Annotated in this window: 51 protein-coding genes and 1 tRNA gene (1 of these 52 running past the window's edge); 17 read left to right on the forward strand and 35 right to left on the reverse strand. The window is 72.0% G+C overall.

Going from position 1 to position 56,986, the window contains the following annotated elements; all coding sequences use genetic code 11:
* Positions 1-150: 150 nt before the first annotated feature.
* From ACH4F6_RS19010 to ACH4F6_RS19065, 12 genes are all read right to left on the reverse strand, one after another.
* Positions 151-3,003 carry a DEAD/DEAH box helicase gene (locus tag ACH4F6_RS19010; protein WP_397961355.1) on the reverse strand — a complete coding sequence of 951 codons (2,853 nt, stop codon included), beginning with the start codon at positions 3,001-3,003 and terminating at the stop codon, positions 151-153.
* Positions 3,004-3,052: 49 nt separating this feature from the next.
* Entirely contained in the window at positions 3,053-3,943 is an 891-nt protein-coding gene (locus ACH4F6_RS19015; RefSeq protein ID WP_397961356.1) for a diacylglycerol kinase, read from the reverse strand.
* A 31-nt stretch (positions 3,944-3,974) separates the two neighbouring features.
* Entirely contained in the window at positions 3,975-4,934 is a 960-nt protein-coding gene (tatC, locus tag ACH4F6_RS19020; RefSeq protein ID WP_397961357.1) for a twin-arginine translocase subunit TatC, read from the reverse strand.
* Positions 4,935-4,981: 47 nt separating this feature from the next.
* A complete protein-coding gene (tatA, locus tag ACH4F6_RS19025; protein WP_397961358.1) occupies positions 4,982-5,269 on the reverse strand; it encodes a Sec-independent protein translocase subunit TatA in 288 nt (95 codons plus the stop codon).
* Positions 5,270-5,530: 261 nt separating this feature from the next.
* Positions 5,531-5,725: a hypothetical protein gene (locus ACH4F6_RS19030; protein ID WP_397961359.1), complete on the reverse strand. Its 195-nt coding sequence runs from the start codon at positions 5,723-5,725 to the stop codon at positions 5,531-5,533.
* A gap of 10 nt (positions 5,726-5,735) precedes the next feature.
* Entirely contained in the window at positions 5,736-6,080 is a 345-nt protein-coding gene (locus tag ACH4F6_RS19035; protein ID WP_397961360.1) for a hypothetical protein, read from the reverse strand.
* Positions 6,077-7,237 carry a helix-turn-helix transcriptional regulator gene (locus tag ACH4F6_RS19040; RefSeq protein ID WP_397961361.1) on the reverse strand — a complete coding sequence of 387 codons (1,161 nt, stop codon included), beginning with the start codon at positions 7,235-7,237 and terminating at the stop codon, positions 6,077-6,079. The genes ACH4F6_RS19035 and ACH4F6_RS19040 overlap by 4 nt, the downstream gene beginning before the upstream one ends.
* 18 nt (positions 7,238-7,255) lie before the next feature.
* Complete coding sequence (locus ACH4F6_RS19045) at positions 7,256-8,233, reverse strand: helix-turn-helix transcriptional regulator (protein WP_397961362.1); 978 nt, start codon at positions 8,231-8,233, stop codon at positions 7,256-7,258.
* Positions 8,234-8,412: 179 nt separating this feature from the next.
* On the reverse strand, positions 8,413-8,784 hold the full coding sequence (locus ACH4F6_RS19050) for an FKBP-type peptidyl-prolyl cis-trans isomerase (RefSeq protein ID WP_397961363.1): 372 nt from the start codon (positions 8,782-8,784) through the stop codon (positions 8,413-8,415).
* Positions 8,785-8,845: 61 nt separating this feature from the next.
* Positions 8,846-9,853, reverse strand: a complete 1,008-nt coding sequence (locus tag ACH4F6_RS19055) for an FKBP-type peptidyl-prolyl cis-trans isomerase (protein ID WP_397961364.1) — start codon at positions 9,851-9,853, stop codon at positions 8,846-8,848.
* A gap of 126 nt (positions 9,854-9,979) precedes the next feature.
* Positions 9,980-11,341: a Pup--protein ligase gene (pafA, locus tag ACH4F6_RS19060; RefSeq protein ID WP_225076134.1), complete on the reverse strand. Its 1,362-nt coding sequence runs from the start codon at positions 11,339-11,341 to the stop codon at positions 9,980-9,982.
* Positions 11,342-11,350: 9 nt separating this feature from the next.
* Positions 11,351-12,610: an MFS transporter gene (locus ACH4F6_RS19065; protein WP_397961365.1), complete on the reverse strand. Its 1,260-nt coding sequence runs from the start codon at positions 12,608-12,610 to the stop codon at positions 11,351-11,353.
* Between the two features lie 132 nt (positions 12,611-12,742).
* Between ACH4F6_RS19065 and ACH4F6_RS19070 the strand changes: the two genes are divergently transcribed.
* Positions 12,743-13,759 (forward strand): LacI family DNA-binding transcriptional regulator, encoded by a 1,017-nt coding sequence (locus ACH4F6_RS19070; RefSeq protein ID WP_397961366.1) that lies wholly within the window; start codon positions 12,743-12,745, stop codon positions 13,757-13,759.
* A 60-nt stretch (positions 13,760-13,819) separates the two neighbouring features.
* Here the strand turns inward: ACH4F6_RS19070 and prcA are convergent, their stop codons facing one another.
* The 6 genes from prcA to arc form a co-directional block, all read right to left on the reverse strand.
* Complete coding sequence (gene prcA, locus ACH4F6_RS19075) at positions 13,820-14,557, reverse strand: proteasome subunit alpha (RefSeq protein ID WP_397961367.1); 738 nt, start codon at positions 14,555-14,557, stop codon at positions 13,820-13,822.
* A gap of 59 nt (positions 14,558-14,616) precedes the next feature.
* Entirely contained in the window at positions 14,617-15,462 is an 846-nt protein-coding gene (prcB, locus tag ACH4F6_RS19080; protein ID WP_397961368.1) for a proteasome subunit beta, read from the reverse strand.
* Positions 15,414-15,989 (reverse strand): endonuclease VII domain-containing protein, encoded by a 576-nt coding sequence (locus ACH4F6_RS19085; protein ID WP_397961369.1) that lies wholly within the window; start codon positions 15,987-15,989, stop codon positions 15,414-15,416. Before ACH4F6_RS19085 ends, prcB begins: the two co-directional genes overlap by 49 nt.
* 50 nt (positions 15,990-16,039) lie before the next feature.
* Positions 16,040-16,258 carry a ubiquitin-like protein Pup gene (locus tag ACH4F6_RS19090; RefSeq protein ID WP_031486664.1) on the reverse strand — a complete coding sequence of 73 codons (219 nt, stop codon included), beginning with the start codon at positions 16,256-16,258 and terminating at the stop codon, positions 16,040-16,042.
* Positions 16,259-16,448: 190 nt separating this feature from the next.
* A complete protein-coding gene (gene dop / locus ACH4F6_RS19095; protein WP_397961370.1) occupies positions 16,449-17,960 on the reverse strand; it encodes a depupylase/deamidase Dop in 1,512 nt (503 codons plus the stop codon).
* A 233-nt stretch (positions 17,961-18,193) separates the two neighbouring features.
* Entirely contained in the window at positions 18,194-19,960 is a 1,767-nt protein-coding gene (gene arc / locus ACH4F6_RS19100) for a proteasome ATPase (protein ID WP_397961371.1), read from the reverse strand.
* Between the two features lie 243 nt (positions 19,961-20,203).
* Here arc and ACH4F6_RS19105 point away from each other — a divergent pair, with 243 nt between their 5' ends.
* The gene (locus ACH4F6_RS19105; protein WP_397961372.1) at positions 20,204-20,509 is read left to right on the forward strand and encodes a ferredoxin; all 306 of its coding nucleotides are present in this window, start codon (positions 20,204-20,206) and stop codon (positions 20,507-20,509) included.
* A 59-nt stretch (positions 20,510-20,568) separates the two neighbouring features.
* Here the strand turns inward: ACH4F6_RS19105 and ACH4F6_RS19110 are convergent, their stop codons facing one another.
* From ACH4F6_RS19110 to ACH4F6_RS19120, 3 genes are all read right to left on the reverse strand, one after another.
* Entirely contained in the window at positions 20,569-21,141 is a 573-nt protein-coding gene (locus ACH4F6_RS19110) for a hypothetical protein (RefSeq protein WP_397961373.1), read from the reverse strand.
* Between the two features lie 237 nt (positions 21,142-21,378).
* The gene (locus ACH4F6_RS19115; protein WP_397961375.1) at positions 21,379-22,281 is read right to left on the reverse strand and encodes a tRNA (adenine-N1)-methyltransferase; all 903 of its coding nucleotides are present in this window, start codon (positions 22,279-22,281) and stop codon (positions 21,379-21,381) included.
* Between the two features lie 50 nt (positions 22,282-22,331).
* On the reverse strand, positions 22,332-23,960 hold the full coding sequence (locus tag ACH4F6_RS19120; RefSeq protein ID WP_397961376.1) for a site-2 protease family protein: 1,629 nt from the start codon (positions 23,958-23,960) through the stop codon (positions 22,332-22,334).
* 173 nt (positions 23,961-24,133) lie between these two features.
* Here ACH4F6_RS19120 and ACH4F6_RS19125 point away from each other — a divergent pair, with 173 nt between their 5' ends.
* Both ACH4F6_RS19125 and ACH4F6_RS19130 read left to right on the forward strand, forming a co-directional pair.
* On the forward strand, positions 24,134-25,075 hold the full coding sequence (locus ACH4F6_RS19125; RefSeq protein ID WP_397961377.1) for a RecB family exonuclease: 942 nt from the start codon (positions 24,134-24,136) through the stop codon (positions 25,073-25,075).
* 78 nt (positions 25,076-25,153) lie between these two features.
* Positions 25,154-25,825 carry a response regulator gene (locus tag ACH4F6_RS19130; RefSeq protein ID WP_397961378.1) on the forward strand — a complete coding sequence of 224 codons (672 nt, stop codon included), beginning with the start codon at positions 25,154-25,156 and terminating at the stop codon, positions 25,823-25,825.
* 488 nt (positions 25,826-26,313) lie between these two features.
* Here the strand turns inward: ACH4F6_RS19130 and ACH4F6_RS19135 are convergent, their stop codons facing one another.
* From ACH4F6_RS19135 to metH, 3 genes are all read right to left on the reverse strand, one after another.
* Complete coding sequence (locus ACH4F6_RS19135) at positions 26,314-27,921, reverse strand: ABC transporter substrate-binding protein (RefSeq protein WP_397961379.1); 1,608 nt, start codon at positions 27,919-27,921, stop codon at positions 26,314-26,316.
* 467 nt (positions 27,922-28,388) lie between these two features.
* The gene (locus ACH4F6_RS19140) at positions 28,389-29,087 is read right to left on the reverse strand and encodes an HAD family hydrolase (protein ID WP_397961380.1); all 699 of its coding nucleotides are present in this window, start codon (positions 29,085-29,087) and stop codon (positions 28,389-28,391) included.
* Positions 29,088-29,299: 212 nt separating this feature from the next.
* The gene (gene metH, locus ACH4F6_RS19145) at positions 29,300-32,815 is read right to left on the reverse strand and encodes a methionine synthase (RefSeq protein WP_397961381.1); all 3,516 of its coding nucleotides are present in this window, start codon (positions 32,813-32,815) and stop codon (positions 29,300-29,302) included.
* 296 nt (positions 32,816-33,111) lie between these two features.
* Between metH and ACH4F6_RS19150 the strand changes: the two genes are divergently transcribed.
* From ACH4F6_RS19150 to ACH4F6_RS19175, 6 genes are all read left to right on the forward strand, one after another.
* Positions 33,112-33,876, forward strand: a complete 765-nt coding sequence (locus ACH4F6_RS19150; protein ID WP_397961382.1) for an IclR family transcriptional regulator — start codon at positions 33,112-33,114, stop codon at positions 33,874-33,876.
* A gap of 967 nt (positions 33,877-34,843) precedes the next feature.
* Positions 34,844-35,638 (forward strand): MIP/aquaporin family protein, encoded by a 795-nt coding sequence (locus ACH4F6_RS19155; protein WP_397961383.1) that lies wholly within the window; start codon positions 34,844-34,846, stop codon positions 35,636-35,638.
* 78 nt (positions 35,639-35,716) lie between these two features.
* A complete protein-coding gene (gene glpK, locus ACH4F6_RS19160; protein WP_397961384.1) occupies positions 35,717-37,255 on the forward strand; it encodes a glycerol kinase GlpK in 1,539 nt (512 codons plus the stop codon).
* A 64-nt stretch (positions 37,256-37,319) separates the two neighbouring features.
* Complete coding sequence (locus ACH4F6_RS19165) at positions 37,320-38,939, forward strand: FAD-dependent oxidoreductase (protein ID WP_397961385.1); 1,620 nt, start codon at positions 37,320-37,322, stop codon at positions 38,937-38,939.
* 263 nt (positions 38,940-39,202) lie between these two features.
* On the forward strand, positions 39,203-39,874 hold the full coding sequence (locus ACH4F6_RS19170; RefSeq protein WP_397961386.1) for a FadR/GntR family transcriptional regulator: 672 nt from the start codon (positions 39,203-39,205) through the stop codon (positions 39,872-39,874).
* A 142-nt stretch (positions 39,875-40,016) separates the two neighbouring features.
* Positions 40,017-40,952 (forward strand): PAC2 family protein, encoded by a 936-nt coding sequence (locus tag ACH4F6_RS19175; RefSeq protein WP_397961387.1) that lies wholly within the window; start codon positions 40,017-40,019, stop codon positions 40,950-40,952.
* Between the two features lie 404 nt (positions 40,953-41,356).
* Here ACH4F6_RS19175 and mshC read toward each other — a convergent pair whose 3' ends face one another.
* The 4 genes from mshC to ACH4F6_RS19195 all read right to left on the reverse strand — a co-directional run bounded on the left by mshC (position 41,357) and on the right by ACH4F6_RS19195 (position 44,849).
* Positions 41,357-42,586, reverse strand: a complete 1,230-nt coding sequence (gene mshC / locus ACH4F6_RS19180; protein ID WP_397961388.1) for a cysteine--1-D-myo-inosityl 2-amino-2-deoxy-alpha-D-glucopyranoside ligase — start codon at positions 42,584-42,586, stop codon at positions 41,357-41,359.
* A gap of 101 nt (positions 42,587-42,687) precedes the next feature.
* Positions 42,688-43,521 carry an SCO1664 family protein gene (locus ACH4F6_RS19185; protein WP_397961390.1) on the reverse strand — a complete coding sequence of 278 codons (834 nt, stop codon included), beginning with the start codon at positions 43,519-43,521 and terminating at the stop codon, positions 42,688-42,690.
* On the reverse strand, positions 43,485-44,075 hold the full coding sequence (locus ACH4F6_RS19190; RefSeq protein WP_397961391.1) for a DUF3090 domain-containing protein: 591 nt from the start codon (positions 44,073-44,075) through the stop codon (positions 43,485-43,487). The genes ACH4F6_RS19185 and ACH4F6_RS19190 overlap by 37 nt, the downstream gene beginning before the upstream one ends.
* Positions 44,076-44,162: 87 nt before the next feature.
* Positions 44,163-44,849: a histidine phosphatase family protein gene (locus ACH4F6_RS19195; RefSeq protein ID WP_397961393.1), complete on the reverse strand. Its 687-nt coding sequence runs from the start codon at positions 44,847-44,849 to the stop codon at positions 44,163-44,165.
* 62 nt (positions 44,850-44,911) lie between these two features.
* On the opposite strand from ACH4F6_RS19195, the gene corA reads away from it, so the two are divergent.
* The gene (gene corA, locus ACH4F6_RS19200) at positions 44,912-45,904 is read left to right on the forward strand and encodes a magnesium/cobalt transporter CorA (protein WP_397961394.1); all 993 of its coding nucleotides are present in this window, start codon (positions 44,912-44,914) and stop codon (positions 45,902-45,904) included.
* 85 nt (positions 45,905-45,989) lie between these two features.
* Here the strand turns inward: corA and ACH4F6_RS19205 are convergent, their stop codons facing one another.
* Together ACH4F6_RS19205 and ACH4F6_RS19210 are read right to left on the reverse strand one after the other, a co-directional pair.
* Complete coding sequence (locus tag ACH4F6_RS19205; protein ID WP_397961395.1) at positions 45,990-46,793, reverse strand: ferritin-like domain-containing protein; 804 nt, start codon at positions 46,791-46,793, stop codon at positions 45,990-45,992.
* 233 nt (positions 46,794-47,026) lie between these two features.
* Entirely contained in the window at positions 47,027-48,082 is a 1,056-nt protein-coding gene (locus ACH4F6_RS19210) for an LLM class F420-dependent oxidoreductase (RefSeq protein ID WP_397961396.1), read from the reverse strand.
* Positions 48,083-48,280: 198 nt separating this feature from the next.
* Here ACH4F6_RS19210 and ACH4F6_RS19215 point away from each other — a divergent pair, with 198 nt between their 5' ends.
* Both ACH4F6_RS19215 and ACH4F6_RS19220 read left to right on the forward strand, forming a co-directional pair.
* Complete coding sequence (locus ACH4F6_RS19215; RefSeq protein ID WP_397961397.1) at positions 48,281-49,267, forward strand: aldo/keto reductase; 987 nt, start codon at positions 48,281-48,283, stop codon at positions 49,265-49,267.
* Positions 49,264-51,432 (forward strand): helix-hairpin-helix domain-containing protein, encoded by a 2,169-nt coding sequence (locus ACH4F6_RS19220; protein WP_397961398.1) that lies wholly within the window; start codon positions 49,264-49,266, stop codon positions 51,430-51,432. The genes ACH4F6_RS19215 and ACH4F6_RS19220 overlap by 4 nt, the downstream gene beginning before the upstream one ends.
* Before the next feature lie 78 nt (positions 51,433-51,510).
* Here the strand turns inward: ACH4F6_RS19220 and ACH4F6_RS19225 are convergent, their stop codons facing one another.
* Complete coding sequence (locus tag ACH4F6_RS19225) at positions 51,511-52,251, reverse strand: hypothetical protein (protein ID WP_397961400.1); 741 nt, start codon at positions 52,249-52,251, stop codon at positions 51,511-51,513.
* 47 nt (positions 52,252-52,298) lie between these two features.
* Between ACH4F6_RS19225 and ACH4F6_RS19230 the strand changes: the two genes are divergently transcribed.
* Entirely contained in the window at positions 52,299-52,487 is a 189-nt protein-coding gene (locus ACH4F6_RS19230) for a DUF5703 family protein (RefSeq protein ID WP_040896034.1), read from the forward strand.
* Positions 52,488-52,568: 81 nt separating this feature from the next.
* Here the strand turns inward: ACH4F6_RS19230 and ACH4F6_RS19235 are convergent, their stop codons facing one another.
* The 3 genes from ACH4F6_RS19235 to ACH4F6_RS19245 all read right to left on the reverse strand — a co-directional run bounded on the left by ACH4F6_RS19235 (position 52,569) and on the right by ACH4F6_RS19245 (position 55,389).
* Positions 52,569-53,402 carry a chaplin family protein gene (locus tag ACH4F6_RS19235; protein WP_397961401.1) on the reverse strand — a complete coding sequence of 278 codons (834 nt, stop codon included), beginning with the start codon at positions 53,400-53,402 and terminating at the stop codon, positions 52,569-52,571.
* Positions 53,403-53,599: 197 nt separating this feature from the next.
* The gene (gene chpH, locus ACH4F6_RS19240) at positions 53,600-53,833 is read right to left on the reverse strand and encodes a chaplin ChpH (RefSeq protein ID WP_397961402.1); all 234 of its coding nucleotides are present in this window, start codon (positions 53,831-53,833) and stop codon (positions 53,600-53,602) included.
* A 188-nt stretch (positions 53,834-54,021) separates the two neighbouring features.
* A complete protein-coding gene (locus ACH4F6_RS19245) occupies positions 54,022-55,389 on the reverse strand; it encodes a M20/M25/M40 family metallo-hydrolase (RefSeq protein WP_397961403.1) in 1,368 nt (455 codons plus the stop codon).
* A 162-nt stretch (positions 55,390-55,551) separates the two neighbouring features.
* On the opposite strand from ACH4F6_RS19245, the gene ACH4F6_RS19250 reads away from it, so the two are divergent.
* The 3 genes from ACH4F6_RS19250 (at position 55,552) to ACH4F6_RS19260 (ending at position 56,556) form a co-directional block, all read left to right on the forward strand.
* A tRNA-Leu gene (locus ACH4F6_RS19250) sits at positions 55,552-55,636 on the forward strand.
* A gap of 465 nt (positions 55,637-56,101) precedes the next feature.
* A complete protein-coding gene (locus ACH4F6_RS19255; RefSeq protein ID WP_397961404.1) occupies positions 56,102-56,368 on the forward strand; it encodes a hypothetical protein in 267 nt (88 codons plus the stop codon).
* Positions 56,365-56,556, forward strand: a complete 192-nt coding sequence (locus ACH4F6_RS19260) for a hypothetical protein (protein WP_397961405.1) — start codon at positions 56,365-56,367, stop codon at positions 56,554-56,556. Before ACH4F6_RS19255 ends, ACH4F6_RS19260 begins: the two co-directional genes overlap by 4 nt.
* Positions 56,557-56,595: 39 nt before the next feature.
* Here ACH4F6_RS19260 and ACH4F6_RS19265 read toward each other — a convergent pair whose 3' ends face one another.
* Positions 56,596-56,986: the 3' end of an AAA family ATPase gene (locus ACH4F6_RS19265; RefSeq protein WP_397961406.1), read on the reverse strand. It continues 3,296 nt past the right edge of the window; only the last 391 of its 3,687 coding nucleotides appear in the window; its start codon lies off the right edge, out of view; it ends in the stop codon at positions 56,596-56,598.

Below are 56,986 nucleotides of genomic sequence, written 5' to 3' on the forward strand. Positions count from 1 at the left end.
CCCGGGGGGGGGGGGGGGGGGCGGGGGGGGGGGGGGGCCGGGGGGGGGGCCCGGGGGCCCCGGGGGGGGGGGCCCCCCCGGGGGCCCCCCCCCGGGGGGGGGGGCCCGCCCCGGGGGCGGAGCCTCACCCCGTCGGCGGGTGGCTGCCCCTCACCCCACCGACGAGTAGGCGACCACGCCCCGCAGCAGCTGGTCGACGGCCTTGCGCGCGGTCTTCGCCACGGTCGAGCCGTCCGCCGCGGGAGCCGCCGCCGAGATCTGCCCCAGCACGTCGATGACCTGCTTGCACCACCGCACGAAGTCCCCGGCCGGCATCTCCGCCTCCCGCAGCACCTCGTCGAGTCCCTTCCCGGAAGCCCACATGTACGCGGCCCAGGCGAAGCCCAGATCGGGCTCGCGCTGCCCGACCCCCTCCGTCTGGTTGATCCGGAACTCCTCCTCCACGGCGTCCAGCCGGCCCCAGATCCGCACCATCTCCCCGAGGGCGGCCTTCGCCTTGCCGGAGGGCAGCTTGGGCGCCACCGCGTCGTCGCCGACCCGCGCCTCGTACACCAACGCCGAGACGCAGGCGGCGAGTTCCGCGGGAGCCAGCCCCTCCCAGACGCCGGCCCGCAGGCACTCGCTCGCCAGGAGGTCCAGCTCGCCGTACAACCGGGCCAGCCGCCTGCCGTGTTCGGTCACGTCGTCGCCGCGCAGGTAGTCCAGTTCGGTCAGCAGGGCCACGATCCGGTCGAAGGTGCGCGCGATGGTGTTCGTACGGCCCTCGATGCGGCGCTCCAGCTGCGAGGTGTCGCGCAGCAGCCGGTGGTAGCGCTCGGCCCAGCGGGCGTGGTCCTCCCGCTCGGCGCAGCCGTGACAGGGGTGCGCGCGCAGCGCGGTGCGCAGCCGGGCGATCTCCCGGTCGTCGGCGGCCTGCGACCGCTTCTTGCGGGCCCGCTCCGGCGGGATGTGCCCGGCCTTGCTGCGCAGCGCGGAGGCCAGGTCCCGGCGGGACTGCGGCGAGCGCGGGTTGAACGTCTTCGGGATCCGCATCCGCTCCAGCGGCTCGACCGGCACCGGGAAGTCCATCGACGCGAGCCGCTTGACCTGCCGCTCGGCGGTGAGCACGAGCGGGCGCGGCCCGTCGTGGTGGTCGAAGCCGCGGTGGCCGTTGGACCGCCCGGCGGGCAGACCGGGGTCGAGCACCAGTGCCAGGCCCGCGTACTTGCCGGTCGGGACGTGGATGACGTCCCCGGGCTTGAGCCTCTCCAGCGCCACGGCCGCCTCGGCCCGCCGCTGGGTGGCGCCCTGCCGGGCCAGCTCGGTCTCGCGGTCCTTGAGCTCGCGACGCAGCCGCGCGTACTCCTCGAAGTCGCCGAGGTGGCAGGTCATGGAGGCCTTGTAGCCCTCCAGGCCCTCCTCGTTGCGCTGCACCTGCCGGGAGATGCCGACCACCGACCGGTCGGCCTGGAACTGGGCGAACGACGTCTCCAGCAGCTCCCGCGACCGGTGCCGCCCGAACTGCTCGACGAGGTTGACCGCCATGTTGTACGACGGCTTGAAGCTGGAGCGCAGCGGGTACGTGCGCGTGCCGGCGAGGCCGGCCACCTGGTCGGGGTTCATGCCGCGCTGCCACAGCACGACGGCGTGCCCCTCGACGTCGATGCCGCGCCGCCCGGCGCGCCCGGTCAGCTGGGTGTACTCGCCGGGGGTGATGTCGGCGTGCTGCTCGCCGTTCCACTTGACGAGCTTCTCCAGCACCACCGAACGGGCCGGCATGTTGATGCCCAGGGCGAGGGTCTCGGTCGCGAAGACGGCCTTGACCAGTCCGCGCACGAACAGCTCCTCGACGACCTCCTTGAAGGTCGGCAGCATGCCGGCGTGGTGGGCCGCGATGCCCCGCTCCAGGCCCTCCAGCCACTCGTAGTAGCCGAGGACGTGCAGGTCCTCGCGGGGGATGGAGGCGGTGCGCTCCTCGACCAGGGCACGGACCTCCTGCCGGGCCTCGTCGTCGTTCAGCCGCAGTCCGGCGTACAGGCACTGCTGGACGGCGGCCTCGCAGGCGGCGCGGCTGAAGATGAAGGTGATGGCGGGCAGCAGGCCCTCGGCGTCGAGGCGCTCGATCACCTCGGGCCGTCCCGGCGTCCACACCCGGGACCGCTGGCGGCGCTCGCGCTCGCGGTCGGCCTCCCGCATCCGTCCGCGCCGGCGGTCCTGGTACGACGGCCTGCTCGCCTCCATGCGCGCCAGACGCGCGAGGTCGGGGTTGACGGCCCGGCGCTGGTTCTCGCCCTCCTCGAACAGGTCGTACATCCGCCGTCCGGCGAGCACGTGCTGGAACAGCGGTACGGGCCGGTGCTCGGAGACGATCACCTCGGTGTCGCCGCGGACGGTGTCGAGCCAGTCGCCGAACTCCTCGGCGTTGGAGACGGTCGCGGAGAGCGAGACGAGGGTGACCGACGCGGGGAGGTGGATGATCACCTCTTCCCAGACGGCGCCGCGGAAGCGGTCGGAGAGGTAGTGCACCTCGTCCATCACCACGTACCCGAGGCCGAGGAGGGTCTGCGAACCGGCGTACAGCATGTTCCGCAGCACCTCGGTGGTCATCACGACCACCGGCGCCTCGGAGTTGACGCTGTTGTCGCCGGTGAGCAGGCCGACCTTGTCGGCGCCGTAGCGGCGGCACAGGTCGGAGTACTTCTGGTTGGACAGCGCCTTGATGGGCGTGGTGTAGAAGCACTTCTTGCCCTGCTGGAGGGCGAGGTGGACGGCGAACTCGCCCACGATCGTCTTGCCCGAGCCGGTGGGCGCGGCCACCAGGACGCCCTTGCCCGCCTCGAGTGCCCGACAGGCCTCGATCTGGAAGGGGTCGAGGCCGAAGTCGTACATCTCGCGGAAGGCGGCGAGCGCGGTGGCCTGCTCGGCAGCGCGCCTGCGCGCAGCCGCGTACCGCTCGGCCGGTGAGAGGTCCTCTGTCATCGTGCTTTCGAGCGTACCGGGAGCCACGGACAACAGGACGATCATTATCCCGATCCGGGTCCGCGAAACCTGCGGTCCGCCCAGTTCAGGGGCGTCAGGGGCCTACGATGCGTACCGCCGCGGGCACGCAGCGCACGGTCAGCGGCAGCGGGCCCAGCGGTTCCCCGTCGGCGTACCCGGTGACGTCCGCGGCCGCGAGCCGGACGCTCACCGCCCGGTGCACGGTGATCTCGGGGCGGTCGACGTGCGTCCCCCGGTACACCCGGGGGAACACCCGCAGCAGCGTCCCCCGCCCGCAGGCCCCGACCACGGTCACGTCGAGCAGTCCGTCGGTGAGGTCGGCACCGGGGCACATCCGCATGCCGCCGCCGTAGGACGGCCCGTTGCCGACGGCGACGAGGGTCGCCTCGACCTCCCGTACGGCGCCGTCGTCGAGGGTGATCCGGTACGGGAGCGGACGCAGGGCCGTCAGTTCGGCGAGCATCGCCAGGTCGTAGCGGGCGCGTCCGGCGGGCCATCGCATCCGGTCGCCCCGGTCGTTGACGCGGGAGTCGAAGCCGGAGGCGAGGACGGTGCCGAACCAGCGGTCGCCCGCCTGCCCGAGGTCCACGTCGCGGATCCGGCCCGCCCGGAGGGCGTCGGCGACCAGGCGGCCCGCGGCGGCGGGGTCGCCGAGGGGCAGGCCCAGGGCGCGCGCGAAGTCGTTGCCGGTGCCGACGGGGACGACGCCGAGGGGGGTGCGGGTGCCGGCGACCGCCTGGAGGGCGAGGTGGACCAGTCCGTCGCCGCCGACGGCGACCAGGGCGTCGGTGCCCTCCGCGACGGCGGCACGCGCGCGTGCGAGGGCCTCCTCGGCGCTCCGCCCGTGGACCGTGCGCACCGAGCAGCCGGCCGCCCGCAACGCGGAAGCGGCCGGCAGCGCCGCGCGGGCGCCCCGGCCGCGGCCCGCGGTGGGGTTGACGAAGAGGGTGATCTCGCTGGTCACGCAGGTGACCTTACGAGTCCCGCCGCCGATCTCAGGTCACGTCGTCATAACCGTTGACCCGTTCCGTGGTGGCCTGCTCGGGCAGCGCACGGCTCGCGCTCACCGCCTCGACCTCGCCGATGTCCTCGGGGGTGAGGTCCAGCTCGGAGGCCTCATCGTCGGCCGGGGCCAGGGCGTCGCGACGGCGCCTGCCGCGGTCGTTCAGCAGCGAGAAGGCGACCGCGCCGAAGTACAGGATCCAGATCGGTCCGGCGAGGGCCAGCATCGAGATGGGGTCGGTACTGGGCGTGGCGATCGCGGCGAACACCGTGATGCCGATGATCATGGCGCGCCACCAGCCGAGCATGCGCTTGCCGGTGATGACGCCGGTCAGGTTGAGCATGATCAGCAGGAGCGGCAGCTCGAAGGAGAGCCCGAAGACCACGACCATGCGCGTGACCAGCTGGAGCAGGTCGTCCAGCGGCAGGAGGTTGCTCACGCCGCCGGGAGTGAAGTCGATCAGCACCTTGGCGGTGGTCGGCAGCACCATGTAGGCGAAGTAGCCGCCGCCCAGGAAGAGCGGGACGCCCGTGCCGACGAACGCGTAGGCGTACTTGCGCTCGTGCTTGTGCAGGCCCGGCGCGACGAAGGCCCACAGCTGGTAGAGCCAGACCGGCGAGGCGAACACGACACCGGCCATCAGGGAGACCTGGAGGGCGAGCGTGAACGGTGTGAGCAGACCGTTGATCGTGATGCTCGCGCACTTGTTGGCGTCGTCGCCGTCCTTCAGCGCGTTCGCGATCTGCTCGAAGGTCTTCCCGCAGCCGACCGAGTCGAGGATCGGCTTGGTCAGGAAGTTGATGATGTCGTTGTAGAAGAAGGCGGCGACGACCGTCACGACGACGATGGCGAGCAACGCCTTCGCGAGCCGGTTGCGAAGCTCACGGAGGTGTTCCGCGAGGGGCATCCGCCCCTCGGGGTCCTTCTCCTTCTTGCGGGCAGGCTTGAGCAACCCACGTTCCCATCTCGTGCGGCGGGCCGGGAGTCACCGGCCCTGCGTCAGCGCTTGGTCGTGTCCGTCGGCTCGGTGACCGGGCGCGAGCTGCTCACGTCGCCGGGGGCGGCCTGGATCGTGCGCTGAGCGGGGGGCTGCTCGCCGTTGTTCGGCGGGCCGGCCGGGGTGGCCGTGCTGCTGCCCTCTTCCTTCATCGCCTTGGCCTCGCTCTTGAGGATGCGTGCGGACTTGCCGAGCGAGCGGGCCATGTCCGGAAGCTTCTTCGCGCCGAACAGCAGGATGATGACGACGAGGATGAGAATGATCTCGGGGGCGCCGAGCCTTCCGAACATAAGTCTTTACCTTCTCACCGAGGCGGCTGTGGTGGGGTGCTGTCCGACCGGTCGGACGTTTGTCCGAACGATCGTCTTGGCAGCGATCGTAACGCTCAGGGGTAAACGTGAGGCAATCCCCGTGCGTACTCCCGGTCAGCGATCCGGGCCTCGTTCTCCGGTCCGCGACCAGCAGCGTACCTGTCCGCACCGCCGGGGCGGGAGGGTGAAGTGGCCCAAAACGCGTACGGCGCAGGACTCACAGGCACGTCACGGCGGACCTCACAGCGCGTCCACAGCCCGGGCCGCGCCGGCCGCCGCCCGCTCCAGGTCCTCGGCCGCCCTGTTGATGCGGCGCGTGGAGTCCGCGACCTGCCGCCCCAGTCGCTGGGCCTCCAGGAAGACCCGGACGGCGAACACAGCGAGGACGGCGAGACCCAGGAAACCCACGGCTACCGCGAACATCGGCCAGAACATGACGCCGAGCCTAGACCCTTCCTCCCGCGCCCAGGGCTCCGGCCTGGTCCGGGGAAAGACCCGGGAGGGGCGCGTGCAGCCGCAGGGTCCGCACACCGCCGCCGATGAGCAGCTCGACGATCCGTTCCCCGGCCGGCTTGCGCACGGCGGACCCGCAGTCGGGGCAGGTGAAGGAGTAGAAGGTGGTGCGGCTCGTGGCCCCGATGGCCAGCCGCAGGGCGCCGGCGGCGAGCTCGAACCGGCCCCGGCACTCCGGGCAGCCGGCCCTGAACACCACCGGAGCCGCACTCCTCATCCCCGCGAACGCGGAGGCCACCGAGACGCCCCGCGCACCGGACGCCGCCGACTCGCTCAAAGCCTCTGCTCCCGCCCGTCGAACTGCCCGTCCCGCTGCCCGCCGCCCGTACCGGCGGGCCCGCCGGCGGGCTCACCGCCCTGCCGGGAGACCGGCCCGCCGGGTGCTCCCGCGGTCCCGGCCGGGGCCGCGGGGCCGGCCGGCGGGGCGCCGCCCGGCCGGGCCGCCTCCGCCTCCATGCCGTCGTAGGCCGCCAGGGCCTCGCGGGCGGCGCGGCGGGCGCTGTCGGCGAGGTCCGGCGGGGAGACGATCCGGCCGTCGCGGCCGAGGCGCAGGGCAAGGCGGCGCAGTGAGGCCGGGTCGGGGGTGCGCAGGGTGATGCGCAGACCGCCGTCGGGAAGTTCGTCGGCGCTGTCGTGGGGGTAGTACTCGGCGACCCAGCGGCCGCCCGGGCCGACCTCGACCACGACCTCCGGGTCCTCGGCGGCCGGCTGGACCAGCCCCTCCGACAGGTCCCGCAGCTCCACCTCCGGCGGCGCGGACGGCTCGTCGAGGATCCTGATCTCGGCGACCCGGTCGAGCCGGAAGGTGCGGCGCGCCTCGGAGCGGCGGCACCACGCCTCCACGTACGTGTGCCCGACGCTGACCAGGCGGATGGGGTCGATCTCGCGCTCGGTGACCTCGTCGCGCGCGGGCGAGTAGTAGCGGATCCACAGCCGGCGCCGTTCGGAGATCGCCCGGTCGACGTCGGCGAAGACACCGCCCTCGGACTCGAAGGTCACCGAGAGGCGGGAGCTGGCGCCCGCCGCCTCGCCGGCCGCGGCCTCCACCTTCGCGGTGGCGCGCAGCAGCGCCTGGCGGTCGCCCTCGCGCAGGCCCGGCAGCGTCGCCACGGCCCGGGCGGCGACCAGCAGGGCCGTCGCCTCGTCGGCGGCCAGCCGCAGCGGCTCGGCGGCGTCCGCGCCGAGGGCGGCCGGGTTGTGCCACCAGATGCGCTCGCCGTCGGTGTCGATGTCGAGCAGATCACCGCCGCGGAAGCTGGTGCCGCACATGGGCAGCACGTCGAGGTCGGAGACCAGCTCGTCCTCGGTGATCCCGAAGGCGCGCGCCACGTCCTCGATGCGCGCCCCGGGCCGCTCCCGCAGGTACGTCACCAGGGAGAGCATCCGCCGGGTCTGGTCGATCGCGTTCGCCGGCCTGACCGGTTTGCCTGCCACTGTGTTGCTCGCTCCCCCTCAGCCCTTGGCCACGGCACGCAGCCGGTCCACGACGTCGGCCCGCAGCTCGGCGGGCTCCAGGACCACCACGTCCGGCCCGAACTCCACCAGCCAGGCGTCCAGTCCGTGCCCGTACGGAATCTCCAACTCGTCCCAGCCGTCGCCGAGTTCCCGCACCGCCGTGGCCTTCGCCCGCAGGGGGTACCCGGCGTCCGCGCGCAGCCGGATCAGCGCGCTGCGGTCGGCGGTCTCCCCCGCCCAGCCGGCGACGGTCTCGCGGACGGTGACGACGTCGGGGACCGGGGCGGTGAAGCGGCCGCCGCGCGAACGCACCTTGCCGGTGATCCGGGACAGCCGGAAGACCCGCTCGGCGCCCCGGTCGCGGTCGAAGCCCGCCAGGTACCAGTGACCGCGCCAGCACTCCAGCGCCCACGGCTCGACGTGCCGCGGCTCGGGGTGGGCGGCGTTGGCCTTGCGGTAGTCGAAGGCGACCGGGCGGCGGTCGCGGCAGGCCAGCATCAGCGGCTCGAAGGCGGCCTCGTGCACCGGGATGCGCGGCTCGAGGGCGCCGTGGGCCTCGTACGGGTCCACGTCCTCCGGCAGTCCGGCCGCGCGCAGCTTCTGGAGCGCGCCGCTCGCCGCGCCGGCGAGCCGGGCCTGCTGCCACACCTTGGCGGCCAGCCCCAGCGCGGCGGCCTCCTCGGCATCGAGCGTGATGGGCGGCAGACGGTTGCTGTCCCGGCGGGCGAGGTAGCCGACCTCGCCGTCGAGGCTCTCCACGGTCTCGATGACCAGGCCGAGCTCCCGCAGGTCGTCCTTGTCCCGTTCGAACATCCGGTTGAAGGAGTCGTCGGAGCCGGCCGTCCCCCGGTCCGGTCCGAAGGTCTCGACGTACGCCTCGATGGACTCGCGCAGCTCACGCTTGCTGAGCGGCCGCCGCGTCCCGAGCAGACACAACGCCAGGTTCATCAGCCGCTCGGCCTTGGCAATGGCCATCGACGCCCTTCGCCTTCCTCATGGTCCTTCTGCCGGACGACCGTACCGCTCCGCGGCGCCCCGGCAAAAGCGGAGGGCCCACGCCCGGACAGGCATGGGCCCCAGGTGGTCGGGACCGGTCGCGCGACGATCAGCCAGGGTCTGGCGTACGACGAGCGCCCGGACCGTGCCTCCGGCGGTCAGACCCCGAGCAGGTCGACCACGAAGATCAGCGTCTCACCGGGCTTGATCGCCGGGGTCGGGCTCTGGTCGCCGTAGGCGAGGTGGGCCGGGATGGTCAGCTGGCGGCGGCCGCCGACCTTCATGCCCTGCACGCCCTGGTCCCAGCCCTTGATGACGCGGCCCGCGCCCAGCGGGAAGCGGAACGGGGCGCCGCGGTTCCAGCTGGCGTCGAACTCCTCACCGGTGCTGAAGGCAACACCGACGTAGTGCACGGTGACGGTCTGGCCCGCCTGCGCCACCTCGCCGTCGCCCTCCCAGATGTCCTTGATCTCGAGGTCCGCCGGGGGCTCGCCGCCCGGGAAGTCGATCTCGGGCTTGTCGATGCTCACGTCTGTAGCTCCTGCTTGTTCTCGATGAGGCAACGTGCACAGTCTTACACCCGGGAAGGCGTCATGCCGTCCCGAGGATGTCCACCGAGAAGACCATCGTGGAGTCCTTCTTGATCTCGCCGCCGGCCGGCGGCTGGTCGCCGTACCCCAGGTCCGGCGGGATGACGATGACGACCCGGCTGCCGACCTTCTTGCCGGCCAGGCCCTGGCCCCAGCCCTTGACGACCTGCGAGAGCGAGAACGACGTCGGCGCGTTGCGGCTGTAGCTGGAGTCGAACTCCTTGCCGGTGTCCCAGACGACGCCCTTGTACTGCACCACCACGCTGCCGCCCGCCGCGACCTCCTCGCCGTCGCCCTCGATGACGTAGTTCGCCACGAGCTTCTTCGGCGGGTCGGTCTTGGGGACCTTGATGTCGGGCGCCTTGCCGTCGGTGTTGGTGCCGACCGTCGGCAGGGCCGCGTCGGTCTGCGGGACGGCCTTGCCCTGGGCGGAGCTCGTGGCGGTGAACGTGCCGTACAGGTCCGCCACGAACACCATGGTGTCGGTGCCCCCGATGCCCGCCTGGGCGTTGCCCTCCTTGCCGTAGCCCCAGGTCGGCGGCACGGAGAACTCCACCCGGCTGCCGACCTTCTTCCCCGTCAGCGCGTACCGCCAGCCGTCGATGATGCCGCTCGGGGAGAGCTGGGCGAGGAAGGGCGTCTTGCGGTCGTAGGAGTTGTCGAAGACCTTCGCGGTGGCCCAGATCTGGCCGAGGTAGTGGGCCCAGACGAAGTCGTTCTCCGCGACGGTCCGGCCGCCGCCCGCGATGACCGTCCGCACCGCGAGCTGGTCGGACGGCTCGCCGCTGCCCTTGGCGACCGTCGGCTTCTCACCGAACTTCGTGCCCGCCGTGATGGCCGGCAGCGGCCCGTCGACGATCTTGGGCGGCGGGGCGGCGGAAGCCTCCGACGCGGAGGGCGACCCGCTGCCGTCCGCCGCGTTCGACGAGTCGGACGTGTCGTCGCCGCACGCGGCGAGCGTGACCAGTCCTGCGGGGACGGCGGCGAGAAACAGTGAGCGTCGGCGCACGGTGGGGGCCTCGTAATCGGTCGATCGTCCTGATGGCGTGCGCGCAACTCTACGGCGTGAGAAGGGCGCCGTACGGGAAACGTACGGCGCCCGTGTTGCGTTCCGTCGTTCACCGGAACGCGTGGCTCACATTCCGGCGATCAGCTTCTCCACCCGGTCGTCCACCGACCGGAACGGGTCCTTGCACAACACGGTGCGCTGTGCCTGGTCGTTGAGCTTCAGGTGCACCCAGTCGACGGTGAAGTCCCTGCGCTGCTCCTGGGCGCGGCGGATGAAGTCGCCGCGCAGGCGGGCGCGAGTGGTCTGCGGGGGGACCGACTTGCCCTCGAAGATCTTCAAGTCGTTGCAGATCCGGGTGGCTTGGCCCTTCTTCTCCAGCAGGTAGTACAGGCCACGACGACGGTGGATGTCGTGGTAGGCGAGGTCTATCTGCGCCACGCGCGGATGCGACATCGTCATGTTGTGCTTGGCCCGGTACCGCTCGATGAGCTTGTACTTCATCACCCAGTCGATCTCGGTGCCGATGCGGTCGAGGTCCTCGGTCTCGATCGCGTCCAGGGTGCGGCCCCACAGCTCCAGGACCTGCTCCACGGTACCGGTGCGGATGCCCCGGCGCTCGCAGAAGTCCACGGCCTTCTCGTAGTACTCGCGCTGCACCTCCAGCGCGGACGCCTCCCGGCCGCTGGCCAGGCGCACCTTGCGCCGTCCGGTGATGTCGTGGCTGACCTCGCGGATCGCCCGGATCGGGTTCTCCAGGGTGAGGTCGCGCATCACGGTGCCCGCCTCGATCATGCGCAGCACCAGGTCGGTGGCGCCGACCTTGAGCAGCATGGTCGTCTCGGACATGTTGGAGTCGCCCACGATGACGTGCAGCCGGCGGTAGCGCTCGGCGTCCGCGTGCGGCTCGTCGCGCGTGTTGATGATGGGCCGCGAGCGGGTGGTCGCCGAGGAGACCCCCTCCCAGATGTGCTCGGCCCGCTGGCTGACGCAGTAGACGGCCCCGCGGGGCGTCTGCAGCACCTTGCCCGCGCCGCACAGCAGCTGGCGGGTCACCAGGAAGGGAATGAGGATGTCCGCCAGCCGGGAGAACTCCCCGTGCCGGGCCACCAGGTAGTTCTCGTGGCACCCGTAGGAGTTGCCCGCCGAGTCGGTGTTGTTCTTGAAGAGGTAGACGTCGCCCGCGATTCCCTCCTCGTGCAGGCGTCGTTCCGCGTCCACCAGGAGTCCCTCGAGAATGCGCTCGCCGGCCTTGTCGTGGGTGACCAGTTCGATCACGTTGTCACATTCGGGTGTCGCGTATTCCGGATGCGATCCCACGTCGAGATAGAGGCGGGCGCCGTTGCGCAGAAAGACATTGCTGCTTCGGCCCCATGACACGACACGGCGGAAGAGGTACCGCGCCACCTCGTCAGGCGACAGGCGGCGCTGTCCCCTGAACGTGCACGTGACGCCGTACTCGTTCTCCAGCCCGAAAATGCGGCGGTCCATGACTGAACATTACGCCCGATCCCCGGAACTGAAACGGGGTTCGACGGCACGGTTCGGATCATTTTCCGATGAAGCCGCAACCACCCCGCTCCCGGCGGGAGCTGCGAGTACCCGCCCCGTGGCCAGCAGGACCACCAGCGCCACGGCGCCCGCCGCACCCGGCACGGCGAAGCCCCACACGGCCCCGCCCGCCTCGACCACCGGACCCGCCAGGCCCGTTCCCAGGGAGTGACCGACCGTGAACGTGGTCACCAGCCAGGAGAACGCCTCGGTGACCGTACCGCGCGGCGCGTGACGGTCGACGATGACGAAGGCGCAGGCGATGGCGGGCGCGAGGAACACCCCGGCGAGCGCCGTCAGCCCCACCATGGCCACCGCACCCGGCATCAGCGGCAGCGGCAGATAACACACCGCCAGAAAAGCCACCAGGACCCGCAGCCTCCGCTCGGGCACGCCGGGCCACGCCCGGGCCCCGTAGACCAGGCCCCCGACGAGCGCGCCCAGCCCCAGCGCCGCCATCAGCCAGCCGTAGACCGTGTCGCCGCCGTGATCGTCCGCGTAGGGCACCGCGGCGACGGTGATGGAGCCCAGCGCGATGCCGACGAACAGGAAGGCCGCCAGCAGGGCGAGCAGCCCGGCCGAGCGCAGCGCGCCGAGCCAGTGGGCCTCGCGCGGGGCGGAGCGCCACGCGCGCGAGGGCGGCGAGACGACCACCGTCAGCGCCCCGAGCACCCCGACGGCGTTCACCACCAGCAGGGCGGCCTGCGCCGACCACAGCGACACGCACAGGGTCACCAGCAGCGGCCCGACGGTGAACATCACCTCCTGCGCCACCGCGTCCATGGCGTACGCCGTGTGCACCTGGTCCTCGCGGCGCAGCACCGACGGCCACAGGGCCCGCAGACCGCCCTCCAGGGGCGGCGTGAAGAGCCCGGCGGCCGCCACGGCGGCGTGGGCGAGCGCGAGCGCGTCGACGCCGACGACGGCGAAGACCGCCATCGCGAGCGCCGAGGCGAGGGCGGCCGGCAGCTGCACGCGGGGCTGGCCGCGCAGGTCGACGAGGCGCCCGAGCACGGGCTGGCCCACGGCGTTGGCGACGCCGTAGACGGCCGCGAGAGCGCCCGCGAGGCTGTAGGTGCCGCCCTCGGCCCGCACGAACAGCACGATCGCGATGGCGGCCGTGGCATTGGGCAGCCGGCCCACCAGCGTGCCGGCGAGCAGCCGGGCGGCGTGCCTCGCCCTGAGGATCTCCAGGTATCCCGCGGCCAATGTCCCGCCTCCGTCGGCTCGGTCAGGGCGGTGCGCCACCCTCGGGTTTTACGTATAACTTCCCGTGTCATACGTACCATGTCCGCTGTTCACGAGTCCAGAGCACACGTCAGACGAAAGAGCAGGCCCACGGTGGCACGAGGTAGCACCCGCCCGACCAGCCGTGACGTCGCCCGGGCCGCAGGAGTGTCACAGGCCGCGGTCTCCCTGGTCCTCGGCGACAAATGGCGCGGCCGGGTCTCCCCGACCACGGCCGAACGCGTACGCGAGGCCGCACGGGAACTGGGCTACCGGCCCAACCTCGCCGCACGCAACCTGCGCCTCGGACACACCCGCACCGTCCTGCTCGTCGTCCCGGCACTCACCACCGAGTTCTTCGCCGGCGTCTACACCGGCGCGGCCCGCGTCGCCGCCGACCACGGCTTCGGCGTGGTGCTCTACCCCTCCCCCGAAGGCATCGGCCCCGCCCCCGACCCCTTCGCCTCCGCCCAGGCCGCCCTGGACGGCGTCATCGCCTCCTCCATGGCCGCCGACGCCCTCACCGCCATCCGCGGCGACCAGCTCCCCCTGGTCATGCTCGACAGCGACCCGTCCGGCAGCCTGGGCGCCGCCACGGTCAACCTGGACATCGCCGACGGCGCCCGCCAGATCGCCCACCACCTGCTCGCCCTCGGACACCGGCACTTCCTGCACCTGGCCGCGGACGTCCCCTCCTGGACGTTCGACGTACGCGCACGCGAGCTCACCGCACGGGTCCGCGCGGTGCCCGGCACCTCCCTCAGGACGGCGCACACCCCGATGTCCATCGAAGGCGCGCTGGCCGCCGCGGAAACCGCCCTGGACGCACCTGGCCCCCGCCCCACCGCCGTCGTCTGCGACGACGACAAACTGGCGGCCGGCGTCTACAAGGCCGCGAGACGACGGGGCCTGCGTGTCCCGGACGACCTCTCCGTCACGGGCGTCGACGACATCGCCCTGGCCACCGCCCTCGACCCCGAGCTGACCACCGTACGACTGGACGCCGAACTCTTCGGGGAACGGGGCATGCGAGCCCTCCTCGCCGTCCTGGAGGGCCGCACACCCACGGACGGCGACATTCCCGTCGAGCTCGTCGTCCGGGGCTCCACAGCGGCACCTGGCGCCTCCTGAACGCCAGGTGCCCCCGACCGCCGATACCGGCCGGGGGCACCCGCGCGCGAGAAGCGGAAACTACTCCTCGTCGGAGCTCTCGGCCTCCGTGGCCGCACCGCCGGACTCCAGCAGACGGGACAACTGACGGCCCACGATCCGCTTGAACTTCCGCGACTGCGGCCGCGTACGGTCCAGCACCGCCACCTCCAGGCGCTCCGCCGGAATCTCCCGCTGCGTGCCGTTGGTGTCGCGGGACAGCGCCTGCACGGCCAGCCTCAGCGCCTCGGCCAGACTCATGCCGTCCTGGTGCCGCTGGTCCAGGTAACTGCTGATCTGCTCGGCGTTCCCCCCGACCGCCACCGAACCGTGCTCGTCCACGATCGAACCGTCGTGCGGCAGCCGGTAGATCTGGTCCCCGTCCGGGGTCTCCCCGACCTCCGCCACGACCAGCTCCACCTCGTACGGCTTCTCCCCGGCCGACGAGAAGATCGTGCCGAGCGTCTGGGCGTAGACGTTCGCCAGACCACGGGCCGTGACGTCGTCCCGGTCGTAGGTGTAACCGCGCAGGTCGGCGTAGCGCACACCACCGATGCGGAGGTTCTCGTACTCGTTGTACTTGCCGGCGGCCGCGAAACCGATCCGGTCGTAGATCTCGCTGAACTTGTGCAGCGCCCGGGACGGGTTCTCGCCGACGAAGACGATGCCGTCGGCGTACTGCAGCACGACCAGGCTGCGACCACGGGCGATGCCCTTGCGCGCGTACTCCGCGCGGTCGGCCATCGCCTGCTGGGGTGAGACATAGAACGGCGTCGACACCGGTTATCCGTCCCTTTCTGTGGAAGTCACTCGATCACCATGCCCCGACGGGAGGCCCGCTACAGCAACGCGGCCCGCGGGCCGTCCGGCTGCTCCAGACGGCGCGCCAGCACCGACCGGGCGATCTCGGACGACTCGTCCTCGGTCAGCCGGCGGAAGCCGTCCTCGGTGATCACGGTGACGATCGGGTAGATCCGGCGCGCGACATCGGGACCACCCGTCGCCGAGTCGTCGTCCGCCGCGTCGTACAGGGCCTGCACCACGAGGGTCGTGGCCTGGTCCTCGGTCAGGTCGTCACGGAAGAGCTTCTTCATCGCACCGCGCGCGAAGATCGAACCCGACCCCGTCGCCGCGTAGCTCTGCTCCTCGGAACGACCGCCCGTGACGTCGTAGGAGAAGATCCGCCCCTTGCCCCGGTCCACGTCGTACCCGGCGAACAGGGGCACCACGGCCAGGCCCTGCAGGGCCATGCCGAGGTTGGACCGGATCATGGTCGACAGCCGGTTCGCCTTGCCCTCCAGCGACAGCTGCGCACCCTCGACCTTCTCGAAGTGCTCCAGCTCCAGCTGGAACAGCTTGACCATCTCGACGGCCAGACCGGCCGTGCCGGCGATGCCGACGGCCGAGTACTCGTCCGCCGGGAACACCTTCTCGATGTCCCGCTGCGCGATGACGTTGCCCATGGTGGCCCGCCGGTCACCGGCGAGCACCACGCCCCCGGGGAAGGTGACGGCCACGATCGTGGTGCCGTGCGGCGCCTCGATCACCCCCTGGGTGGGAGGCAGCTGCCGGTTGCCGGGGAGCAGCTCCGGCTGGTGCTCGGAGAGGAAGTCCATGAAGGACGAGGATCCAGGCGTCAGGAAGGCAGCTGGTAGACGCCCGGTGCTACGAGTGTTGGCTTCCACGAAGTTCCTTCCAGATAGGCGGCAGCCCGACGAACAGCGTCGGGATCGTCTCCCAACTTGCCGATGGCCGAATTGCAGTTGAAGCACAGTACGCCACGGACCTTACCCGTCCTGTGGCAGTGATCCACATGCACGGCCGGGGCTTTCAAACAGATCACGCAGAGCCCCATCTGGGACGCGATCATCTCGTCACGTTCCGCTTCGGTCATGCCGTACTGACGTTTGAGATGCCCCTGCCTGCCTCGCGCGGCTTTGCATGCCTTGCAGCACGTGGCGAGGCCGTCCGATGCCGTCGCGTTGCGATGCCACTCGCTGTGCGGCTTGATCTCCCCACAGCCACGACAGAACTTGTGCCCGTCAGGCGTCCCCACCCTGGGCCGGACGTTCTTGCCTTTGGCCAGCTGCCGAGCCTGGTGATAGGCCGCCCAGCACTCCCTGCAGTAGGCCTGCAACCCGTCACGGGCGGACTTGTTGCCAGCGAAGGCTGCTCGCGGCTTGAATTCCTTGCACCGCGAGCAACGCTTCACACTCTCTTCATTTGCCAACCCCGAGACCCCCGATACCTTCAAATCGAAGGCTACTCGCCGCCCTTCTGGACGAAGCTTCGAACGAAGTCCTCGGCGTTCTCCTCGAGTACATCGTCAATCTCGTCAAGAACGGAGTCGACGTCGTCGCTCAGCTTCTCGTGGCGCTCCTTGAGGTCCTCCGAAGCCTGCGCCTCCGCCGCCTGCTCCTCGACCTCCTCCGTGGAACGCGTGGCCTTCTGCTGTCCGCCGCCGGTGTCCTTGGTCGCCATTACCCTCACCCCGCTCAGTTCGCCAGACATGGGTCGACAGGTCGGCTTTCCTGCCGATCGGTGATGATCAGACCCTACAAGCCGGGTCCGACATCGGCCCCGCAGTTCGCCGAACGAACGGGGGCCACCTCGATGATTCCCGGGCGGCGGGGTTTCCACCCCGCTCGCCCGGGTCCGGCCGAGTACCCGCTCAGCCGCCGGACAAGACCCTGACCAGGTCTTCCGCCGTGCGGCAGCGGTCCAGCAGCTCCTTGACGTGATTTCGCGTTCCGCGAAGCGGTTCCAGGGTTGGGACGCGCTGGAGGCTGTCGCGGCCGGGCAGGTCGAAGATGACCGAGTCCCAGGAGGCCGCGGCGACATCGTCGGCGTACTGCTCCAGGCAGCGGCCGCGGAAGTAGGCGCGCGTGTCCTCCGGGGGCTTGGCCTTGGCCCGCTCCACCTCCGTCTCGTCCAGGAGCCGCTTCATGCGGCCGCGGGCCACCAGACGGTTGTAGAGGCCCTTCTCGGGCCGTACGTCGGCGTACTGGAGGTCGACGAGGTGGAGCCGGGCGGCGTCCCAGTCGACGCCGTCACGCCGCCGGTAGCCCTCCATGAGCTCCCGCTTGGCGACCCAGTCCAGTTCGCCGGCGAGGCTCATGGGGTCGTTCTCCAGGCGGGTGAGGGTGTCCTCCCAGCGCGCCAGGACGTCCTTGGTCTGTTCGTCGGCGTCGGCCCCGAAGCGCTCCTCCACGTACTTGCGCGCCAGCTCGAAGTACTCCATCTGGAGCTGGACCGCGGTGAGCGTGCGGCCGCTGCGCAGGGTGATCAGGCGTTTGAGGGTCGGGTCGTGCGAGACCTGGTGGAGGGTGCGCACGGGTTGGTCGACGGCCAGGTCCACGGCGATGAAGCCGTCCTCGATCATGGACAGGACCAGGGCGGTCGTGCCCAGTTTGAGGTAGGTCGAGATCTCGGAGAGGTTCGCGTCGCCGATGATCACGTGGAGGCGGCGGTACTTCTCGGCGTCGGCGTGCGGCTCGTCGCGGGTGTTGATGATCGGCCGTTTGAGGGTGGTCTCCAGGCCGACCTCGACCTCGAAGTAGTCCGCGCGCTGGCTGAGCTGGAAGCCGTGTTCGTGGCCGTCCTGTCCGATGCCGACGCGGCCCGCTCCGGCGAAGACCTGGCGGGAGACGAAGAAGGGCGTCAGGTGGCGCACGATGTCCGAGAAGGCGGTCTCCCGCTTCATCAGGTAGTTCTCGTGCGTGCCGTAGGAGGCGCCCTTGTTGTCGGTGTTGTTCTTGTAGAGGTGGATGGGCTGGGCGCCGGGGAGCGCGGCGGCCCGTTCGGCGGCCTCGGCCATGATCCGTTCGCCGGCTTTGTCCCAGAGGACGGCGTCGCGCGGGTTGGTGACCTCGGGGGCGCTGTACTCGGGGTGTGCGTGGTCGACGTAGAGGCGGGCGCCGTTGGTGAGGATCACGTTGGCGAGGCCGATGTCCTCGTCGGTGAGCTGGCTGGCGTCGGCGGTCTCGCGGGCGAGGTCGAAGCCTCGCGCGTCCCGGAGCGGGTTCTCCTCCTCGAAGTCCCAGCGGGCTCGGCGGGCCCGGTGCATCGCCGCCGCGTAGGCGTTGACGATCTGGGACGAGGTGAGCATGGCATTGGCATTGGGGTGGCCGGGGACGGAGATCCCGTACTCCGTCTCGATGCCCATTACTCGCCGTACGGTCATGCGGCCCTCCTTGCCCGGCGGCACCCTCGGTCGTGGGCGCCGCGCAGATACCGGTGGTGCTCCGGTGCGTGTGCGGTGCCCGTCCCCGCACTGCGCGACCCGGCGGTACGGAAGAGCCTAGAACGCCTCCGCGCTGGTGGGGAGATCATTTGCGTCATTGCCTGCTCCAGCCGTGGCCCGGAAAACAGCCGGCTGCGGGTACCCGGAACGGGCACCCGCAGCCGCCCTGGCTTTTACAGGTACTGTCCGGTGTTCGCCACCGTGTCGATGGAGCGTCCGGTGTCGGAGCCCTGCTTTCCGGTGATGAGGGTGCGGATGTAGACGATCCGTTCGCCCTTCTTTCCGGAGATGCGGGCCCAGTCGTCCGGGTTGGTGGTGTTGGGCAGGTCCTCGTTCTCCTTGAACTCGTCCACGCAGGCCTGGAGGAGGTGGGAGACGCGGAGGCCCTTCTGGTTCTTCTCGAGGAAGTCCTTGATCGCCATTTTCTTGGCGCGGCCCACGATGTTCTCGATCATGGCGCCGGAGTTGAAGTCCTTGAAGTAGAGGACTTCCTTGTCGCCGTTGGCGTAGGTGACTTCCAGGAAGCGGTTCTCCTCGGATTCGGCGTACATGTGTTCCACGGCCGTCTGGATCATGCTCTGGACGGTGGTGGTCTTGTCGCCGCTGTGCTCGCCGAGGTCGTCCGCGTGCAGCGGGAGGCGCTCGGTGAGGTACTTGCCGAAGATGTCCTTGGCCGCTTCGGCGTCCGGGCGCTCGATCTTGATCTTCACGTCCAGCCGGCCGGGCCGCAGGATGGCGGGGTCGATCATGTCCTCGCGGTTGGAGGCGCCGATCACGACCACGTTCTGCAGGCCTTCCACGCCGTCGATCTCGGCGAGCAGCTGCGGGACGATGGTGTTCTCCACGTCCGAGCTGACGCCGGAGCCGCGGGTGCGGAAGAGCGACTCCATCTCGTCGAAGAAGACGATCACGGGGGTGCCCTCGCTGGCCTTCTCGCGGGCACGCTGGAAGACGAGGCGGATCTGCCGCTCGGTCTCGCCGACGTACTTGTTGAGCAGCTCGGGGCCCTTGATGTTGAGGAAGAAGCTCTTGCCGGCGGCCTGGCCGGTGACCTCGGCGACCTTCTTGGCGAGCGAGTTGGCGACGGCCTTGGCGATCAGCGTCTTGCCGCAGCCGGGGGGGCCGTACAGCAGGACGCCCTTGGGCGGCCGCAGCTCGTGCTCCTTGAACAGGTCGGGGTAGAGGTACGGGAGCTCGACCGCGTCGCGGATGGCTTCGATCTGGCCGCCGAGGCCGCCGATCTGTTCGTAGCCGATGTCCGGGACCTCTTCGAGGACGAGTTCTTCGACCTCGCTCTTCGGGACGATCTCGTAGACGTAGCCGGAGCGGGGTTCGAGCAGCAGGGCGTCGCCGGGGCGGATGGTGACGTCCAGCAGCGGCTCGGCGAGCCGTACCACCCGTTCCTCGTCGGTGTGCCCGAGCACCAGGGCCCGCTCGCCGTCCTCGAGGATCTCCTTGAGGGTGACGATGTCCCCGACCCGCTCGAACTCCATGGCCTCGACCACGTTGAGCGCTTCGTTGAGCATCAGTTCCTGGCCGCGCCGGAGCTCCTCGAGCTCGACGCTGGGGCTGACGTTCACCCGGAGCTTGCGGCCGCCGGTGAAGATGTCGGCGGTGCCGTCCTCGTTCGCCGCGAGGAAGACGCCGAAGCCGGCCGGCGGCTGGGCGAGCCGGTCGACCTCCTCCTTGAGGGCCACGATCTGGTCGCGGGCCTCGCGGAGCGTGTTGGCGAGCCGCTCGTTCTGCGCGGACACGCCGGCCAGGTTGGTCTGCAGTTCGACGATCCGCTCTTCGAGAATCCTCGTGTGTCGCGGAGAGTCGGCGAGCTTGCGTCGCAGGACGGCGATCTCCTGCTCAAGGTAGGCGATCTGCCCGGCCGGGTCGTCGGACCCTCGTCCCGGGCGGATGCCGCGGTTCATGTCGTCGTCGTGGGCTGCCACGGTCCTCACCTCCTCCAAGGGGAGCTGGACGCTTCCAGACCCTACCTGGGTGGGTGTCGATTGAAACCCCTAGATCACAAAGACTGTCGGGGTGTGTCCGATCTTCACCCTTGCGCTCTCCCTCACGCCAGGGGAATACCCACCGAACATGATTGGAAAGCTGCCACAGGTAGGGTCGAAGTGTTCAACACCCGTCAGAGCCTGCATCGTTCCCGGGCGGCTCGGCACTAAACGGCAGGAGACATGACCGTGCAGCAGGAGGCCGGTGTCGGCGGCGAGGCGCTGGAGGTCTGGATCGATCAGGATCTCTGTACCGGCGACGGCATCTGCGCGCAGTACGCGCCGGAGGTGTTCGAGCTGGACATCGACGGTCTGGCGTACGTCAAGGGCTCGGACGACGAGCTTCTGCAGGACAGGGGGGCCACGACGCCGGTTCCGCTCCCGTTGTTGACGGACGTGGTGGACTCGGCGCGGGAGTGTCCCGGTGAGTGCATCCATGTGCGGAGGGTTTCGGACAGGGTGGAGGTCTACGGTCCGGACGCGGAGTGAGCGGACGCGTACGGCCTGTCAGGATTGTCTGATTTCTCACAGGTCTTGGGCGGCTCGCCTCAGACGCTGTGGGTGCCCGCGGGCGTCGAGCGGACGAACGCGTGGTCCTTCCACCGCCACTTGGCGCTGTCCTTGACGTCGGGGCAGCAACTGGGCACGTCGGCCGAGGAGTAGCCGAGGAACGTGGCGAGGACGGCTCCGTCGTCGACGGAGAGGGCCGTGACGGTGAGGCGGTCCTGGGGGTCGACGAGGGTGGCCACCACGCGCGCGTGGGCGGCGTCGGCGCCCCGGGTGAGGACGTAGACGCCGTCGGGCGGGGTGCCCATGGGGGCGTCGCAGTGGACCACGGCGACCGTCTCGGGGATGCCGTCGCCGTCCAGGTCCCCGGAAGCCTGTTTCTGCACGAGGGCCTTGACGCGGCCGCACTGGAGCGGGAAGTCGACGCCGGTGGTGGCGGGGGCGGCGGCCGCGGGGACGGACCCGGTCCGGGGGGCGGCGGGCTGGGCCGCCGTCGCCGGGTCGGGCTGGAGGACGGAGGAGAGGGCGACGACGCCGGCCACGGCGGTGGCGGTCGCCACCCACTGGATCGGCCGGGTGTGGGTGTGTGCCAGTTCCGGGACGGCGGATTGCACTAGGAGCGTCTCCTGTGAGGGCTGTGCCGGCGGGGGGTGGCCAGCATCGTGCCACACGTCACAGTGCGGGGGAACGGCGGGGTGCGGCAGATCGGACGGCGGGCGGGGCGGGCCGCGGGTGCGCGGGTGCCGGGTTGCCGGGAGCTCGTCCCAAGAGGGCGGCGCCGTGGTGGAGTTCCCGGGGGTTCCGGGAACTCCACCACGGTGCCGGTGCGTTGACCTCGGTGGGGGTCCGCCTCAGCGGCCCGCGCCCGCGTCGGCGTTGGGGCCCGCGTAGTCCTCGCCGTAGGCGCCCTTCGCCGGGCGGCGCCGGCGCATGGGCGGCTCGACGCCGTCCGCGAGACGGCGGGCGGTGAGGAGGAAGCCCGTGTGGCCGATCATGCGGTGGTCCGGGCGGACGGCCAGGCCCTCGATGTGCCAGTTGCGGATCATCGTCTCCCAGGCGGTCGGCTCGTTGAAGCAGCCGATCTCGCGGATGGACTCGACGGTCCGGGCGAGCTGGGTGGTGGTCGCGACGTAGCAGCACAGGATGCCGCCGGGGACGAGCGCCTTGGAGACGGCCTCCAGGCACTCCCAGGGGGCGAGCATGTCGAGGATGACGCGGTCGACGTCCGTGTCGGACAGGTTGTCCTGGAGGTCGCCGACGGTGAGCTGCCAGGCGGGGTGGGGGCCGCCGAAGTAGCGCTCCACGTTCTGCCGGGCGATCTCGGCGAAGTCCTCGCGACGCTCGTAGCTGTGCAGCATGCCCTGGTCGCCGATGGCGCGCAGCAGGAAGCTGCTGAGCGAGCCGGAGCCGACGCCGGCCTCGACGACGCGGGCGCCGGGGAAGATGTCGGCGAAGGCGAGGATCTGCCCCGCGTCCTTCGGGTAGACCACGGCGGCGCCGCGGGGCATGGACAGGACGTAGTCGGGGAGCAGGGGGCGCAGCGCGAGGTAGGCGACGTTCCCGGTGGTGCGGACAACGCTGCCCTCGGGTGCGCCGATCAGTTCGTCGTGCGGGAAGGAACCCTTGTGGGTGTGGAAGTTCTTCCCGGCCTCGAGCGTGAACGTGTAGTGGCGGCCCTTGGGGTCGGTCAGCTGAACCTGGTCCCCGACCTTGAAGGGCCCGCGCCTGCGGGCGGCACCGGTCGGTTCGGACATGTGAACAGCCTACCGGCGATTCCGGCGGCCGCCGACCACCGGGACCCGTCCTAGGAGGGCCGGGCCATCGCCTTCACGAAGGCGCGCTCGACGTCGGCCGCGGACAGCACTCCGTAGATCTCCCCGGTCTCCTCGACCACCAGGTACTCGGTGGCGGGGGTGGCGCGCAGGACGTCCAGGAGGTCCTCTCCGGCCAGCTCGGCGGAGACGCGCATGCCGTCGGTGAGATCCTGGGCGAGGCCGCTGACGGCGACCCAGGGGCGGCGGTGTTCGGGGACGCCGACGATGGCGGCCTCGCGGACCAGGGAGAGGGGTTCGCCGTGGGCGTCGACGACGACGAGGGCGCGGGCGCCGGCGTCGTTGGCGCGGCGCAGCGCCTCGGAGAGCGGGGTGTCGGACTCGACGGGGACGGCGCGGCGGGTGAGGTTGCGGGCGCGCAGTTCGGGGAGGTGTTCGCGCAGCCGGGCCATGCGCAGGCTGTTGCCGGCGCCGGTCCAGATGATGGCGGCGAGGATCGCGGCGAGCAGGGCGTCCATGACGGTGTCCATGCCGACGCTGTCCTCCGCGGACTCGCCGAGCATCCCGGACTGGGTCAGCAGGGGCAGTCCGATGAGGACGGAGACGGCGAGGGCGCGGCCCACCCAGGCGGCGGCGACGGTGCCGTTCATGGGCTTGCCGGTGATTTTCCAGACGACGGCGCGGAGCATGCGGCCGCCGTCGAGGGGGAGGCCGGGGAGCAGGTTGAAGACCGCCACGATGAGGTTGGAGATCATCAGGCCGGCCAGCAGGACGCCGGGGACCGTGCCGGGCTCGACGGGCTGCAGGGCGAGGTAGAAGAGGCCGGCGAGGACGAGGGAGAGCAGGGGGCCGACGAAGGCCAGCCAGAACTCCCGGCCCGGGGTCTCGGCCTCCTTCTCGATCTCGGAGACGCCGCCGAAGAACTGGAGCTGGATGCGGCGGACGGGGAGCTTGAAGCGGAGGGCGGCGACGGTGTGGGCGAGCTCGTGGACGAGGACGGACGCGTAGAAGGCGATCGCGAAGAAGAGCGAGACGAGGTACCGGGCGGCGCCGAGTTCGGGCAGCACGCGCTCGAGCTGGCCGCCGAACACCCAGGTGATCAGGGCGGCGACGAGGAACCAGCTGGGCGCCACGTAGACGGGGACGCCGAAGGGGCGTCCCATCAGCAGGCCGCCGCGGGACTCCGGGGGGCGCCGGGGCGGGCGGCCCTTGGCCGGGGGTCCGCCGAGGGCGGGAGGGGTGGTGTGGGCCCGGGGGCGGTCGGGGTGGGGGTCGGCGGGGGTGCCGGCCGCCGTGGCGGCGTCCGGGCCGGCGGGAGCGGTCGCGGGGGGTTCGGGCCGGGCCGCTTCCGTCCCGGCGGCCGTGGTGTCCGGGCCGGCCGCCGGGGAGCCGGGGCCGTTCGCGGTGGGGGCGTCGGGCCTGTTCGCGGGGGCGGAGCCGGACGCGGGGGCGTCGGGTCCGCCGGCGCCGTCCTCCCCCGCCCGGTTCCCGTTCGTCGTCCGCGCGGGGGTGTCGGCCGCGGGGGTCTCCTGCGCGGGGGCCCTCTCCGCGGGCGCCTCGGGCGGGGCCGGCTCGGCGGTCGGGGACGCAGGTGTCGGGGGTCGCTCGGCCGACTCGTCGCTGTCCGGCCGCGGCCGCCCGCTCCCGCCGCTTTCCACCACGGTGTCCCCTCGATTCGCAGCGTCTCCCGCTCCTGCCGGGCGGAAGGGTCTCGGCACCGATGGTATGCGTCCGTCGTGACGCGTTCCGCCCCGGCACCCCCTGCGTTTTCCCGGCCGTCGCGGTCCGGGCCAGGACTGGGTGACTGTCGGTGGCGGGCCGTAAGGTCGTGGGCATGGAGAGCAGCAGCGAGGCCGTCGCCGGGTCGGGCGACGGCGGTGTCGTGGAGGTCCCGCCGCGGGCGGGGGTGGCGGAGCGGGTCGCGGACGCCGGCGGGGGGACGTCCGCCGCCGTGGCGCCCTCGTCGCTCTCGCCCTCGCGCGCCGGTGACTTCATGCAGTGCCCGCTGCTGTACCGGTTCCGGGTGATCGACCGGCTGCCGGAGAAGCCGAGCGCCGCGGCCACCAAGGGGACGCTGGTGCACGCAGTCCTCGAGCGGCTGTTCGACGCCCCGGCGGCCGAGCGGACCGCGCCGCGGGCCAAGGCGCTCCTTCCCGGCCAGTGGGAACGGCTGCGCGAGTCCCGGCCGGAGGTCGTCGAGTTGTTCGCGGACGATCCGCGGGGGGAGCGGATGGCGGGCTGGCTGGCGGAGGCCGAGCAGCTGGTCGAGCGGTGGTTCACGCTGGAGGATCCGACCCGGCTGGAGCCGGCCGAGCGGGAGCTGTTCGTCGAGGCCGAGCTGGAGTCGGGACTGCGGCTGCGCGGGATCATCGACCGGGTCGACGTGGCCCCCACGGGCGAGGTGCGGATCGTCGACTACAAGACGGGCAAGGCGCCGAGGCCGGAGTACGCCGAAGGCGCGCTGTTCCAGATGAAGTTCTACGCTCTCGTCGTGTGGCGCCTGAAGAAGGTGGTCCCGCGCCGGCTGCAACTGGTGTACCTGGGCAGCGGGGACGTCCTGACGTACGACCCGGTCCTCGCCGACCTGGAGCGGGTCGAGCGCAAGCTGCTCGCGTTGTGGCAGGCGATCCGGCTGGCGACGGAGACGGGTGACTGGCGGCCGCGGCCGACGAAGCTGTGCGGCTGGTGCGATCACCAGGCCCACTGCCCGGAGTTCGGCGGCACTCCCCCGCCGTACCCGCTGCCGGTGCGGGCGGTGGACCCCGGGGGCGCGTGAGCCGTCGCGAGCGCCCCGCCGACGGACCGGGCCACGGGTCCGGGGCAGAATGGGGCCGGACTAGCGAAGGAGACTCACGTGGCCATCCGCGTCCTACTGGTCGACGACCAGCCGCTGCTGCGTACCGGCTTCCGGATGATCCTGGAGGCGGAGCAGGACATCGCGGTGGTCGGCGAGGCCGGTGACGGCCTCCAGGCCCTCGACCAGGTGCGGGCCCTCCAGCCCGACGTGGTTCTGATGGACATCCGCATGCCCCGTATGGACGGGGTCGAGGCGACCCGGCAGATCACCGGCCCCGGCCGCGACGGTCCGGCGAAGGTGCTGGTGCTGACGACCTTCGACCTCGACGAGTACGTGGTGGAGGCGCTGCGCGCCGGTGCCAGCGGCTTTCTGCTGAAGGACGCCCCGGCCGACGAGCTGGTGCAGGCGATCCGGGTGGTGGCCGCGGGCGAGGCGATGCTCGCGCCGAGCATCACGCGCCGGCTGCTCGACAAGTACGCCACGCATCTGCCGTCCGGCGACGAGCCGGTGCCGGACGCGCTGCACACGCTCACCGACCGCGAGGTCGAGGTGCTGAAGCTGGTGGCGCGGGGGCTGTCGAACGCCGAGATCGCCGCCGACCTCTTCGTCAGCGAGACCACCGTCAAGACGCACGTCGGGCATGTGCTGACCAAGCTGGGGCTGCGCGACCGGGTGCAGGCGGCGGTGTACGCCTACGAGAGCGGGCTGGTGCGTCCCGGCGCGCAGTAGACGCCCGCGCACGGCGCGGCGCGGAGGGCGTCCCGTCGCGCCGCCTCACGGGGCCGTGCGGCGGGACGTCCGGTTCCGCAGCGGCGGACGACGGTCACCAGGTCCACCGCCGCGATCACGGCGAGCACGGCGCGCCCTCCCGCGAGCCCCGCGAGCTGCGAGGAGGCGGGGCTGCCGCCCGGCCCGGAACGCGCCGACCGCACCGCGAACGCCACGGTCGCGGCGAGGAACAGGGGTGGGCAGCAGGGGGCCAGGACCGAGCGCGCCGCGCGCCGTGACCGGCTCGGTACCGGTTCGCTGCCGGTTCGCTGCCGGTGGCGGTGTCCCGGCGGCCCCCCGCTCTCCGTACCGCAGCCGGTCGACAAGCCGGTGGCCGGCCCCGTCACGAGAGACAGGGCCGGCCACTGGTCGCGCGGGTTCACACAGGTGTGCCCCGTCGTCGGTCTCGCACCCCGGGGCCCTGGTCGACCGGCCCCGGGAGAGGGGGGTCAGCCGCTCACGCCGCGGACGAGCTCCCACAGCTGGAGGGTGGCCGAGGAGTTGAGCACGTACGCGGTGCCCGTGATGTCGTCGCGGGCGGCGACGTACTGCTTGCCCTGCCACAGCGGCAGGACCGGGACGTCCTCGGCGACGATGTCCTGGATGTCCGACAGGCTGTCGGCCGCGGAGAGGCGGTCGGCCTCACGGCGGGACGCGGGGATCAGCTTGTTGATGATCTCGGCGTTGGCGTACGGGGAGTTGAGGAAGTTGTCCTTGTCGAGGAACGGCGAGACGTAGCTGTCGGCGTCGGGGAAGTCGGGGAACCAGCCCATGCCGTAGACCGCGTACTCACCCTTGCGCTCGGCGGGGATGAAGGTGTCCCAGGGGGCGCCCTGGAGGGAGACGTCGAACAGGCCGCTCTCGTTGAGCTGCTTCTGGAGCTGCTCGAACTCCTTCTTGGTGGCCGCGCCGTAGTGGTCGGTCGTGTAGTTCAGCGTCAGCTTGACCGGGGTGCTGACGTCGGCCTTCTCCAGCAGCGCCTTGGCCTTGGCGACGCTGGGCTCGCCGTAGGTGTTGAAGAACGAGTTGGAGTGGCCCGTGATGGAGGCCGGGACCAGGGAGTACAGCGGTTCGGCCTGGCTGCCGTAGACCTCGGAGACGAGTTCGCCGCGGTCGATGAGCTGGGCCATCGCCTGGCGGACGGCCTTGGTCTTCACCACCGGCGCGTCGGTGTTGAAGGCCAGGTAGCGGATCTCCAGGCCGGACAGTTCGACGAGGTCCTCGTTCTGCTCCTTGGAGACGTCGGAGAGCTTGTTGATCTGCTCCGGCGACATGGTGCGGGTCATCAGGTCGATGTCGCCCTTGTCGAGGGCGGCGCCCATCGCGTCGGCGTCCGCGAAGGAGGCCAGCTCGACCTTGTCGTTCTTCACGTCCAAGGTGCCCTTGTATTCGGGGTTCTTGGTGAAGACGGCCCTGGTCATCTCGTCGCCGTCGGTCTCGGCCTTCAGCGTGTACGGGCCGGAGCCGTCGACCTCGAAGCCGTCGCGCAGCTTGTTCTTCTCGTAGTCGGCGGGGTTGACGATGCCGGCGACCGGGGTCGAGAGCTTGAACGGGAAGGTGGCGTCCGCGGTGTTGAGGTGGAAGATCACCTCGTTGTCGCCCTGGGTCTCGACGGTGTCGATGGTGGACAGCAGCGCGAACACGCCGGAGTCGGACTTGATGGCGCGGGCCCGGTCGATCGAGAACTTCACGGCCTCGGCGGTGACGGCGTCGCCGTTGGAGAACTTCAGGCCGTCGCGCAGCTTGCAGGCGTAGCGCTCGTTGCCGCTGTCGGTGAACCCGCAGCTCTCGGCGGCCTCCGGGACGGGGTCGCCGTCGCCCTTGGGCTGGATCATCAGGGTCTGCACGGTCTGGCGCAGGATGTTCCAGGTGCCGACGTCGTAGGCGTACGCCGGGTCGAGTGGAGCCGGGACGTCCTTGGTGGCGGTGAACCGGTCGGTGGTGCCCACGACGATGGCGTCGCCGCTGCCGCTCCCCCCGTCGGCGCCGCCGCAGGCGGCGAGCACGGGTGCGAGCAGGCCCACCACGGTCGGCAGCACCAAAGTCTTGCGGTTCATGCTCGAGTTTCTCCAGAGCTGTCAAGTCCGTGTACCCGGCATGCAGGGGTGTCGCGGCGGATCACGGGGGTAGGGGCGATGTTCTCGCGCTGACATTAGTCCGCGCCGGCACGGGGGTTCGCAGCCACCGGAGTTGAAAGCTCATCACGCAGCGAAACCGGGCGCGGACACACCGAAAACCCGACAGCCGAATGATTCACGCAAGGATCCACCAATCGGGACACAAGGACACGCCCGGACCCCCCGGACGGGGGCCGGAAGCACAACAAGTCGGCCGTGTCGACCCCGCACGACGTGGGGAACGTCACATGCGCGACACGCGGTGGGCGGAGCGGGAATGGGCCCTCGGTGATGATCCGAATTCGCCGCGCACACACGCGCCGAATTCCCTCGCTATCGACGGTGCACGCTGGGTCAGCACCTATCGCATTTCCGTCATGACAGATCACCAATGGTCGTCCCGGCGATCACCTGAGCGGCATCAGGGCCCGCAGGAATGTGAGGTCGACCTCCTCCAGCGAGGCCACGACGGTGCGCCGGGCGGCCGGGGCGATGGGCGCGACGGAGGGGACCGCGACGACGTGGCAGCCCGCCGCCTCGGCCGCGGCGACCCCGGTCGCGGTGTCCTCGACGACGGCGCATCTGGCCGGATCGGCGCCGAGGCCGGCGGCCGCGAGCAGGTAGGGGTCGGGGTGCGGCTTGGTGCGCGCGACCTCGTCGCCGGCCACGGTCAGCGCGAAGTGGTCGGGGCCCAGCGAGGTGAGGACACGGTCGATGATGCGCCGGTGCGAGGCGGAGACGAGGGCCGTGGGGACCTCGTGCTCGGCCAGTTCGGCCAGCAGCCGGGCGGCGCCCGGCATCAGGGGCAGGGCGCTCGCGATGCGCTCCTCGAACCCCTCGTTGAGCAGGACGGTGAGTTCGGCGAGGGTGATGTCGGCGCCGGTCGCCTCGATCAGGAACCCGGCGCTGCGGGCCATGGGACCGCCGACCACGACATGGCGCCAGGAGTCGTCGAGGGCGTGCCCGAGACGGGCGAAGACCTCGACCTCGACGTCCCACCAGAAGCCCTCGGTGTCCACCAGGGTGCCGTCCATGTCGAGGAGCACGGCCTGGAGGGCGGAACCCCCGGCCGTGCGGATTCCTGGTGCGGGAACCGTGCTGGTCATCCACGTACCTCCTTGAGGGACGAGCAGGCCGGTTCCCGCTGGGGAACCGGCCTGCAGTGGACCGACCAGTGTACGACCTGCCGGATCGACGCGCCGCACGGGGCGCAGGACGCCGTGTCCGGGCCGTCACGGTGCGTGAGACGGCCCGGCGGGCGGGGGATCGGCGTGCGGGAGACGGCCAGCCGGGCGGGGCGCCGCCGCGCGGGGCGGCGTCAACGGGCGTTGAAGTACTTCGCCTCCGGGTGGTGGATCACGATGGCGTCGGTGGACTGCTCGGGGTGGAGCTGGAACTCCTCCGACAGGTGGACGCCGATCCGCTCGGGCCGGAGCAGCTCGGCGATCTTGGCGCGGTCCTCCAGGTCGGGGCAGGCGCCGTATCCCAGGGAGAAGCGCGCGCCGCGGTACTTCAGCGCGAACATGTCCTCGATGCCGGCCGGGTCCTCGCCGGCGAAGCCCAGCTCCGAGCGCACGCGCGCGTGCCAGTACTCGGCGAGCGCCTCCGCCAACTGCACGGACAGCCCGTGCAGTTCGAGGTAGTCGCGGTAGGAGTTCGACGCGAAGAGCTTGGCGGTCTCCTCGCCGATGCGGGAGCCGATGGTGACGACCTGGAGGCCGACGACATCGGTCTCGCCGGACTCCTGGGGGCGGAAGAAGTCCGCGAGGCACAGCCGTCGGCCGCGGCGCTGGCGCGGGAAGGTGAAGCGGGTCCGTTCGTTGCCGTGCTCGTCCAGGAGGATCAGGTCGTCGTCCTTGGACACGCAGGGGAAGTAGCCGTGGACGACGGCGGCCTCGAGGAGGTTCTCGGTCTGCAGCCGGTCCAGCAGGCCGCGCAGCCGCGGCCGGCCCTCGGTCTCGACGAGTTCCTCGTACGTCGGCCCGTCGCCCGTGCGGGCCTGCTTCAGGCCCCACTGGCCCTTGAAGAGGGCACCCTCGTCGAGCCAGGAGGCGTACTCCTTGAGCTGGATGCCCTTGATGACGCGGGTGCCCCAGAACGGCGGCTCGGGGATGGGGTTGTCGGTGGCGACGTCGGAGCGGACGTGGCCCTCCTCCGGGCGCTCCTCGACCTCCACGACGGCGCCGGCGCGGACCCGGCGCTGCTTCAGCTCCGGCAGCTTCGCGCCGGGCACGCCCCGCTTGACGCCGATCAGCGCGTCCATCAGGCGCAGGCCCTCGAAGGCGTCGCGGGCGTAGCGGACCTCGCCCTCGTAGACGTCGTGCAGGTCCTGCTCGACGTAGGCGCGGGTCAGGGCGGCGCCGCCGAGGATGACCGGGAAGTCCGCGGCCAGGCCGCGCTGGTTGAGCTCCTCCAGGTTCTCCTTCATGATCACCGTGGACTTGACCAGGAGCCCGGACATGCCGATGACGTCGGCCCGGTGCTCCTCGGCGGCCTCGAGGATCGCGGAGACCGGCTGCTTGATGCCGAGGTTCACGACGTTGTAGCCGTTGTTGGACAGGATGATGTCGACGAGGTTCTTGCCGATGTCGTGGACGTCGCCGCGCACGGTCGCCAGGACGATCGTCCCCTTGCCCTCGGCGTCGGACTTCTCCATGTGCGGTTCGAGGTGGGCGACGGCGGCCTTCATGACCTCGGCGGACTGCAGGACGAACGGCAGCTGCATCTGGCCGGAGCCGAACAGGTCGCCGACGACCTTCATGCCGTCCAGGAGGGTCTCGTTGACGATGTCGAGGGCGGGGCGGTCCCGCAGGGCCTCGTCGAGGTCGGCCTCCAGGCCGTTGCGCTCGCCGTCGATGATGCGGCGCTTGAGGCGCTCCTCCAGCGGCAGGGCGGCCAGTTCCTCGGCCTTGCCGGCCTTCAGGGACTTGGCGGTGGCGCCCTCGAAGAGCTGCATCAGCTTCTGGAGGGGGTCGTAGCCCTCGCTGCGGCGGTCGTGGATCAGGTCGAGGGCGGTGGTGACCTCTTCCTCGCTGAAGCGGGCGATCGGCAGGATCTTCGACGCGTGGACGATCGCCGAGTCCAGGCCCGCCTTGACGCACTCGTCGAGGAAGACGGAGTTGAGCAGGATGCGGGCGGCCGGGTTGAGGCCGAAGGAGATGTTCGACAGGCCGAGGGTGGTCTGGACGTCGGGGTGGCGGCGCTTGAGCTCGCGGATCGCCTCGATCGTGGCGATGCCGTCCTTGCGGGACTCCTCCTGACCGGTGCAGATGGTGAAGGTCAGGGTGTCGATGAGGATGTCCTCCTCACGGATGCCCCAGTTCCCGGTGAGGTCGTCGATGAGCCGTTCGGCGATCTCGACCTTCTTCTCGGGGGTGCGCGCCTGGCCCTCCTCGTCGATGGTGAGGGCGATCAGCGCGGCGCCGTGCTCCCGCGCGAGCTCGGTGACCTTGACGAAGCGGGACTCGGGTCCGTCGCCGTCCTCGTAGTTGACGGAGTTGATGACCGCGCGGCCGCCGAGCTTCTCCAGTCCGGCGCGGATGACCTCGACCTCGGTGGAGTCCAGGACGATCGGCAGGGTGGAGGCGGTGGCGAAGCGGCCGGCCAGTTCCTCCATGTCGGCGACGCCGTCGCGGCCGACGTAGTCCACGCAGAGGTCGAGCATGTGCGCGCCCTCGCGGATCTGCTCGCGGGCCATCTCGACGCAGTCGTCCCAGCGGCCCTCGAGCATGGCCTCGCGGAACTTCTTGGAACCGTTGGCGTTGGTGCGCTCGCCGATGGCCAGGTAGGAGGTGTCCTGCCGGAAGGGGACCGCCTGGTAGAGGGAGGCGGCGCCCGGCTCGGGGCGCGGGTCGCGCTCGACGGGGGCGAGGCCGCGGACGCGCTCGACGACCTGGCGCAGGTGTTCGGGGGTGGTGCCGCAGCAGCCGCCGACCAGGGACAGGCCGTAGTCGCGGACGAAGGTCTCCTGGGCGTCCGCGAGCTCCGCGGCCGTCAGGGGGTAGGTGGCGCCGTCCTTGCCGAGCACCGGCAGGCCCGCGTTCGGCATGCAGGCGAGCGGGATGCGGGCGTTGCGGGCGAGGTGGCGCAGGTGCTCGCTCATCTCGGCGGGGCCGGTGGCGCAGTTCATGCCGATCATGTCGATGCCGAGCGGCTCCAGGGCCGTCAGGGCGGCGCCGATCTCGGAGCCGAGCAGCATGGTGCCGGTGGTCTCGACGGTCACGGAGACGATGAGGGGCACGTCCAGGCCGGCGATCCGGCGGGCCCGGTGGGCGCCGAGGACGGCGGCCTTGGTCTGGAGCAGGTCCTGGGTGGTCTCGACGATGAGCGCGTCGGCGCCGCCGGCGATGAGTCCCTCGGCGTTCTGCTGGTAGGCGTCGCGCAGGGTGGTGTACCCGACGTGACCGAGGGTCGGCAGCTTCGTGCCCGGGCCCATCGAGCCCAGCACCCAGCGGATGCGGCCGTCGCGCGCCGCGTAGGCGTCCGCCGTCTCGCGGGCGATGCGGGCGCCGGCCTCGGACAGCTCGTGCACCCGCTCCGGGATGTCGTACTCGGCCATCGCCGCGTGGTTGGCGCCGAAGGTGTTGGTCTCGACGCAGTCCACGCCGGCGTCGTAGTACGCCTCGTGGACGGAGCGGACGATGTCCGGTCGGGTGACGTTGAGGATCTCGTTGCAGCCTTCGAGGTCCTGGAAGTCCTCGAGGGTGGGCTCCTGGGCCTGGAGCATGGTGCCCATGGCTCCGTCGGCCACCACCACACGGGTGGCGAGTGCCTCGCGGAGCGCGGACACACGGGTCCGGCTGTCGGCGGAAGGGGTCGGCGGCGCTGAGGCCATGAAAGGGCTCCCTCTGGTGCGACGGCTGTCGGCTTTGCGTCACCCCGGGAACGCGTGCGGGACGGCTTCCCGGGAGAGCGCACGCCGCCAGAGTAGCCGGGACCGGGGGCTTATGGTCAGGGCGTCCACGGGACGGACGCGGACGGCGTCCGGGGCGCCCGCGGGAGACGAGTGACGGAACAGGTTGCGACCGACCATTAGCGGGAGGTCGTCATGGACCGGTAGTGTTCGACATTGCCGAACGACGGTGGCATCTGCCGCCGTGGACGGTCGAAGGGGACGGAGGCAGGACGGCGATGGCACGGAACATCCAGTCGCTCGAACGGGCGGCCGCGATGCTGCGGCTGCTCGCGGGCGGCGAGCGACGGCTCGGCCTCTCGGACATCGCCTCGGCCCTGGGCCTGGCCAAGGGAACCGCCCACGGCATCCTGCGCACCCTCCAGCAGGAGGGTTTCGTCGAACAGGACGACGCCTCCGGGCGGTACCAGCTGGGTGCGGAGCTGCTGCGCCTGGGCACCACCTATCTCGACGTCCACGAACTGCGGGCGCGGGCCCTGGTCTGGACGGACGACCTGGCCCGCTCCAGCGGCGAGAGCGTCCACCTGGGCGTGCTGCACCAGCAGGGCGTCCTGATCGTGCACCACGTCTTCCGGCCCGACGACAGCCGGCAGGTGCTGGAGATCGGGGCCATGCAGCCGCTGCACTCCACGGCCCTGGGCAAGGTGCTGTCGGCCTACGACCCGGTCGCGCACAGCGAGGCGCTGGAGGCCGACCGCAAACCCTTCACGGACCGCACGGTGTGCGACCTGGAGGACTTCGAGCGGCTCCTGGACGTCACGCGCGCGCGGGGGTACGCGGCCGACGTCGAGGAGACCTGGGAGGGCGTCGCCTCGGTCGCCGCCCCCATCCACGACCGGCGGCGGATGCCGGTGGGGGCGGTGGGCATCACCGGCGCGGTCGAGCGGCTCTGCCGGGACGGCGAGCTGCGGCCCGAGCTGATCGCGGCGGTGCGCGACTGCGCCCGCGCGGTGTCGCGGGATCTGGGCGCGGCGCGGTTCTGAGGCGCGCGGGGGCTCCGGCACGCAGGGGCGCCGACGGCGCGGGTGCCGACTGCGCGGGTGCCGACTGTGCGGGTGCCGACTGTGCGGGCGCCGCCGCGCGACCGTCGGACGTGCGGCCCGCGGCGCGCCGCTCCCCCGGCCGCCGGGCAGCCCGACGCCGAGGCGCCCCCTGAGCCTCGCGCTCCGAGCGCAGCGGTCCCGTCGCGCGAGCCCGCGACCGCGGTCCCGTCGCGCGCGAGCCGTGACCCGCCTTCCGTGACGCCCGGCCCCCGCGGCCCTGTGACCCCCCCGTAGCCCTGCGACACCCGCCCCCGCGGCCCCGCGGCCCTGTGGCGCCCCGGCCCCCGCGGCCCTGTGGCGCCCCGGCCCCCGCGGCCCTGTGGCGCCCCGGCCTCCGCAGCCTCGTGGCGCCCGGCCCTCGCGTCCTCCCCGTGACGCCCGGCCCTGCGGCCCCGTGGCGTCCCACCCTTGCGCTCTCCCCGTGGCACCCGGCCCCCGCGCTCCCGTGGCACCCGGCCCCCGCGCTCCCATGACGCCCGCTCCCCGCGCTCCCGTGGCGCCGGTGCGCGGGAGACCGTTCCCGAGGAAGAGGGCGAGAGCGCACCGGGACGCCGGACGGCGTCCCGGTCGCCGCCCTGCCGCGAGGCGGGCGTACGGGGCGGGAGCGCCGGTCGGCGCGGGAGACCGGGCCGCCGTCCCGACCTGTCCCTTCCCGGGGCACGCCCGCCCGCGACCGATAGGCGGCAGCGATCAATAACGATCGGGCTTTCGATAACAGAACTCTTGACGCACACCGGACGCCGCAGCAAGACTCCCGTCCATCGGTCGGCATTGTCGAACACCTACCGGCAATAAGCGCTAGAGTGTGACAACGCCAAGGGCCGGCATCGCTCTCACCCCGAGGGCGCCAGACCCCCGGAGGGACCCGGGGTTCCGGCTTCCTGGACGAAGGACAAAGGAGTCGCGGGTGTCCAGCTCCGACATCTTCATCGGCGAGACCATCGGTACCGCCATACTCATCCTGCTCGGCGGTGGCGTCTGCGCCGCCGTCACGCTGAAGGCCTCCAAGGCCCGCAACGCCGGCTGGCTCGCCATCACCTTCGGGTGGGGTTTCGCCGTACTGACGGCCGTGTACACCTCGGCGCCGCTGTCCGGCGCCCACCTGAACCCGGCCGTGACGGTCGCGCTCGCCATCAAGGACAGCGACTGGAGCAACGTTCCGACGTACTTCGCCGGCCAGCTCCTCGGCGCCATGATCGGCGCGGCTCTCGTCTGGGTCGCCTACTACGGCCAGTTCCACGCGCACCTCACCGACAAGGAGATCGTCGGCGGTCCGGGTGCGCAGGCCACGGCGACCAAGGCCGTGGAGGCCCAGGAGAAGGGCGCGGGTCCGGTGCTCGGCGTCTTCTCCACCGGCCCGGAGATCCGCAACGCGGTGCAGAACCTCGCCACGGAGATCGTCGGCACCACGGTGCTGGTGCTCGCCGTCCTCACCCAGGGCCTGAACGACAAGGGCAACGGCCTCGGCACCCTCGGTGCCCTGGTCACCGCGCTCGTGGTGGTCTCGATCGGCCTGTCCCTGGGCGGCCCGACCGGCTACGCCGTCAACCCGGCCCGTGACCTCGGTCCGCGCATCGTGCACGCCCTCCTGCCCCTGCCCAACAAGGGCGGCTCCGACTGGGGCTACGCCTGGGTCCCGGTGGTCGGTCCGCTCATCGGCGGGGCGATCGCTGCGGGCATCTACAACGTCGCATTTGCTTAAAGAGATCCGGCTTCCGCCGCACGACAGGCACATGCCTCAGGTACTGCCCCTCAACCACGGAACCCCCAGGAGCACACAGTGACCGACGCCCACACCGCCGGCCCCTTCATCGCCGCGATCGACCAGGGCACCACGTCGTCCCGCTGCATCGTCTTCGACCGCGACGGCCGGATCGTCTCCGTCGACCAGAAGGAGCACGAGCAGATCTTCCCCAAGCCGGGCTGGGTCGAGCACGACGCCAACGAGATCTGGACCAACGTCCAGGAGGTCGTCGCCGGGGCCATCGCCAAGGCCGGCATCACCCGTGACGACATCAAGGCCATCGGCATCACCAACCAGCGCGAGACCACTCTCCTCTGGGACAAGAACACCGGTGAGCCCGTCCACAACGCCATCGTCTGGCAGGACACCCGCACCGACGCCCTGTGCCGGGAACTCGGCCGCAACGTCGGCCAGGACCGCTTCCGCCGCGAGACGGGCCTGCCGCTCGCGTCGTACTTCGCCGGCCCCAAGGCCCGCTGGCTGCTCGACAACGTCGAGGGCCTGCGCGAGCGCGCCGAGGCGGGCGACATCCTCTTCGGCACCATGGACACGTGGGTCATCTGGAACCTGACGGGCGGTGTCGACGGCGGCAAGCACTACACCGACGTCACCAACGCCTCCCGCACCATGCTGATGAACCTGCACACCCTGGAGTGGGACGAGAAGATCGCCGAGTCCATCGGCGTTCCGCTCGCGATGCTCCCGGAGATCCGTTCCTCCGCCGAGGTCTACGGCGAGGTCACCGGCGGCAAGCTGGGCGAGCTGCTCGGCGGCATCCCGGTCGCCTCCGCGCTCGGCGACCAGCAGGCGGCCCTGTTCGGGCAGACCTGCTTCTCCGAGGGCGAGGCCAAGTCGACGTACGGCACCGGCACCTTCATGCTGATGAACACCGGTGAGAAGATCATCAACTCGTACTCCGGCCTGCTGACCACCGTCGGCTACCGCATCGGCGACGAGGCGCCGGTCTACGCCCTCGAGGGCTCGATCGCCGTCACCGGTTCGCTGGTGCAGTGGATGCGCGACCAGATGGGCCTGATCTCCACCGCCGCCGAGATCGAGACGCTCGCGCTCTCGGTCGAGGACAACGGCGGCGCCTACTTCGTGCCGGCCTTCTCCGGTCTGTTCGCCCCGTACTGGCGCTCCGACGCCCGCGGTGTGATCGCCGGTCTCACCCGGTACGTCACCAAGGCGCACCTCGCGCGCGCCGTCCTGGAGGCGACCGCCTGGCAGACCCGTGAGATCACGGACGCCATGACCAAGGACTCGGGCGTCGAGCTCGCGGCCCTCAAGGTCGACGGCGGCATGACCTCCAACAACCTGCTGATGCAGACGCTCTCGGACTTCCTGGACGCCCCCGTGGTGCGCCCGATGGTCGCCGAGACCACCTGCCTCGGCGCCGCCTACGCCGCCGGCCTCGCCGTCGGCTTCTGGACCAGCACCGACGACCTGCGCGCCAACTGGCGGCGGGCCGCCGAGTGGACCCCCCGCATGGACGCGGAGACCCGCGACCGTGAGTACAAGAACTGGCTCAAGGCCGTCGAACGGACCATGGGCTGGCTCGAGGACGAGAGCTGACCGGACCGCCCGCGGCCCGGCAGCCGGCTCCGACGAGAGCTCTGATGAGGAGTAAGAACCCGATATGACCAGTCAGTCCACCCTGCAGTCCGTGCCTGCCCTGGGGACGCACCCGGCCTCCGGCTCGAACCCGAGCCGAGCCGAGACCAGGGAGCAGCTCGCCAAGGCGTCGTACGACCTCCTCGTGATCGGCGGCGGCATCCTGGGCATCTCCACCGCCTGGCACGCCGCGCAGTCCGGCCTCAGGGTGGCACTGGTCGACGCCGGCGACTTCGCCGGAGCCACCTCCTCCGCCTCCTCCAAGCTGCTCCACGGCGGTCTGCGCTACCTGCAGACCGGCGCGGTGAAGCTGGTGGCGGAGAACCACTTCGAGCGCCGTGCGGTCTCCCGCCAGGTGGCCCCCCACCTGGCGAACCCGCTCACGTTCTACCTCCCCGTGTACAAGGGCGGGCCGCACGGCGCGGCGAAGCTCGGGGCGGGCGTGTTCGCCTACTCCGCGCTGTCGGCCTTCGGCGACGGCGTGGGGCACCTGCTCTCGCCGGCGAAGGCCGCGCAGGACGTCCCCGAGCTGCGCACCGAGAACCTCAAGGCCGTGGCCGTCTACGGCGACGACCAGATGAACGACGCCCGCATGGCGCTGATGACGGTCCGCGCGGCCGTCGAGGCGGGTGCGGTCGTCCTGAACCACGCCGAGGTGACCGGCCTGCGCTTCACCAAGGGCCGGGTCACCGGCGCCGAGCTGCGCGACCGGCTCTCCGGTGACGAGTTCGGCGTGACCGCCCGTCTCGTGCTGAACGCGACCGGCCCCTGGGTGGACCACCTGCGCAGGATGGAGGACCCGAAGGCGGCGCCGTCGATCCGCCTGTCGAAGGGCGCGCACCTGGTCCTGAAGCGCACCTCCCCCTGGAAGGCCGCGCTCGCGACCCCCATCGACAAGTACCGCATCACGTTCGCCCTGCCGTGGGAGGACATGCTGCTGCTCGGCACCACCGACGAGGAGTTCGAGGGCGACCCGGCGGACGTCGCGGTCGACGACAAGGACATAGCCCAGATCCTGGACGAGGCCGCGTTCTCCGTGCGGGACCAGCAGCTCTCCCGCGACCTGATCACGTACGCCTTCGCGGGCCTGCGGGTGCTGCCCGGCGGCCCCGGCGACACGGCCAAGGCCAAGCGCGAGACCGTGGTGACCGAGGGCAGGGGCGGCATGCTGTCCGTCGCGGGCGGCAAGTGGACCACCTTCCGCCACATCGGCCGTACGGTCATGCAGAAGCTGGAGGCGCTGCCGGGCCACCCGCTCGGCGACGACTTCGAGCCGGTCTCCGCGCTGCCGAAGAAGCTGCCGCTGCCGGGTGTCGCCAACCCCCGCGCGGTCGCCCACCGGCTCCTGGTGGACCACCCGGCGCCCGGCCCGCGCATGGCCGCCGACACCGCCAAGCACCTGGCCACCCACTACGGGTCGCTGGCCTTCGACATCGCCCGCCTGGCGAACGAGAACCCGGAGCTGGGCGAGCGCGTCCACCCGGACGCCCCCGAGATCTGGGCGCAGGTCGTCTACGCCCGGGACAACGAGTGGGCGCAGACGGCGGACGACGTGCTGCGCCGCCGCACGACGCTGACGATCCGGGGCCTGGCCACGGACGACGTCCGCGCCAAGGTCCAGGACCTGCTCGACGGGAAGAAGTAGCCGGGAAGAGGCACCGGCACGACGGACTCCCCGCGCCGGCCCACTCCCCTGACCGGGGCCGGCGCCGGGGACGGCCCCTGCGCACCGGGGCCTGCACCACGAGAGGGGCGGCTCCGCGCGACGGGGCCGCCCCTCTCGCACGCCCCTCCCGCACACCCCGGGATCCCGCGGCGGGGCCGTCGCGGCGGGCGCCCGCATAATGGCGGCTGGACATCCGATGTCTGGGTGGTGGACGGCGTCGAGGGACGACAGGGAGGCCCGGCATGGCAGTCACCGACGAGGCGATCGAGAAGATCAAGGACATGATCGTCACCGGTGCGCTGCGGCCCGGGGACCGGCTGCCCAGGGAGGGCGAGCTCGCCGCCGAGCTGGGCCTGTCCCGCAACTCCCTGCGGGAGGCGGTGCGCGCCCTGTCGCTGATCCGGATCCTCGACGTGCGGCAGGGCGACGGCACCTACGTGACCAGTCTCGACCCCCCACTGCTGCTGGAGGCGCTGAGCTTCGTCGTCGACTTCCACCGCGACGACACGGTGCTGGACTTCCTGGCCGTGCGCCGCATCCTGGAGCCGGCCGCGACGGCGATGGCCGCGACGCGCATCGACGAGCAGCAACTCGACGCTTTGGAAGCACAGTTGGACGAGCTGGGCGACGATCCGTCGGTGGAGGAGCTCGTCGCCTGCGATCTGGAGTTCCACCGGGGCGTCGTGCGCGGCTGCGGCAACTCCGTGCTCTGCTCCCTCCTCGACGGCCTGTCGGGGCCCACCGCACGGGCCCGGATCTGGCGCGGGCTGACCCAGGAGGACGCGGTCGCCCGCACCCTGCGCGAACACCGGGCCATCCTCGCGGCGCTGCGGGACCGGGACGCGGAGGCGGCCCGCTCCTGGGCCACCGTGCACATCGCGAGCGTGGAGCAGTGGCTGCGGTCCAGCCTGTGAGCGGCTCGGGAAGGGGGGTGTCCAAGGGTGGCGAACGGGGCAGTGATCCGTTCACTCCCCCGTGCAAGGGGGCTGCGGGCGCCCCCGCGGGACGCCGTAAGGTTGGGTGGTCAAGCGAGGGCTCGTCGGAAGGAGGCGCTGGGTGATCGAGCTCGAGGGGGTTCCCGAGCTGATCGACCCGGTCATGGTGGCCGCGTTCGAGGGCTGGAACGATGCCGGCGACGCCGCTTCCACCGCGGTCGCGCACCTGGAGAGGGAGTGGAAGGGCGAGGTGTTCGCGGCGCTGGACGCCGAGGACTACTACGACTTCCAGGTGAACCGCCCCACGGTGTTCATGGACGCCGGCGTCCGCAAGATCACATGGCCGACGACGAGGTTGTCGGTGGTGCGCGTCGGCGGCGAGAAGCCGCGCGACCTGGTGCTCGTGCGCGGTATCGAACCGTCCATGCGCTGGCGCTCGTTCTGCAACGAGCTGCTCGGCTTCGCGCACGAGCTGGGCGTGGAGCTGGTGGTCATCCTGGGCGCCCTGCTCGGCGACACCCCGCACACGCGGCCGGTCCCGATCAGCGGGACCACGTCCGACGCGGACCTGGCCCGCCGGATGGACCTGGAGGAGACCAAGTACGAGGGCCCCACGGGCATCGTCGGCGTCCTGCAGGAGGCGTGCACGCACGCGGGCGTGCCCGCGGTCAGCCTCTGGGCGGCCGTGCCGCACTACGTCTCGCAGCCGCCCAACCCGAAGGCGACGCTGGCGCTCCTCAACCGGCTGGAGGACCTGATCGACGTGCGCATCCCGCTGGGCGAACTGCCCGAGGACGCACGCGCCTGGCAGGTCGGCGTGGACCAGCTGGCCGCGGAGGACAGCGAGGTCGCCGAGTACGTGCAGACGCTGGAGGAGGCCCGGGACACCGCGGAGCTGCCGGAGGCCTCCGGCGAGGCGATCGCGCGCGAGTTCGAGCGGTACCTGCGGCGCCGGGACGGCGGCGGACCGCCCGCCCCCGGGGAGCGCACCCGGCCGCCGAAGCCCCCGAAGCCCAGCGGGGACACCTCCGACGACGACGATTCGTCGGAGGACTGAGAGGCCCGGAGGCCTGAGGACCGAGGAGGGCGGTACGCGTCGGCGCACCGCCCTCCCGTCATGAGCCCTCCCGGCGTCGGGCCACTCGCCGTCGGCCCTCCCGGCGTCGGGCCGCGGCCACCGTGTCGTGCTCGGTGTCCGGTGCGGGCGCCCACGTCGGAGCGCGTGTTCGGCGGGCAGGGGCGGTCGCCCCACGCCGTGACCGTCGCGGGTGCGCGGAAGCGCGGGTCGGTGATCCGGGCGACGGCGGCGCCCCGGGTGCCCGCCGCGTCCGGCGCCGGAAGACGCCGGTCGCGTTCCGCCGCCGCACGGCGTCGAGGATCCCGCACGTACGGGACAGGGGCGCCTGTCCGCCCACGCGGCGAGGCGCCCCTGTCGTGCGGCTCGGGGTGAGCCGGCGGGACCTACAGCGCCACGCCCAGCAGCGCGTCCACGGCCCGCGACACGATTCCGGGCGCCCCGGTGTCGGTGCCGCCCTCCTCGTTCTGCAGCGCGGCCCAGCGGTCGACGGCGGCCAGCGCGGCCGGGGCGTCGAGGTCGTCGGCGAGGGCCTCGCGGATCTCCTCGACGAGGGCCTCGGCGGGCGGCCCGTCGGGCCGGGACACGGCCGCGCGCCAGCGCCCGAGCCGGTCGACGGCGTCCTGGAGCACCTGGTCGGTCCACTCCCAGTCGGCCCGGTAGTGGTGGGCGAGGAGGGCGAGCCGGATCGCGGCGGGGTCGACGCCGTCGCGCCGCAGCCGGGAGACGAAGACGAGGTTGCCCTTGGACTTGGACATCTTCTCGCCGTCCAGGGCGACCATGCCGGCGTGCACGTACGCCTTGGCCATGGGGAACTCGCCGGTGAGGACCTGGGCGTGGGAGGCGCCCATCTCGTGGTGCGGGAAGGCGAGGTCGGAGCCGCCGCCCTGGACGTCGAAGCCCATGCCGAGGTGGTCCAGGGCGATGGCGACGCACTCGATGTGCCAGCCGGGGCGCCCGCGGCCGAGCGAGCCGCCGTCCCAGCTGGGCTCGCCCTCGCGGGCGGCCATCCACAGCATCGGGTCGAGCGGGTTCTTCTTGCCGGGTCGGTCGGGGTCGCCGCCGCGCTCGGCGGAGAGCAGCCGCATCGCGGCCGCGTCCAGGTTCGAGACCTCGCCGAAGTGCGGGTCGGACTCGACGGAGAAGTAGACGTCCCCGTCGAGTTCGTAGGCGGCGCCCGCGTCGCGCAGGCGTTCCACGAGCGGCACGATGCCGGGTATCGCCTCGACGGCGCCTATGTAGTGCCGCGGCGGGAGCATCCGCAGGGCTGTCATGTCTTCGCGGAAGAGGGCCGTCTCCTTCTCGGCGAGGGCGACCCAGTCGACGCCGTCCCGCACGGCCCGCTCCAGGAGCGGGTCGTCGACGTCGGTGACGTTCTGGACGTAGTGAACCTGCCGCTTGGTGTCGAGCCACACGCGCTGAACGAGGTCGAACGCGTTGTAGGTCGCCGCGTGACCCATGTGGGTCGCGTCGTACGGCGTGATGCCGCACACGTACAGACGGGCGACGGGACCGGGGGCGAGGGTGACCAGGCCGCCGGTCGCGGTGTCGTGGATCCTCAGGTCGCGGCCCTGACCAGGCAGGGCGGGGACCTCGGAAGCGGGCCAGGCATGCATGTCATGAGCCTAACCGGACCGAAGTTCCGCATACGAACCGGAGCAGGCCGGATGGCCGGGAAGGCCTTCTTGCGCGGTTCGGGCCGGTGTGCCTGCCCCGCTCAGACCGGCGGCCAGGGGATCGCCGGCCACTCCCCGCCCGGCTCCGGGTGCCGGCCGGACCCCAGCAGCGCGTCGACCCGCGCGCGCGTGGCGTCGAGTTCGGCGGGGGTGACCAGGGCGGCCAGGGTCGCCGCGAGGCCCCCGCCCGGTCCCAGGCCGGTCTTGAGGCCCCCGAGCACCTCGACGGCCTCTTCGGTGAGGGGCTCGCCCGCCCAGCCCCACAGGAGGGTGCGCAGCTTGTTCTCGACGTTGAAGGTGACGCCGTGGTCGATGCCGTACAGCGCCCCGTCGCCGGTGGTCAGCAGGTGGCCGCCCTTGCGGTCGGCGTTGTTGAGGACCGCGTCGAGGACGGCGAGCCGGCGCAGCCGCTCGTCGTCGGCGTGCACCAGCAGCGCGGTCTGTCCCTCGCCGACCTCGGCGAACCCGATCGCCTTCCAGCCGGGCCCCGGCTCCTCCCCCTCGACCAGGGCGAGCAGCCCGTCCTCGGGGGACGCCTCGATCCACAGCTGGCACATGCCCTCGCCGTACGGCCCGTCGCGCAGGACGGTCGGCGGTACGAGCCCCCAGCCGGTCGCCTCGGAGACCGCGTACGCGGCGACCTCCCGCTGGGCGAGGGTGCCGTCGGGGAAGTCCCACAGGGGCCTCTCCCCCGCGACGGGCTTGTAGACGCAGGCGACTTCGTCACCCTCGTGGGCGACCGTGCAGTACAGGGCCGCGTTGGAGGCGTCACGGATGCGTCCGCGCACGGTCAGCTCACCTCGGGCGAGCAGTTCCGCGGACGCCGGGCCGGCGGTCGTCACGCCCCGCGGCGGTATCCGTTCTGGCGCGGACATACGTGTCCTTCCGGGTCGAGCGGCAGACTGCACAGCGGGCACGGCGGCCGGCCGGCGTTGACGACGTCGAGGGCTCTCTTGGCGAAGGCTCTCGCCTGGGCGCCGGTGAGCCGGACCCGCAGCATCGGGGGCCCGTTCTCCTCGTCCTGGAGCAATCGTTCCTCGGCCTCGGCGAGGTCCTCCTCGGAGTCGGCGTCGAGCTCCACGAGGGCCTGCGCCTCGACGATCATGCGCTGCTCCTCACCGTCCCAGGCGAGGGCCATGGTGCCGACCCGGAACTCCTCCTCGATCGGGGTGTCGAGGGGGCCGGTGTCGGTGATCTCGGAGGGCGCCACGGCGGGCACGGCCGCGTTGCCGCCGCTCCGGCGCACGACCTCGTCCAGCAGCTCGTCCATGCGCTCGGCGAGCGCGGCGACCTGGGTCTTCTCCAGGGCCACGCTGGTCACTCGGGAGCCGGCGGTGGCCTGGAGGAAGAAGGTACGGCGCCCGGGCAGTCCGACCGTACCGGCCACGAAGCGGTCCGGGGGGTCGTAGAGGAACACCTGACGGGACACGTCCTGTCTCCCTGGGAATCGTGGGTACGTGAACGTCCATGCGTGAACGTGCGTGTGCGGACCGCTTCACCCTACTGCGGCCGACGATCACGGTGCGCCCGCACCGCCCCCGACCGTGGCCTCCTCCCCGGGCGGCTCCTCACGCGGCACGAGGGAGGCGAAGTCGCCGGTGTCCCCGAGGCGCACCAGAAAGGGCCGCAGGCGGGTGTAGCGGATCGCGGTGATGGAACACGGTTCGACGGAGATCCGCTGGAAGAGGTCGAGATGAAGTCCGAGCGCGTCCGCCACGAGCGACTTGATGATGTCGCCGTGCGAGCACATGAGGTAGACCGCGTCGGCGCCGTGGTCGCGTTCCACGCGCGCGTTCCACTCGCGCACCGCCTCGGCGGCGCGGGTCTGCATGGCGCGCATGGACTCGCCGCCGGGGAAGGCGGCGGCGGAGGGGTGCGCCTGCACGACCTCCATCAGCGGCTCGTCCTTCAGCTCGGCGAGCTTGCGTCCGGACCAGTCGCCGTAGTGGCACTCCCCGATCCGCTCGTCGGTGTGCACGGGCAGTCCGGGGCGGGCCTCGAGGAGCGGCCGGATCGTCTCCTGGCAGCGTTGCAGGGGGCTCGCGACGACCTCGGCGAGGGGCAGTTGCTCAAGCCGCCGGGGCAGCGCGGCGGCCTGCTCGGCGCCCCGCTCGTCGAGGGCGACGCCGGGGGTCCAGCCGGCGAGCAGTCCGGAGGTGTTGGCGGTGGAACGTCCGTGCCGGACGAGGATCAGCGTGGGCATGCCGCCCAGGGTAGGCGTCCCTCGGGACACTCAGGTGAACGACCGAGGGGAGACCGCGTTCCGTGATCGTCGACTGCGCCATCTACCGTGACGGGCACCGGACGGAGGGCCCGCAGGACTTCTCCGACGCGCTCGACGAGGCACGGGCCGCGGGCGGTTTCGTCTGGATCGGGCTGCACGAGCCCACCGAGGAGGAGTTCGCGCACGTCACGCAGGAGTTCGCGTTGCATCCGCTGGCCGTGGAGGACGCCCTGAAGGCCCACCAGCGGCCCAAGCTGGAGGTGTACGACGACTCGCTGTTCCTGGTGCTGAAACCGGTGGTGTACGAGCCGCGCAGCGACACGGTCTCCTCCGGTGAGGTCATGGTCTTCCTCGGCGACTCCTTCGTGGTGACGGTCCGGCACGGCGAGGGCTCGCCGCTGGCGGCCGTGCGGCAGCGGCTGGAGCAGGAGCCGGAGATGCTCGCGAAGGGCCCCACCTCCGTGGTCTACGCGATCGCCGACGCGACGGTCGACCACTACCTGGACGTGGCGACGGAGCTGCAGACCGACCTGGAGGAGCTGGAGGCGGAGGTGTTCTCGCCGGTCGGCGCCGGCACGCGGCACACCGCGTCCCGGATCTACACCTTCAAGCGGCAGGTGCTGGAGTTCCGCCGGTCCACCGGCCCCCTGGCGCCGCCGCTGTCCCGGCTCGCGGGCACCTCGGCGGGCTCGGGACTGCCGTTCGTCAACGACAAGGCCCGGCCCTTCTTCCGGGACGTCGGCGACCACCTCACGCGCGTGAACGATTCCGTGGAGGGCCTGGACCGGCTGGTGTCGGACATCCTGTCGGCGCACCTGGCGCAGACGAGCGTGCGGCAGAACGACGACATGCGCAAGATCTCCGCGTGGGCGGCCATGGCCGCGGTCCCCACGATGATCGCGGGGATCTACGGGATGAACTTCGAGCACATGCCGGAGCTGCGCTGGGTGTGGGGCTATCCGGCGGTGATCGTCGTCATGGCCGTCCTGGAGATGTCGCTGTACCGGCTGTTCAAGCACCGGGGGTGGCTGTAGGAGCGCGCCCCGCCGGACGGGCCCCCGGACGAACGTCCCTGACGGCACGCCCCTCGGGCGGACGTGCCGTCAGACGGACGCGCCGTCAGGCGGACGTGCCCGGGGCGAACTCGGGGGCCGTCGTGGCCGGTCCGCCGAGGGCGTCGCGCCGTTCGGGCGTCCTCAGGGACACCATCCGCCGCCAGCCCGCGAACCGCTCCCACGCGTAGAGGGCGTGGATGCCGGCCGCGAGGACGGCCGCCCTGGGCCGGGACCAGCCGAGGATGCGGCCCATGCGGGCCATGACGGCGAGGCTGACGTCGCGGTGGACGCGGATCTCGGCGAGCGCGCTCTCGCGCAGCGTCCGCTGGATGACCCGGCCGTGTCCCGCGCGCGCGAAGCGCAGCAGTTCCTCGTGGCAGTAGGCGAGGTGGTTGTCCTCGTCGTCGGAGATCATCCGTACCGCGCGGCCGAGGTCGGGGTGGTCGGCGAAGTGCCTGCGCAGCAGCTCCATCTGCTCGGAGGCACGCTGTTCGGTGACCCTGCTGTGCGCGAGGTAGACGATGACGTCCCGCACGGTCAGCGGCTGATCGGCCTTGAGCTTGTCGTGGGAGAGTCCGATGCCGCGCTTCTCCAGCAGCATCGTGTAGTCCGTCTCGGGCGGGACGGGGACGGGGTCGAGGCCGCGCTTCTTCAGCAGGGCGTTGAAGATCCGGCCGTGCTTGTCCTCGTCGGCGCCGTGCCGGGCGATCTTGGGGGCGAGGGCGCGCTCGCTCTGCGGCACGAGCGCCGCGATGCGGGCGTTCTCCCAGCCGCCCTGCGCCTCCCCGCCGGCGGCGATGGAGCAGAACAGCCGGAAGGACTCGTCGTGGTCGACGATCTCCTGGAACAGGCTCTTGGCCGAAAGCATCGTGAGGCACCTCTCTGCAGCCCGGGGGATTGCGCAGGGTTCCGCAGGGTTCCGCAAAGAACGAGTCAAATGCGGTGCGAGGTGGGCCGCAACAGCTGTGCCGGACAACTCCGCCGAAAGGATGACGGCGGGAGTCGTGCCGGGAGCGTAACCGCGTGCGTCCCGGCGCGTTGTTCCCCGTGACGGCCGTGGCGGGGAAGACCCCCGAGCCCCCACCACGGCCGCTGAAGCCCTTACGCCAGTCCGGCCAGCTCCAGCGCCTGGACGCCCGCCCGCAGCGAGGCCAGGCGCTCGTCGAGCGTGAAGCCGGCGGGGGCGAGGGTCAGGGTGGTGACGCCCGCGGCCGCGTAGGCCTTCATCCGGTCCGCGATCCGCTCGACGGACCCCAGCAGCGTCGTGCCGTCGATCAGGTCGTGCGGGACGGCGGCCGCGGCGCCCTGCTTGTCGCCGGAGAGGTACTTGTCCTGGACCTCGGCCGCCGCCTCCTCGTAGCCCATGCGCTGCGCGAGCTGGTTGTAGAAGTTCTGCTTGCGGCTGCCCATGCCGCCGACGTAGAGGGCGGTGTAGGGGCGGAAGGTGTCGGCGAGCCGCTCGACGTCCTTGTCGTCGCCGACCGCCAGCGGCAGCGTGGGGCAGACGTCGAAACCGTCCAGCGTCCTGCCGGCCTTCTCGCGCCCGGCGCGCAGGTGCTTGATCGCGGTGTCCTCGAGGTGGTCGGCGGACGGGAAGATCAGCAGGGCGCCGTCGGCGATCTCGCCGGTCTGCTCCAGGTTCTTCGGACCGATCGCCGCGATGTACAGCGGGATGTGCTCGCGCTGCGGGTGCACGGTCAGCTTGATCGGCTTGCCCGGACCGCCCGGCAGCGGCAGCGTCCAGTGCTCGCCCTCGTACGACAGCCGCTCCCGGGTCATCGCCTTGCGGACGATCTCGACGTACTCGCGGGTGCGGGACAGCGGCTTGTCGAACTTCACGCCGTACCAGCCTTCGGAGACCTGCGGGCCGGAGACGCCGAGGCCGAGGCGGAAGCGGCCGCCGGAGAGGGAGTCGAGGGTGGCCGCGGTCATCGCGGTCATCGCCGGCTGGCGCGCCGGGATCTGGAAGATGGCGGAGCCGACGTCGATCCGCTCGGTCTGGGCGGCGACCCAGGTGAGCACGGTGGCGGCGTCCGAGCCGTAGGCCTCGGCGGCCCAGCACACCGCGTACCCGAGCCGGTCGGCCTCCTGGGCGACGGCGAGGTTGTCCGCGTCCATTCCGGCGCCCCAGTAGCCGAGGTTGATCCCGAGCTGCATGGCCGATTCCCCTTACTGATCAGTAACGACGCTGTTCCGGAGACCCTAGCGCGGGGGCGGCCGCCGGGGTGGTGGGTGTGGCGAGGGTCGCGCGGGCCGACGGGCCCGCGGCCTGCGCGGAACGGGGCCGCGGCGACCGGATTTTCGGTTGTCCACAGGCAACCCACGGCCCAGTTCCGGCCAGTAATCTCGGCGTTCATGGAGCAGAGGCATCTCGGCCGCACCGGCCTGCGCGTGTCCCGCATCGGGCTCGGCACCCTGACCTGGGGGCGCGACACCGACGAGCACGACGCCGCGGACCTCTTGAAGACGTTCTGGGAGGCGGGCGGCACCCTCGTCGACACGGCCGACGTGTACGGCGACGGGGAGGCCGAGTACCTGCTGGGACGGCTGATGGAGGGCCTGGTGCCGCGCCGGGACCTGATCATCTCCACGAAGGCGGGCAGCGTGCCCGACCCGGACCGCCGCTCCGACGGCTCCCGGGGCCATCTCCTGGCCGCCCTCGACGCCTCCCTCGCCCGCCTCGGCACGGACCACGTCGACGTCTGGCACGTCCACGCCTTCGACCCGGACACCCCGCTGGAGGAGACCCTCCAGGCCCTGGACATCGCGGTCGCCAGCGGCCGCGCCCGCTACGCCGGGGTCTCCAACTTCTGCGGCTGGCAGCTCGCCAAGGCCGCCACCTGGCAGCTCGCCGCGCCGGGCACCCGCACCCGGCTGGCCGCCACGCAGATGGAGTACTCGCTGCTCCAGCGGGGCGTGGAGCGCGAGGTGCTGCCGGCCGCGTTGGACCTGGGCGTCGGACTGCTGCCGTCGTCGCCGCTGGGCCGGGGCGTCCTCACCGGCAAGTACCGGGGCGACGCCATGCCCCCCGACTCGCGCGGCGCCTCCGGACACTTCTCGCCCTTCGTCGAGCCGTACCTCGACGACACCGCGAGCCGCATCGTGGACGCCGTGACGACGGCGGCGGACGGGCTCGCGGTGACCCCGCTGCAGGTGGCCCTGGCCTGGGTCCGCGACCGGCCCGGCGTGACCGCGCCGATCGTCGGCACGCGCACGGCGCAGCAGCTCACGGCGGCATTGTCAGTGGAGGCCCTTAGTCTTCCTGACGAGATCTGCCGGGCGCTCGACGACGTGTCGGCGCCGGTGCACCGCTATCCCGATCACGACTGGAGCACGCTGTGAGCACGGAGCCGGAACCCGCCGAGACCACGGAGGACACCGGGCCCGGGACACCGGACGACGCCGCGCCGGCCGAGGGCGCCCCGGAGCCGGCGGTGGCTCCCGGACCGCAGGGCGAGGGCTCCGGCACCGACGCCGGCGAGGGGGACGCGGCGCCCGGGCTCTCCGAGGCGCAGGCCGAGCTCGCCGCGCAGAAGCGGGAGCGGGAGCGGATCGAGCGGCGCAAGGCCGAACGGAAGGCGCCCATCGACAGCGGCGGCAAGCTCAGCGGGACGGCCGCCGACCTGCTCGCGGCCGTCCGGGCGGTGGAAGGCGGCCGGAAGCCCGCGGCCACCGTGTTCGCCGAGCCGGAGCCCGCCCCCCGCCGCCCCGCCCCGGAGCCCGTACGGCGCCCGCGACCGGAGGCCGCCGAGCCCGTCGCCGCTCCGGGGACCGTCGAGGCCGTACGGCGCGTCCTGACCGGCGCGGGCGCACCCGAGGCGCTGGCGCCGCAGGCCGCCGCCGTCCTCGGGGAGGGCGCCGAGCAGCTGCTGACCGAGGACCCCTGGCAGTTGCTGCGCGTCCCCGGCGTCCGGCCCGAGCAGGCGGACGGCTTCGCGCGGGCGCTGCTGGGCGCCGGCTGCGCCCCGGACGACGAGCGCCGCGGCCGCGCGGTGACGGTGTGGCTGCTGGAGCAGGCGGCCCTGGCCGGGCACACCGCCCTGGAGCTGCCGGCCCTGACGGCCGCACTGGACCGGCGGGGCGTGTCGGACCCGGACGCGGCCGTGCAGAGCGCCCTCGCCGAGGGTGAGGCGCTCGCCTTCCAGGACGCCCTGGAGGAGCCGGGCGCCGCCCCCGCCCGGCAGGAGGCCGCGGACGACGAGGACGCCGAGGACGACGAGGAGTCCCGCCCGGTCCGGGTCCTGGTCGGTCTGGAGCGGTACGCGCTCGCCGAGGAGAGCCTCGCCGACGGCCTGGCCCGGATCGTCGGCTCTCTCTCCAAGGAGTCCTCCGCCGCGTGGGAGCGGATGCCCGCGTCCGGCGGCGCGGCCGAGCTGGTCCGCGCGGTCGCCGGGCACGGACTGGTGCTGCACACCGGCGGGGAGGCCTCCCTCGCGGAACCGGCCGCCCTGGTCGCCGCGGCCCGCTCGGTGGGCCTGCGCGCCGTGCCGGCCTGCCACACACCGGACGGCCGGGACCGGCTGGCCCGGCTGCTGGGCGGGACGGCGGAGGCCGGCGCCGTCACCGTCGCCGGGCTCCTCTCCGGCGCCGAGGGCCCCGGCCGGGACGCGGACGGGGCGTTCGCCCTGGACCTGCTGGTCCTTTCGGACGCGCCCCGGCTCGACGTGGAGACCGCCGCGATGGTCGTCGAGTCGCTGCCGGACGGCGCGCGGCTGGTGCTCTGCGGTGACCCCGCCGTGCTGTGGTCGGCCGGCCCGGGCCGGGTCTTCGCCGATCTGCTCGCGGCCCGGGTCTTCCCGACCGTCGCCTCGCGCGTCCCCGACCCCGGTCCGCTGGGGGAGCTGGTCTCCGGGATCGGCGTCGGCGAGCTGAACCAGGTCGAGGCACCCGGCAAGGAGATCGTGATCGTCCCGGTGCGGGACGCGGGCGAGGCCGTGCACCGGACGGTGCAGCTGGTCGCCGACTCGGTGCCGCGTGCCTTCGGCCTCGAGCCCGGCCGGACGGTGGTGATCACCCCGGGGCACGGCGGGGCGGCCGGCACCCGCGCGCTGAACGCCGCGCTGAAGGAACGGCTCAACCCCGGCCCCGGCCGCTTCGGCGGTTTCGACCCCGGTGACCTGGTCGCCCACTCCCCCGCGCCGGGCCGAACGGTGCAGGGCCGGGTGGAGCGGGCCGACGCGGAGGGCCTGCACGTGGTGTGCGCGGACGGCCCCGTGGTCGTGCCGAAGGAGCGGGTGGAGCAGTCGTTGCGGCACGGATGGGCGCTGACCGCGCACCAGGCCGTGGGCAGCCGGTGGCCGGCGGCGGTCGTGGTGCTGCCGGGCGACGCCGCCCAGGCCCTCACGCGTCCCTGGGTCTACACGGCGTTCAGCCGGGCGGAGCGCCACCTGTCCGTGGTCCACGGCGTCGAGCAGGCGCTGCCGAGAGCGGTCGCCGAGGTCCTGCCGAAGCCCCGCACCACCCGGCTGCCGGTCCTGCTGCGCACCCAGGTGCCGGCGGCGGGCTGACGGGCGCCGGACGCGGACGGCGGCGGTGGCGGAGGGGGGCCCTCCGCCACCGCCGCCGTCCGGCGGGGCGGGCCCGGGTCACCGATCGACGCGGTCCGTGTCCAGCGGCTCCAGGTCCTCGTCCTCCCCGTCCTCCAGGTCGGCGTCGAGATCCTCGTCGGCCGTGTCGTCCAGGTCCGCCGTGTCGTCGAGGTCGTCCGTGTCGTCGAGGTCGTCGAACACCGAGCTCACGTCGAAGCGGCAGACCACCCGCTGCGGATCGAGCTGCTCGAAGGGCGCCTCCAGCCACTCGCCCGGTTCGGCCTGTTCTTCGGCGGCCAGGACCCACAGCGTGGAGTCGCCCTCCTCCAGGCCGAACTCCTTGTGCCGGGAGGCGATCTCGTCCGGTTCGAACTCGCCGAACAGCAGGCCCAGCGCCCCGTGGACCGTGCCGGAGGCCTGGGTGTCCGCGCCGGCGGCGCCGTCGTACTCCGCCGCCTCGACCCTCTCGGCCTGCGCCAGCAGCCGCTGCGGCTCGGCCACGGCGTAGTCGCGGCGGATCAGCACGCTCAGGGCGTTCGGCTCCTCGGGACCCGCGTACGGCGGCAGGGAGTCCTCCGCGCCGGGGATCTCGAAGGGGGTGACCTCGTCGTAGCGGTCGTAGAGCAGTTCGTCGTAGACCTCGGCGGCCGCGGCCAGCTCGTTGAACGCCTCGTAGACGGCCGGGTCGTCGTCCCCCGTCCTGCGTTCGACCGCGGCCAGGTGGCGGTCGAGCGCGGTCTTGACCGCCTCGGCGGCGGCGCGTACCTCGGCAGCGGTGGGCTGCGCAGCATCAGACATAGTGCAGACGCTATCCGTACCGGGCCCCAGCCCGCACAATAGATGCGATGCCGGAATACGAATTTGTCGACGTGTACGTACCGCGCGGGGTTTCCCGCAAGGAGGCGACGCGTCTGCTGACCGACCATGCCGAGTACGGACACTGGGAGTTGCACCGCCTCAGCCTGATGCGCGACGGCAGCCGCAGGGTGCGGCTGCGCCGGCGGATCATCCGCCAGGTGCGGGCCACCTGGTGAACTGAGAACCGACGGAAACGGAGCGGGCCCCGCGGCGGCGGGGCCCGCTCCGTCAGGTGCGGCGCCGAAGGCGTGGGGGTCTCACGCCGAGGCGCGCGCCTTGCGGTAGAGCACCGCGCCGGCGAGCAGCGCGCCCGCTCCGGCCGGCAGGGCGAGGCCCAGCGGCAGCTCGCTGCCGGTCGCCGCGAGCTGCGCGGTGCGGGCCGGCTGCCGGGCGGAGACGTGGCCGGCCGGGGTGACGCGTTCCGGGGTGGAGGGCGCGCCCTCGGGTCCGGAGGGGCTCGACGGGACGGACTCGGTCGGCCGGCCGGGACCGTGGTCGCCCGGGTTGTCCGGGTGGTCCGGCTTTCCGGGGGTGTCCTGGTCGTCGCCGGGAGGCGTGCCGTAGCCGTCGTCGGGAGGCGTGCCGTGGTCGCGGCCCGGACCGTCGTCGTTGACGCAGTCGTTGCCCTTCGAGGGGTTGAACAGGCCGGCGCCGTCGACGCTGTTGCCGCACACGTTCACCGGCACGTGCACCGGCGCCTGGACGTGGTTGCCGGAGGCGACGCCGGGCGAGCCGGCGGTGTGACCGCCCGCGTGTGCGCCGCCGGAGCCGCCGTGCGCCCCGGAGCCGCCGTGCGCGCCCGAGCCGCCCTGGCCGCCGCCCCCGTAGCCGCCGTCGTTCTTCCCCGCGCTCCGGTTGGTGCAGGAGTTGCCCACGGCCGGGTTGAGGATGCCGACGACGTCGACCGTGTTGCCGCACACGTTCACCGGCACGTCCACCGGTACCTGCACGGTGTTGCCGGACAGGACGCCGGGCGAGTGGGAGGCGGCCCCGTTCGCCGCCGAGTCGGCGTGGGCGTAGCCGCCGGCCGCGGCGATCACCCCGGTCGCCGCCGCCACGGTCATGAGTCCCTTGCGGGTGACCTGTCGCATGTACTGGATCCCTGCTTTCGCTTTCGTCCCGGATCGCTCGCGTCATTTCCGTCGCGCTTTTCCCGTCCGGGCTCTTCGACTTCTTCGGCTTTTCCTTCGGCTTCCGCACGAAGTGACGTGAAAAGACCGGTCGGCCCCGGAGCGCATGGCGCGCGCTCCGGGGCCGACGGCGTGGACGACCCCTCAGCGGGTCGGCGTCACTTGTTGATGCAGACGTTGCCGAAGGCGGGGTTCAGCAGCCCGATCACCGAGATCGTGTTGCCGCAGACGTTCACCGGGACGTGCACGGGCACCTGGACCACGTTGCCGGAGAGGACACCCGGGGAGTGCACGGCGGCACCCTGGGCACCAGAGTCGGCGGCGGCCACGCCCGCACCCGCGAGAACCAGCCCACCCGTGGCAACCGCAGCAGCGACGACCTTCTTGATCATTATTCCTCCTTGTTGGCAAAAAGCGATCCCAATGAGCGGATCACATCACCAGTAACGAGGAGCAATTAATGAGGCTACGCGTTTATCGTCGCATTCACCCTTCTCAGTTTCCGCCGCACGCGCAGGCGAATAACGGAGTGTCGTTTCAGCAGGGCAATTCGGGACACATCCGCGCCCCGAAGAGGACGTCAGGACGCGTCGATGAAGCGGTCGAGCACCCGCACGCCGAACCGGAGCCCGTCCACCGGCACCCGCTCGTCGACGCCGTGGAACATCCCGGCGAAGTCCAGCTCCGGCGGCAGCTTCAGCGGGGCGAAGCCGAAGCCGCGGATCCCGAGGTCGTCGAAGGACTTGGCGTCCGTCCCGCCGGAGAGCATGTACGGGACGGCCTTGGCGATCGGGTCCTCGGCGAGCAGCGCCGCCTGCATGGCCTCCACCAGCCCCCCGTCGAAGGAGGTCTCCACGGCCTTGTCGGAGTGCACGTCCTCGCGCCGCACCTTCGGGCCGAGGATCCGGTCGAGGTCGGCGAGGAACTCCTCCTCGTACCCCGGCAGGAAACGCCCGTCGACGTGGGCGGTGGCCTCGCCCGGGATGACGTTGACCTTGTAGCCGGCGCCGAGCTGGGTCGGGTTGGCGGTGTTGCTCAGGGTCGCGCCGATCAGCTTGGCGATGCCCCCGAGCCGGGCGAGCGTCGACTCCATGTCCTCGGGGTCCAGCTCGGTGCCGAGGGCGTCGCCGAGTTCGTCGAGGAAGGCCCGGGTGGTCTTGGTCACCCGCACCGGGAACGTGTGGCGGCCGAGCCGGGCGACGGCCTCGGACAGCTCGGTGATCGCGTTGTCCCGGTGGATCATCGAGCCGTGCCCGGCGGTGCCGGCGACGGTCAGCTTCATCCAGTGCATGCCCTTCTCGGCCGTCTGGATCAGGTAGAGCCGCCGCCGCTCGTTCACCGTGAAGGAGAACCCGCCCACCTCGCTGATCGCCTCGGTGACGCCCTCGAAGAGATCCGGGTGGTGGTCGACCAGGTGGCGGGCGCCGTAGGTGCCGCCCGCCTCCTCGTCGGCGAGGAACGCGAGCACGATGTCGCGCGGCGGCCTGCGTCCGCTGCGCAGCCGGTCGCGGACGACCGCGAGGGTCATCGCGTCCATGTCCTTCATGTCGACGGCGCCCCGCCCCCACACGCACCCGTCGGCGATCTCGCCGGAGAAGGGGTCGTGGGTCCAGTCGGTCGCGTTGGCCGGCACGACGTCGAGGTGGCCGTGGATGAGCAGCGCGGGCCGGGACGGGTCCTCGCCCTCGATGCGGGCCACGGTGGAGGCGCGGCCCGGATGCGACTCGAAGATCTTCGGCTCGAGCCCCACCTCGGCGAGCTTCCCGGCGACCCACTCGGCCGCCTTGCGCTCGCCCGGGCCCGAGTGGTCGCCGTAGTTGCTGGTGTCGAACCGGATCAGCTCGCGGCAGAGGTCCACGACCTCGTCCTCGCCGGTGACGCCCCTGGCCGTGTCGTCCGTCGCGCTCACGCTGGTTCCTCCCGCTGTCACTGCTGCTGGTCCCCTCATCCTCTCCCCGCCCGCCGTCCCCGCCCAAGAGCGGTCCCGGCCCGTCACACGCCGTTCACGCCTCGGGCGGCGCCCGGCCGGCCGGCCGTGATCGGGCACCCTCGAAAGCCTGGTAATGTTTACGACGTCGCCGCGAGGGAAACCCCGCACGACAGACACCTTGTCCGGGTGGCGGAATGGCAGACGCGCTAGCTTGAGGTGCTAGTGCCCTTTATCGGGCGTGGGGGTTCAAGTCCCCCCTCGGACACAGAGATGAGCGAGGGCCGCGACCACTGGTCGCGGCCCTCGCTCGTCGGCGTGGCCCCTCTCTCGCGGCCCGGAAGATCGCGCAGGTCACCGCCTACGGCTCCCTCCCCCGCGCGTCCCCGAACGGCCTCCCCGGATCACCGACACACCGGTCGGATCCTGGCGTCGTACTGGAATTTCCGGCTCGTCACGGAGCCGGCCCGGACAACCCCGGGCGGACCTGCGGGCCCGCCGGCGCCGCGGAGACTTCCGGGATCGAGACGCGAGGACCGAGGGCAGCCCTCCACGAGAGCGGTGCTCTCGGCCTGCTCGACGAAGAAGTCCGCGGACGACCCGGTGACGAGGCACGCTTCTCCGGTGGACCCGCCGCGTCCCCCCGCGCCCTTGTCGACATCCTCGACGCGTCCGTGCGGTCGTACCCGGACGGACTCGCCCCGGACGACCGGCACGGTTCGCTCCGGAGCCGTTGGACGACCTGTTCGACGCCTGGCTGTACGGCACGGCGCTGCCCCCGCTGCCGGCGCAGGAAGCCCGGGGGGCGCAGGGCCCGCGTCGGCGTTCGGCGCTGTTCGGCGGATCGTCCCCGGACAGCCTCCTGACCTCGTCTTCCCTGTTCGGCGTCGGACTGCTTCGGCATGTCGCCGGGATGCCGTGCGCCCTGGTGAAAGTGGTGCGGCCGGTCGGTGGCGACCGGTTCGCAGCAATGGTCCTGGAGTTCGGGAGGGCGTCGTGAAGAAGTTCGTGAGCTTGCGCAGCGCGGTCGTCATGGGGGCCGCCGTCACGGCCGGATCGGTGGCGGGCGGTGTCGTGGAGACGCTGGGCGGGCAGGCCGGCGTGGGGCCGGTCGTGACCGCGGCGGTGACCCTGTGGTTCGCGGAGAAGCTGGACCGGCTCATCGCGGACGAAGGCGGTGAGGGCTGAGCGGCCCGGAGCGCCGTGGCGCCGGCCGGGCGGCGTCCGTCAGGGATGCCGCCCCTGGCCGTGCGGCCGGAGGTCCGTGTCGTGGTCGCGGAAGGAGAACGACGCACGCAGGTACTCGGAGTCGGCGGGTGACAGCATGTCGCGGGCGGCGGGGCCCAGTTCGTCGAGCAGCCATCCTCCGTACCGGTCGCTCCAGGCCCGCGCGTCCAGCGCGACGGCCAGTTTCAGCAGCCATACGAGCGGCCGGTCGCGACCGTCTCCCGGTGCGGCGTCACGGAGTGTGCGGAAGACCGCGCTCAGCACCAGCTCCGCGTTGCCGAGCCGGGGCACCGCCCCGTACTGGGGACCGAGGTCCAGAAGACTCGCGAAGAGCTCGCCCGGACCGTCGCGGTGAGCGCGGGTCAGCAGACGGCAGACGCACACGAGGAGC

Origin of the sequence: Streptomyces sp. NPDC017936 (assembly GCF_044328485.1) — a bacterium.
Lineage (GTDB): Bacteria > Actinomycetota > Actinomycetes > Streptomycetales > Streptomycetaceae > Streptomyces.

Bases quoted from the DNA above. Each gene is read 5' to 3' on its own strand.
- ACH4F6_RS19010 (WP_397961355.1), bottom strand. From the start codon at position 3,003: ATGATCGTCCTGTTGTCCGTGGCTCCCGGTACGCTCGAAAGCACGATG.
- tatA (WP_397961358.1), bottom strand. From the start codon at position 5,269: ATGTTCGGAAGGCTCGGCGCCCCCGAGATCATTCTCATCCTCGTCGTC.
- ACH4F6_RS19030 (WP_397961359.1), bottom strand. From the start codon at position 5,725: ATGTTCTGGCCGATGTTCGCGGTAGCCGTGGGTTTCCTGGGTCTCGCC.
- ACH4F6_RS19045 (WP_397961362.1), bottom strand. From the start codon at position 8,233: ATGGCCATTGCCAAGGCCGAGCGGCTGATGAACCTGGCGTTGTGTCTG.
- pafA (WP_225076134.1), bottom strand. From the start codon at position 11,341: ATGGACCGCCGCATTTTCGGGCTGGAGAACGAGTACGGCGTCACGTGC.
- ACH4F6_RS19090 (WP_031486664.1), bottom strand. From the start codon at position 16,258: ATGGCGACCAAGGACACCGGCGGCGGACAGCAGAAGGCCACGCGTTCC.
- dop (WP_397961370.1), bottom strand. From the start codon at position 17,960: ATGACCGTACGGCGAGTAATGGGCATCGAGACGGAGTACGGGATCTCC.
- ACH4F6_RS19105 (WP_397961372.1), top strand. From the start codon at position 20,204: ATGACCGTGCAGCAGGAGGCCGGTGTCGGCGGCGAGGCGCTGGAGGTC.
- ACH4F6_RS19115 (WP_397961375.1), bottom strand. From the start codon at position 22,281: ATGTCCGAACCGACCGGTGCCGCCCGCAGGCGCGGGCCCTTCAAGGTC.
- ACH4F6_RS19125 (WP_397961377.1), top strand. From the start codon at position 24,134: ATGGAGAGCAGCAGCGAGGCCGTCGCCGGGTCGGGCGACGGCGGTGTC.
- ACH4F6_RS19135 (WP_397961379.1), bottom strand. From the start codon at position 27,921: ATGAACCGCAAGACTTTGGTGCTGCCGACCGTGGTGGGCCTGCTCGCA.
- ACH4F6_RS19140 (WP_397961380.1), bottom strand. From the start codon at position 29,087: ATGACCAGCACGGTTCCCGCACCAGGAATCCGCACGGCCGGGGGTTCC.
- metH (WP_397961381.1), bottom strand. From the start codon at position 32,815: ATGGCCTCAGCGCCGCCGACCCCTTCCGCCGACAGCCGGACCCGTGTG.
- ACH4F6_RS19150 (WP_397961382.1), top strand. From the start codon at position 33,112: ATGGCACGGAACATCCAGTCGCTCGAACGGGCGGCCGCGATGCTGCGG.
- ACH4F6_RS19165 (WP_397961385.1), top strand. From the start codon at position 37,320: ATGACCAGTCAGTCCACCCTGCAGTCCGTGCCTGCCCTGGGGACGCAC.
- ACH4F6_RS19170 (WP_397961386.1), top strand. From the start codon at position 39,203: ATGGCAGTCACCGACGAGGCGATCGAGAAGATCAAGGACATGATCGTC.
- mshC (WP_397961388.1), bottom strand. From the start codon at position 42,586: ATGCATGCCTGGCCCGCTTCCGAGGTCCCCGCCCTGCCTGGTCAGGGC.
- ACH4F6_RS19185 (WP_397961390.1), bottom strand. From the start codon at position 43,521: ATGTCCGCGCCAGAACGGATACCGCCGCGGGGCGTGACGACCGCCGGC.
- ACH4F6_RS19195 (WP_397961393.1), bottom strand. From the start codon at position 44,849: ATGCCCACGCTGATCCTCGTCCGGCACGGACGTTCCACCGCCAACACC.
- ACH4F6_RS19205 (WP_397961395.1), bottom strand. From the start codon at position 46,793: ATGCTTTCGGCCAAGAGCCTGTTCCAGGAGATCGTCGACCACGACGAG.
- ACH4F6_RS19210 (WP_397961396.1), bottom strand. From the start codon at position 48,082: ATGCAGCTCGGGATCAACCTCGGCTACTGGGGCGCCGGAATGGACGCG.
- ACH4F6_RS19215 (WP_397961397.1), top strand. From the start codon at position 48,281: ATGGAGCAGAGGCATCTCGGCCGCACCGGCCTGCGCGTGTCCCGCATC.
- ACH4F6_RS19225 (WP_397961400.1), bottom strand. From the start codon at position 52,251: ATGTCTGATGCTGCGCAGCCCACCGCTGCCGAGGTACGCGCCGCCGCC.
- ACH4F6_RS19230 (WP_040896034.1), top strand. From the start codon at position 52,299: ATGCCGGAATACGAATTTGTCGACGTGTACGTACCGCGCGGGGTTTCC.
- ACH4F6_RS19235 (WP_397961401.1), bottom strand. From the start codon at position 53,402: ATGCGACAGGTCACCCGCAAGGGACTCATGACCGTGGCGGCGGCGACC.
- chpH (WP_397961402.1), bottom strand. From the start codon at position 53,833: ATGATCAAGAAGGTCGTCGCTGCTGCGGTTGCCACGGGTGGGCTGGTT.
- ACH4F6_RS19245 (WP_397961403.1), bottom strand. From the start codon at position 55,389: ATGAGGGGACCAGCAGCAGTGACAGCGGGAGGAACCAGCGTGAGCGCG.